The sequence below is a fragment of the Pseudomonas sp. NPDC087342 genome (genome assembly GCF_044744265.1).
GTDB lineage: Bacteria > Pseudomonadota > Gammaproteobacteria > Pseudomonadales > Pseudomonadaceae > Aquipseudomonas > Aquipseudomonas nunensis.
Map to the genome: position 1 here is coordinate 1,333,132 of NZ_JBIUXZ010000001.1, position 57,671 is coordinate 1,390,802.

50 protein-coding genes, 2 tRNA genes and 2 pseudogenes (2 of these 54 only partly in view) are annotated in these 57,671 nt (G+C 60.5%); 21 read left to right on the forward strand and 33 right to left on the reverse strand.

Features of this window, described 5'->3' with window-relative positions; translation table 11 throughout:
• Positions 1-63, forward strand: partial view of an APC family permease gene (locus ACIOYV_RS06015; RefSeq protein ID WP_401321758.1) — the 3' end only. Its footprint begins 1,617 nt before the window's first position; only the last 63 of its 1,680 coding nucleotides appear in the window; its start codon lies beyond the left edge, outside the window; it ends in the stop codon at positions 61-63.
• An 87-nt stretch (positions 64-150) separates the two neighbouring features.
• Positions 151-1,083 (forward strand): bifunctional 5,10-methylenetetrahydrofolate dehydrogenase/5,10-methenyltetrahydrofolate cyclohydrolase, encoded by a 933-nt coding sequence (locus tag ACIOYV_RS06020; protein WP_401321761.1) that lies wholly within the window; start codon positions 151-153, stop codon positions 1,081-1,083.
• A 53-nt stretch (positions 1,084-1,136) separates the two neighbouring features.
• On the opposite strand, the gene ACIOYV_RS06025 is transcribed toward ACIOYV_RS06020, so the two are convergent.
• From ACIOYV_RS06025 to glnT, 5 genes are all read right to left on the reverse strand, one after another.
• On the reverse strand, positions 1,137-2,462 hold the full coding sequence (locus ACIOYV_RS06025) for an ammonium transporter (protein WP_401321763.1): 1,326 nt from the start codon (positions 2,460-2,462) through the stop codon (positions 1,137-1,139).
• Positions 2,463-2,672: 210 nt separating this feature from the next.
• Positions 2,673-4,001 carry an FMN-binding glutamate synthase family protein gene (locus ACIOYV_RS06030; protein ID WP_401321766.1) on the reverse strand — a complete coding sequence of 443 codons (1,329 nt, stop codon included), beginning with the start codon at positions 3,999-4,001 and terminating at the stop codon, positions 2,673-2,675.
• 15 nt (positions 4,002-4,016) lie between these two features.
• Positions 4,017-4,700 (reverse strand): protein glxC, encoded by a 684-nt coding sequence (locus tag ACIOYV_RS06035; RefSeq protein ID WP_201180157.1) that lies wholly within the window; start codon positions 4,698-4,700, stop codon positions 4,017-4,019.
• Positions 4,701-4,711: 11 nt separating this feature from the next.
• Complete coding sequence (locus ACIOYV_RS06040) at positions 4,712-5,617, reverse strand: glutamine amidotransferase family protein (protein WP_401321769.1); 906 nt, start codon at positions 5,615-5,617, stop codon at positions 4,712-4,714.
• Between the two features lie 72 nt (positions 5,618-5,689).
• A complete protein-coding gene (gene glnT / locus ACIOYV_RS06045; protein WP_401321772.1) occupies positions 5,690-7,024 on the reverse strand; it encodes a type III glutamate--ammonia ligase in 1,335 nt (444 codons plus the stop codon).
• 282 nt (positions 7,025-7,306) lie between these two features.
• Here glnT and ACIOYV_RS06050 point away from each other — a divergent pair, with 282 nt between their 5' ends.
• From ACIOYV_RS06050 to ACIOYV_RS06085, 8 genes and pseudogenes are all read left to right on the forward strand, one after another.
• The gene (locus tag ACIOYV_RS06050; RefSeq protein ID WP_123366042.1) at positions 7,307-7,906 is read left to right on the forward strand and encodes a helix-turn-helix domain-containing protein; all 600 of its coding nucleotides are present in this window, start codon (positions 7,307-7,309) and stop codon (positions 7,904-7,906) included.
• Between the two features lie 251 nt (positions 7,907-8,157).
• On the forward strand, positions 8,158-9,024 hold the full coding sequence (purU, locus tag ACIOYV_RS06055; protein WP_401321776.1) for a formyltetrahydrofolate deformylase: 867 nt from the start codon (positions 8,158-8,160) through the stop codon (positions 9,022-9,024).
• Entirely contained in the window at positions 9,021-9,926 is a 906-nt protein-coding gene (folD, locus tag ACIOYV_RS06060) for a bifunctional methylenetetrahydrofolate dehydrogenase/methenyltetrahydrofolate cyclohydrolase FolD (protein WP_401321779.1), read from the forward strand. The genes purU and folD overlap by 4 nt, the downstream gene beginning before the upstream one ends.
• The gene (locus ACIOYV_RS06065) at positions 9,908-11,149 is read left to right on the forward strand and encodes an FAD-dependent oxidoreductase (RefSeq protein ID WP_046052994.1); all 1,242 of its coding nucleotides are present in this window, start codon (positions 9,908-9,910) and stop codon (positions 11,147-11,149) included. The genes folD and ACIOYV_RS06065 overlap by 19 nt, the downstream gene beginning before the upstream one ends.
• Before the next feature lie 13 nt (positions 11,150-11,162).
• A complete protein-coding gene (locus ACIOYV_RS06070) occupies positions 11,163-11,465 on the forward strand; it encodes a sarcosine oxidase subunit delta (RefSeq protein WP_401321782.1) in 303 nt (100 codons plus the stop codon).
• Positions 11,462-14,359 carry a 2Fe-2S iron-sulfur cluster-binding protein gene (locus tag ACIOYV_RS06075; RefSeq protein ID WP_401321785.1) on the forward strand — a complete coding sequence of 966 codons (2,898 nt, stop codon included), beginning with the start codon at positions 11,462-11,464 and terminating at the stop codon, positions 14,357-14,359. The genes ACIOYV_RS06070 and ACIOYV_RS06075 overlap by 4 nt, the downstream gene beginning before the upstream one ends.
• Before the next feature lie 3 nt (positions 14,360-14,362).
• Positions 14,363-14,959 (forward strand): sarcosine oxidase subunit gamma, encoded by a 597-nt coding sequence (locus tag ACIOYV_RS06080; RefSeq protein ID WP_401321788.1) that lies wholly within the window; start codon positions 14,363-14,365, stop codon positions 14,957-14,959.
• A 212-nt stretch (positions 14,960-15,171) separates the two neighbouring features.
• Positions 15,172-15,447: pseudogene (locus ACIOYV_RS06085) on the forward strand (tyrosine-type recombinase/integrase); the annotation flags it as partial.
• A gap of 82 nt (positions 15,448-15,529) precedes the next feature.
• Here the strand turns inward: ACIOYV_RS06085 and ACIOYV_RS06090 are convergent.
• The 8 genes from ACIOYV_RS06090 to gabT form a co-directional block, all read right to left on the reverse strand.
• Positions 15,530-15,616, reverse strand: a tRNA-Leu gene (locus ACIOYV_RS06090).
• 194 nt (positions 15,617-15,810) lie between these two features.
• Positions 15,811-15,884 (reverse strand) — tRNA-Cys (locus ACIOYV_RS06095).
• 228 nt (positions 15,885-16,112) lie between these two features.
• Positions 16,113-17,456 carry an OprD family porin gene (locus ACIOYV_RS06100; RefSeq protein WP_401321791.1) on the reverse strand — a complete coding sequence of 448 codons (1,344 nt, stop codon included), beginning with the start codon at positions 17,454-17,456 and terminating at the stop codon, positions 16,113-16,115.
• 66 nt (positions 17,457-17,522) lie between these two features.
• Positions 17,523-18,728 (reverse strand): DUF1624 domain-containing protein, encoded by a 1,206-nt coding sequence (locus ACIOYV_RS06105; RefSeq protein WP_163910346.1) that lies wholly within the window; start codon positions 18,726-18,728, stop codon positions 17,523-17,525.
• Between the two features lie 27 nt (positions 18,729-18,755).
• On the reverse strand, positions 18,756-19,526 hold the full coding sequence (locus tag ACIOYV_RS06110; RefSeq protein ID WP_401321795.1) for a DUF4198 domain-containing protein: 771 nt from the start codon (positions 19,524-19,526) through the stop codon (positions 18,756-18,758).
• Between the two features lie 398 nt (positions 19,527-19,924).
• Positions 19,925-20,413, reverse strand: a complete 489-nt coding sequence (locus tag ACIOYV_RS06115; RefSeq protein ID WP_027616181.1) for an Lrp/AsnC family transcriptional regulator — start codon at positions 20,411-20,413, stop codon at positions 19,925-19,927.
• A 45-nt stretch (positions 20,414-20,458) separates the two neighbouring features.
• Positions 20,459-21,115, reverse strand: a complete 657-nt coding sequence (locus tag ACIOYV_RS06120) for a 2-haloalkanoic acid dehalogenase (protein ID WP_401321799.1) — start codon at positions 21,113-21,115, stop codon at positions 20,459-20,461.
• A gap of 95 nt (positions 21,116-21,210) precedes the next feature.
• Entirely contained in the window at positions 21,211-22,503 is a 1,293-nt protein-coding gene (gene gabT / locus ACIOYV_RS06125) for a 4-aminobutyrate--2-oxoglutarate transaminase (RefSeq protein WP_401321802.1), read from the reverse strand.
• A gap of 272 nt (positions 22,504-22,775) precedes the next feature.
• Here gabT and ACIOYV_RS06130 point away from each other — a divergent pair, with 272 nt between their 5' ends.
• Positions 22,776-23,702 carry a 2-hydroxyacid dehydrogenase gene (locus tag ACIOYV_RS06130; RefSeq protein WP_401321804.1) on the forward strand — a complete coding sequence of 309 codons (927 nt, stop codon included), beginning with the start codon at positions 22,776-22,778 and terminating at the stop codon, positions 23,700-23,702.
• Positions 23,703-24,099: 397 nt separating this feature from the next.
• On the opposite strand, the gene ACIOYV_RS06135 is transcribed toward ACIOYV_RS06130, so the two are convergent.
• From ACIOYV_RS06135 to ACIOYV_RS06195, 13 genes and pseudogenes are all read right to left on the reverse strand, one after another.
• On the reverse strand, positions 24,100-25,179 hold the full coding sequence (locus tag ACIOYV_RS06135; RefSeq protein WP_401321807.1) for a tartrate dehydrogenase: 1,080 nt from the start codon (positions 25,177-25,179) through the stop codon (positions 24,100-24,102).
• 27 nt (positions 25,180-25,206) lie between these two features.
• Positions 25,207-26,664, reverse strand: coding sequence for an NAD-dependent succinate-semialdehyde dehydrogenase (locus ACIOYV_RS06140; protein WP_401321810.1), 1,458 nt, complete (start codon positions 26,662-26,664; stop codon positions 25,207-25,209).
• 275 nt (positions 26,665-26,939) lie between these two features.
• Positions 26,940-28,097, reverse strand: a complete 1,158-nt coding sequence (argE, locus tag ACIOYV_RS06145; protein ID WP_401321813.1) for an acetylornithine deacetylase — start codon at positions 28,095-28,097, stop codon at positions 26,940-26,942.
• Complete coding sequence (locus ACIOYV_RS06150; RefSeq protein WP_401321816.1) at positions 28,094-29,248, reverse strand: NAD(P)/FAD-dependent oxidoreductase; 1,155 nt, start codon at positions 29,246-29,248, stop codon at positions 28,094-28,096. Before ACIOYV_RS06150 ends, argE begins: the two co-directional genes overlap by 4 nt.
• Positions 29,245-30,621, reverse strand: a complete 1,377-nt coding sequence (locus ACIOYV_RS06155; RefSeq protein ID WP_401321818.1) for an FAD-dependent oxidoreductase — start codon at positions 30,619-30,621, stop codon at positions 29,245-29,247. Before ACIOYV_RS06155 ends, ACIOYV_RS06150 begins: the two co-directional genes overlap by 4 nt.
• Positions 30,603-30,911 (reverse strand): (2Fe-2S)-binding protein, encoded by a 309-nt coding sequence (locus tag ACIOYV_RS06160; RefSeq protein ID WP_401321821.1) that lies wholly within the window; start codon positions 30,909-30,911, stop codon positions 30,603-30,605. Before ACIOYV_RS06160 ends, ACIOYV_RS06155 begins: the two co-directional genes overlap by 19 nt.
• Positions 30,908-32,749 (reverse strand): ABC transporter ATP-binding protein, encoded by a 1,842-nt coding sequence (locus tag ACIOYV_RS06165; protein ID WP_401321823.1) that lies wholly within the window; start codon positions 32,747-32,749, stop codon positions 30,908-30,910. Before ACIOYV_RS06165 ends, ACIOYV_RS06160 begins: the two co-directional genes overlap by 4 nt.
• A gap of 1 nt (position 32,750) precedes the next feature.
• Positions 32,751-33,626, reverse strand: coding sequence for an ABC transporter permease (locus ACIOYV_RS06170; protein ID WP_401321826.1), 876 nt, complete (start codon positions 33,624-33,626; stop codon positions 32,751-32,753).
• Positions 33,623-34,579: an ABC transporter permease gene (locus ACIOYV_RS06175; RefSeq protein ID WP_054050496.1), complete on the reverse strand. Its 957-nt coding sequence runs from the start codon at positions 34,577-34,579 to the stop codon at positions 33,623-33,625. The genes ACIOYV_RS06170 and ACIOYV_RS06175 overlap by 4 nt, the downstream gene beginning before the upstream one ends.
• A 45-nt stretch (positions 34,580-34,624) precedes the next feature.
• A complete protein-coding gene (locus ACIOYV_RS06180) occupies positions 34,625-36,262 on the reverse strand; it encodes an ABC transporter substrate-binding protein (protein WP_401321829.1) in 1,638 nt (545 codons plus the stop codon).
• Between the two features lie 83 nt (positions 36,263-36,345).
• Positions 36,346-37,620: an NAD(P)/FAD-dependent oxidoreductase gene (locus tag ACIOYV_RS06185; RefSeq protein ID WP_401321832.1), complete on the reverse strand. Its 1,275-nt coding sequence runs from the start codon at positions 37,618-37,620 to the stop codon at positions 36,346-36,348.
• A 25-nt stretch (positions 37,621-37,645) separates the two neighbouring features.
• The gene (locus ACIOYV_RS06190) at positions 37,646-38,314 is read right to left on the reverse strand and encodes a haloacid dehalogenase type II (protein ID WP_401321835.1); all 669 of its coding nucleotides are present in this window, start codon (positions 38,312-38,314) and stop codon (positions 37,646-37,648) included.
• Positions 38,315-38,862: 548 nt separating this feature from the next.
• Positions 38,863-39,027: pseudogene (locus ACIOYV_RS06195) on the reverse strand (aldehyde dehydrogenase family protein); the annotation flags it as partial.
• A gap of 394 nt (positions 39,028-39,421) precedes the next feature.
• Between ACIOYV_RS06195 and ACIOYV_RS06200 the strand changes: the two are divergent.
• The 3 genes from ACIOYV_RS06200 (at position 39,422) to ACIOYV_RS06210 (ending at position 41,874) form a co-directional block, all read left to right on the forward strand.
• Positions 39,422-40,267 carry a GNAT family N-acetyltransferase gene (locus ACIOYV_RS06200; RefSeq protein WP_401321838.1) on the forward strand — a complete coding sequence of 282 codons (846 nt, stop codon included), beginning with the start codon at positions 39,422-39,424 and terminating at the stop codon, positions 40,265-40,267.
• Between the two features lie 41 nt (positions 40,268-40,308).
• The gene (locus ACIOYV_RS06205) at positions 40,309-41,016 is read left to right on the forward strand and encodes a cupin domain-containing protein (protein ID WP_401321841.1); all 708 of its coding nucleotides are present in this window, start codon (positions 40,309-40,311) and stop codon (positions 41,014-41,016) included.
• Between the two features lie 69 nt (positions 41,017-41,085).
• Positions 41,086-41,874: a transporter substrate-binding domain-containing protein gene (locus tag ACIOYV_RS06210; protein WP_401321844.1), complete on the forward strand. Its 789-nt coding sequence runs from the start codon at positions 41,086-41,088 to the stop codon at positions 41,872-41,874.
• A gap of 157 nt (positions 41,875-42,031) precedes the next feature.
• Here ACIOYV_RS06210 and ACIOYV_RS06215 read toward each other — a convergent pair whose 3' ends face one another.
• Positions 42,032-43,273 carry an OprD family porin gene (locus ACIOYV_RS06215; RefSeq protein ID WP_401321846.1) on the reverse strand — a complete coding sequence of 414 codons (1,242 nt, stop codon included), beginning with the start codon at positions 43,271-43,273 and terminating at the stop codon, positions 42,032-42,034.
• Between the two features lie 261 nt (positions 43,274-43,534).
• On the opposite strand from ACIOYV_RS06215, the gene ACIOYV_RS06220 reads away from it, so the two are divergent.
• Together ACIOYV_RS06220 and ACIOYV_RS06225 are read left to right on the forward strand one after the other, a co-directional pair.
• Positions 43,535-44,482: a LysR family transcriptional regulator gene (locus ACIOYV_RS06220; protein ID WP_163910365.1), complete on the forward strand. Its 948-nt coding sequence runs from the start codon at positions 43,535-43,537 to the stop codon at positions 44,480-44,482.
• Between the two features lie 91 nt (positions 44,483-44,573).
• Positions 44,574-45,377: a putative hydro-lyase gene (locus ACIOYV_RS06225; protein WP_265038741.1), complete on the forward strand. Its 804-nt coding sequence runs from the start codon at positions 44,574-44,576 to the stop codon at positions 45,375-45,377.
• A gap of 4 nt (positions 45,378-45,381) precedes the next feature.
• Here the strand turns inward: ACIOYV_RS06225 and ACIOYV_RS06230 are convergent, their stop codons facing one another.
• On the reverse strand, positions 45,382-46,272 hold the full coding sequence (locus tag ACIOYV_RS06230; RefSeq protein ID WP_401321849.1) for a helix-turn-helix domain-containing protein: 891 nt from the start codon (positions 46,270-46,272) through the stop codon (positions 45,382-45,384).
• A gap of 244 nt (positions 46,273-46,516) precedes the next feature.
• Between ACIOYV_RS06230 and ACIOYV_RS06235 the strand changes: the two genes are divergently transcribed.
• From ACIOYV_RS06235 to ACIOYV_RS06250, 4 genes are all read left to right on the forward strand, one after another.
• On the forward strand, positions 46,517-47,827 hold the full coding sequence (locus ACIOYV_RS06235; RefSeq protein WP_401321852.1) for an ABC transporter substrate-binding protein: 1,311 nt from the start codon (positions 46,517-46,519) through the stop codon (positions 47,825-47,827).
• A 150-nt stretch (positions 47,828-47,977) separates the two neighbouring features.
• The gene (locus ACIOYV_RS06240; RefSeq protein WP_401321854.1) at positions 47,978-48,751 is read left to right on the forward strand and encodes an L-iditol 2-dehydrogenase; all 774 of its coding nucleotides are present in this window, start codon (positions 47,978-47,980) and stop codon (positions 48,749-48,751) included.
• Between the two features lie 141 nt (positions 48,752-48,892).
• Entirely contained in the window at positions 48,893-49,327 is a 435-nt protein-coding gene (locus tag ACIOYV_RS06245) for a hypothetical protein (RefSeq protein ID WP_401321857.1), read from the forward strand.
• Positions 49,328-49,605: 278 nt separating this feature from the next.
• Positions 49,606-51,438, forward strand: coding sequence for a DAHL domain-containing protein (locus tag ACIOYV_RS06250; RefSeq protein ID WP_401321860.1), 1,833 nt, complete (start codon positions 49,606-49,608; stop codon positions 51,436-51,438).
• Between the two features lie 14 nt (positions 51,439-51,452).
• Here ACIOYV_RS06250 and ACIOYV_RS06255 read toward each other — a convergent pair whose 3' ends face one another.
• The 4 genes from ACIOYV_RS06255 to ACIOYV_RS06270 form a co-directional block, all read right to left on the reverse strand.
• Positions 51,453-53,825, reverse strand: coding sequence for a hypothetical protein (locus ACIOYV_RS06255; protein ID WP_401321863.1), 2,373 nt, complete (start codon positions 53,823-53,825; stop codon positions 51,453-51,455).
• A 187-nt stretch (positions 53,826-54,012) separates the two neighbouring features.
• Positions 54,013-54,762: an ABC transporter permease gene (locus ACIOYV_RS06260; RefSeq protein WP_401321865.1), complete on the reverse strand. Its 750-nt coding sequence runs from the start codon at positions 54,760-54,762 to the stop codon at positions 54,013-54,015.
• Between the two features lie 13 nt (positions 54,763-54,775).
• The gene (locus ACIOYV_RS06265; protein ID WP_401321868.1) at positions 54,776-55,777 is read right to left on the reverse strand and encodes an ABC transporter substrate-binding protein; all 1,002 of its coding nucleotides are present in this window, start codon (positions 55,775-55,777) and stop codon (positions 54,776-54,778) included.
• Positions 55,774-56,613 carry an ABC transporter ATP-binding protein gene (locus ACIOYV_RS06270; RefSeq protein ID WP_401321871.1) on the reverse strand — a complete coding sequence of 280 codons (840 nt, stop codon included), beginning with the start codon at positions 56,611-56,613 and terminating at the stop codon, positions 55,774-55,776. Before ACIOYV_RS06270 ends, ACIOYV_RS06265 begins: the two co-directional genes overlap by 4 nt.
• Positions 56,614-56,749: 136 nt before the next feature.
• On the opposite strand from ACIOYV_RS06270, the gene ACIOYV_RS06275 reads away from it, so the two are divergent.
• Complete coding sequence (locus tag ACIOYV_RS06275; protein ID WP_401321873.1) at positions 56,750-57,493, forward strand: GntR family transcriptional regulator; 744 nt, start codon at positions 56,750-56,752, stop codon at positions 57,491-57,493.
• Between the two features lie 23 nt (positions 57,494-57,516).
• Here the strand turns inward: ACIOYV_RS06275 and ACIOYV_RS06280 are convergent, their stop codons facing one another.
• Positions 57,517-57,671 carry the 3' portion of an LLM class flavin-dependent oxidoreductase gene (locus ACIOYV_RS06280; protein ID WP_401321875.1) on the reverse strand. It continues 1,216 nt past the right edge of the window, so only the last 155 of its 1,371 coding nucleotides appear in the window; its start codon lies beyond the right edge, outside the window; its stop codon occupies positions 57,517-57,519.

Sequence of the window (57,671 nt, forward strand, 5' to 3'; positions counted from 1 at the left end):
CCTTATGCCACGCTGATCGCGGGTGTACTGGTGGTGTACGGTTGCCATCAACTCGTAGCCTGAGCGCACTTGCTTGCAGGTCTCTGAAGGATCATCGGGGCATAACAACGCCTCGGTGATCACTTCGCTCCCCTATCAATCAAAACGACGGTGACTCTTTTGGTCAGCACCTCCCCTGCACTTGCCCGCGTTATCGACGGCAAAGCCATCTCTGTCCAGGTTCTCGACGAAGTTCGAGAAGAGGTTCTGGTCCTGGCCGGACAGCAGATCTACCCAGCCCTGGCCGTGCTGCTCGTCGGTGAAGACCCGGCCAGTGAGGTCTATGTGCGCAACAAATTGCTGCGGGCCAAGGAAGTCGGGATCCGCTCCCTTGAATACCGCCTGCCGGAAACAGCCAGCCAGGCGCAAGTACTGGAACTGATTGCCCAACTGAATGCCGATGCCACAGTGAACGGCATTTTGGTGCAGTTGCCATTGCCGGCCCATATCGACGAAGGCGCGGTGATTCATGCCATTGATCCGATCAAGGACGTGGACGGTTTTCATCGGGAAAACGTCGGCGGCCTGGTGCAAGGTGTCGAAGTCCTGACACCCTGCACACCCAGCGGCTGCATGCGTCTGCTAAACGAAACCTGCGGTGATTTGAGCGGCTTGCACGCAGTGGTCATCGGTCGTTCGAACATTGTCGGCAAACCCATGGCAACCCTGCTGTTGCAGGCAAACTGTTCGGTCAGCGTGGTGCACTCGCGCACTGTCGATGCTCCGGCACTGTGCCGACTGGCCGATATTGTCGTCGCGGCGGTGGGCCGTCCAGGGCTGATCAATGCCAGTTGGCTCAAGCCTGGAGCTGTGGTGATCGACGTCGGCATCAATCGCGTCACCGACGAATCCGGCAGTCATCTGGTGGGCGATGTCGACTACGCCAGCGCGCGTGCCGTTGCCAGCGCGATCACGCCGGTACCCGGTGGCGTCGGGCCGATGACCATTGCTTATTTGCTGAAGAACACCCTGATCGCCAGCCAGTTGCAGCGTGCCTCCAAGGTTCGCGAGCAGCGGTCGGTCAGCGACCTGGCGTTGAGCTGAGCCCAACGAAAACGGCCCACTCGAAAGTGGGCCGTGTCGATTAACAGTAGCGATTAGTGGTTGTAGGCACTCTCGTTGTGCTCGGCCAGGTCCAGCCCCATCTCCTCCACTGACTCGTCGGCACGCAAGCCAATCACCGCGTTGATCACCTTGAGAATGATCCAACTGATGACGAAGCAGTACACCGTCGTCAACAACACGCCTTTGATTTGCGCCACGACCTGAGCACCCATGCTCACGCCTTCCACCAGCCCGCCGAGGGACGGCACGCAGAACACGCCAGTCAATACCGCGCCAATCATTCCGCCGATACCGTGCAAGCCAAACACGTCGAGGCTGTCGTCATAGCCGAAGCGGCGTTTCAGCACCGTGACGCTCAAGTAGCAGAACACCCCGCACAGCAGGCCGATGGCCAACGCGCCGCCGACGCCCACATACGCACACGCCGGAGTAATGCCGACCAAACCGGCCAAAGCACCGCTGGCCAGGCCCAAAGCACTCGGCTTGCCGACCTTGAACCACTCAGTGAACATCCAGCCGAGAATCCCGGCGCAGGCACCCAGCTGCGTATTGAGCATGACAATGCCCGAAGTGCCATTGAGGCCGCCGCCGGAACCGATGTTGAAGCCGAACCAGCCAACCCAGAGCATCGCCGCGCCGGCCATGGTCAAGCTCAAGTTGTGGGCGGGCATTGGCGTATTCTGGTAACCCTTGCGCTTGCCGAGAATCAGGCACGCAGCCAAAGCAGCGACGCCGGCATTGATATGCACCGCCGTGCCGCCGGCAAAATCGAGGACACCCCAGTTATGCATCAATGCGCCCGAACCACCCCAGACCATATGGGCGACGGGCGCATAAACCAGGGTAAACCACAGCGCCATGAACCACAGCGCCGCCGAGAACTTCATGCGCTCGGCGAATGCGCCGGCAATCAGCGCCGGGGTAATGATCGCGAATGTCATCTGGAAGGTCACAAACACGCCTTCCGGGATGTCACCGACCAGGCTCTGCGGGGTCATACCGGCCAGAAAGGCCCGACTCAAACCACCAACGAAACTGTTGAACGTCACCTGCCCCTCGACCATGCCGCTGCTGTCGACCACCATGCTGTAGCCATAGATCACCCACAGCACGCCGACCAGGCCGGCGATGCCGAAGCACTGGGTGAACAGCGAGAGCATGTTTTTCGCCCGCACCAGACCTCCGTAGAACAAGGCGAGGCCCGGCAGACACATGAACAGCACCAGCACCGCTGCGGTCACCATCCAGGCGGTGCTGCCGGTGTTCAAGGTGGGTGCTTCGGCCGCTTGGGCCAGCGGCGCGAGCGCGCCGGTCGCCAATAAGACAAGAAGGGATTTGCCGAGAAGACGATTGACCATTTTCAAAGCTCCTGCAAAAGAATGGAAAGTGTCTGGCAGCGAGCAATGGTTATTTCATGGGCCTCTTGGCGGGCCTCTCAATCTGTGGCGAGGGGGCTTGCCCCCGTTGGACCGCGCAGCGGTCCTTCAGATAAACCCCGTTTGCCGTTCTGCGACCGCTTCGCGGCCGAACGGGGACAAGTCCCCTCGCCACAGGTCTTTCACTCAGCCTCAGTAACCGGTGCCGGAACCCGGAATCCAGTTGGTTCCCGCCAGCGGCACCCGCGCCATGGCTGCCGACTCCACCGTCAGCGCCACCAGGTCCTCAGGATCTAGGTTGTGCAGGTGCGACTTGCCGCAAGCCCGGGCCATGGTCTGGGCTTCCAGCACCAACACACGCAAGTAGTTGGCCAGACGCCGACCACCTTCCACCGGGTCCAAACGCTTGGACAGCTCCGGGTCTTGCGTGGTGATCCCGGCCGGGTCGCGGCCGTTCTGCCAGTCATCGTAGAAACCGGCAGCCGAGCCGATTTTCTTCAGTTCCTCGTCCAGACGTGGATGGTTATCGCCCAAGGCAATCAGCGCTGCCGTCCCGATGGCCACCGCATCCGCACCCAGCGCCATCGCCTTGGCGACGTCGGCACCGTTGCGAATCCCTCCAGAAACAATCAGCTGAACCTTGCGATGCATGCCCATCTCTTGCAAAGCCAGTACTGCTTGTGGGATGGCCGACAAAATCGGGATCCCGACGTGTTCGATGAATACTTCCTGAGTCGCTGCGGTGCCGCCTTGCATGCCATCGAGCACAATCACGTCAGCCCCGGCTTTTACCGCCAACTTCACATCGTAGTACGGCCGGCTGGCGCCGATCTTCACGTAGATCGGTTTTTCCCAATCGGTGATTTCCCGCAACTCGGCAATCTTGATCGCCAGGTCATCCGGGCCAGTCCAGTCCGGGTGACGGCAGGCGCTGCGCTGGTCGACACCGATCGGCAAGGTGCGCATACCCGCCACGCGCTCGGTGACTTTCATGCCCAGCAACATACCGCCGCCACCGGGTTTGGCGCCCTGCCCCAGGACGATTTCAATGGCGTCGGCCTTGCGCAGGTCGTCCGGATTCATGCCATAGCGGGACGGCAAATACTGATACACCAAATGCTGCGACTGGCCGCGTTCTTCCGGGGTCATGCCGCCGTCACCGGTGGTGGTGCTGGTGCCGGCGATGGTCGCGCCACGGCCCAGGGCTTCCTTGGCATTGGCCGACAAAGCACCGAAGCTCATGCCGGCGATGGTCACCGGAATCTTCAGGTGAATCGGCTTCTTGGCGAAGCGGTTGCCGAGGATTACATCGGTACCGCACTTCTCCCGATAGCCTTCCAGCGGGTAGCGCGAAACGCTGGCGCCGAGCAGCAGCAAGTCATCGAAATGTGGCAGTTTGCGCTTGGTGCCACCGCCGCGAATATCGTAGATGCCGGTTTCCGCGGCACGCTGGATTTCCTGGATGGTCAGGCGGTCGAAGGTGGCTGACTCGCGCAGCACTGGAGGGGTTTTCTCACTCATGTCATGGCTCCTGGATCAGTACGCGGACGCGTTATCGACTTTGAAGTTGTACAACTGACGGGCCGAACCGTAGCGCTTGAAGTCAGCCGCCTTGTGCTCGAAACCAGCGCGGTTGAGCAGCCCTTGCAGCTCTTCCAGGTGCTCGGCGCGCATCTCTTTTTCGATGCAATCCGAGCCCAGGGACTCAACGGTCCCTTTCACGTAGATGTGGGTTTCATACAACGAATCGCCCAGCGCATCGCCGGCGTCGCCGCAGACCACCAGCCGACCGGCCTGCCCCATGAAACAGCTCATGTGGCCGATACTGCCGCCGACAACGATGTCGATGCCCTTCATGGAAATCCCGCAACGCGCCCCGGCGTCGCCTTCAATCACCAGCAACCCGCCATGGGCCGTGGCACCGGCCGCCTGAGAGGCGCTGCCTTTGACCCGGACGTAGCCGGACATCATGTTCTCGGCACAACCGACACCGACGTTGCCGTGGACGGTGATCGAGGCCTTTTGATTCATCCCCGCGCAGTAATAGCCGGCGTGACCCTGGATATCGATGGACACCGCTTCATTCACCCCGACCGCGAGGTTGTGCTTGCCATCGGAGTGAGTCACCACCCACTCGTGATCAGTCACGTTATTGACCTGATCGTGCAGCGCCTGATTGAGGTCACGCACGGTGGCAGTGGAAAGATCGATGGTTTTCATGTGTGCGCTCCTTAAGCTGACTCGCGTTCCCAGATGTAGAGAGTGGCCGGTGCAGGCTCCCAGATTCTGGCGTGTTCGATTCCCGGCAGGCTCGACAGCGCCTGATACTCGGAGGCCATGGCGACGTAGTCGTCCGTCTCGGCAAGGATCGCCGGCTTGCAGGCAACCGGGTCGCGGATCACCGCAAAACCGTTGCGGGTGCCGATGGCGAAGGTGAAGAAACCGTCGAGATCCTCCAGCGAGTGATCCAGCGCTTCCTTCAATGAATCGCCCTGCTGCAGGCGCCAGGTCAGGTAGCCGGCGGCCACTTCGGTGTCGTTGTCGGTCTCGAAGTGAATGCCTTCGCGCTTGAGTTCCTGACGCAGGCGGAAGTGGTTCGACAACGAGCCGTTGTGCACCAGGCACAGGTCGGCGCCAGTGGAAAACGGATGGCTGCCTTCCATGGTTACCGCGCTTTCGGTGGCCATGCGGGTGTGGCCAATAATGTGGCTACCCTTCATGCCGGCCAGGCCGAAGCGTTGGGAAATCTCCTGGGGCAAGCCCATGCCCTTGAGGATTTCGATGCTTTGCCCGGCGCTCATGATGCGCAGGCTCGGTGCCAGTTCAGCGAGGGCCTGGCGTACCGGCGCCTCTTCGGCATGGATCTTCAACACCGCGGCACTGGCGTTCTGGAACCAGTCCAGCGAACAGCCCAGGCGCCCTTCCAGTTCGCCCATCAGGGTTTTCCAGTCGAAGCCTTCGGTGGTCGCCTGCAAGGTCAGCTTGACCCAGCCGTCCGCCACTTCATCGCCGTAAATGGCGAAGCCGGCACTGTCCGGGCCACGATCGGTCATGGCCTGCAACATCGGTTCGAAAAGCTTGCCGAGCTGGGATTCCAGCTGCGGATTTTTCAGATAAAGGCCTACGATTCCACACATATCAAGTCTCCTTCGGAGGCAGTGAACGCCCGGCGCCGTGCCGGGTGCCCGAATGGTTGTCAAAATGGAAAATCAGAAAAATTCGGTGTAGCGCTGGATCTCCCAATCGGAGACGTGGCGGCTGTATTCCACCCACTCCATGCGCTTGAGCTTGATGAACTCGCCCACGATCTGCGGGCCAAGCACCTCGGCGAACAATGGGTCGGCTTCGAGCGCGTCGCAGGCTTCCTTGAGCGATTGCGGCAGGGTCTTGATGCCCCGCGCCGCGATCTGCTCGAGGCTCAGGCTGTAGAGGTTTTCATTGCAGACGTGGTCGATTTCCAGCTGCCGATCGATGCCATCCAGACCGGCGGCGATGATCGCGGCGCTGACCAGATAAGGGTTGCAACCAGCGTCCGGCAGACGGAATTCGAGGCGCCCGTAAGGCACCCGCACCATGGCTGAACGGTTGTTGGCACCGAAGGCGATAAAGGCTGGCGCCCAGGTCGCACCGGACAACGAATTGCCCACCACCAGACGCTTGTAGGAGTTGACCGTCGGCGCGGCGAAGGCACACAGCGCCGGGCCGTGAGCAAGCAGGCCCGCGGCGAAGTGATAGGCCAGTTTCGATAGGCCCATACCGCTCGGATCACTGGCATCATGGAATAGGTTTTTGTTGTCGGCACTGCTGATCGACAGGTGAAAGTGCATGCCGTTGCCTGCCCGTTTCGGGTCAGGCTTGGGCATGAACGAGCAGATCATGCCCAGGTCATTGGCGATTTCGCCAGCGGCCATGCGGAAGAAGGTGAAGCGGTCCGCCGAGGTCATGGCGTCGCTGTAGGTGTAGTTGATCTCGAACTGGCCGTTGGCGTCTTCGTGGTCAATTTGATAGACCTCGAAGTCCACGGCCTGCAGGGCTTCGGTCAGCCGCTCAAGGAAAACGCGAGAGCGCGACAAGCCTTTATAGTCGTAGCAAGGCTTGTCGAGGTTGTCGCTGGGGTCGACCAATTGCAGCTTGCCGCTCTCATCGCGGCGCATCAGGTTGAACTCGGGCTCCAGGCCGGTGTTGAGGGTCCAGCCCTTTTCTTCCAGGCGTTGCACTTGTTGCTGCAGCACATAACGGCTGTCATATGGATGCGGCTTACCGTCGACGTGGCCGACGCACACCACCCGCCCGTAACCCGGCTGCCAAGGCACCGGGGTCAGGGTGGACAAGTCGCCGCGAGCCATGAAGTCCGGACCGTGGGGTTCCATGCCCATGCCACTGATCGCGAATCCGGCAAAACCCGCCCCCTCTTCAGCGACGGTCTTGAGCCCACAGATCGGCACCGACTTGGTCTTGGCCGCACCGTGAATATCCACAAATTGCGCAAGCACGTACTTGATCCCGTGCTTGTCGATGATGCGCTGGGTTTCTGCTGGCAACATTGCTCGTCACTCCTCGCGAAAGGCAAAACATTCTGGATGGGCCTTGACCGTCTTTTTATTCCTAAAAAGAAAGTTATTTTCCCAATAGGAATGCAAAGCCCTTGCCAGATTCGCGAGTGAAACGTCGAAACGCCGTGACAGGCGCTTTTGTGCTGTATATATGGGAATATTCTTTTCCCTGTGGGAATACTGCCCGCAGGGCAGGCGCCAAGCGTCGCCATTTGCACTTTCTCAGTGCGAAACTAATATTACTGAACGGAAAGTGTGCAGGATCTGATGACTATGTCGACCGAAACCGCCCCGCGCCTCAAGCTTGAGCAATACCTGGGATTGCAGATCAAGCGCCAGCGCCAGGCTCAGGATCTGAAATTGTCTGACGTGGCCAAGATTGCCGATATCAGTCAGGGCATGTTGAGCAAGATCGAAAACGCCCAGGTGTCCACCAGCCTCGATACCCTGAGCCGTCTGTGCGATGTGCTTGGCCTGCCACTGTCCAAGTTGTTCAGCGAATATGATCAGCAGGACGGCAGCGCGCTGTTGGTCAAGGCCGATCAGGGCATGGAAGTGGTGCGCCGTGGCACCGAGAAAGGCCATACGTACCATCTGCTCAACCACACCCGCGGGCCGAAGAAGAGCTTCGAGGCCTACATGGTCAGCATGGATGACGCGAGTGAGGAGTTTCCGACCTTCTCTCACCCCGGCACCGAATTCCTCCATTTGCTGGAAGGTGAACTGATCTATCGCCACGGCAATCAGTTGTACCGCATGGAGGCTGGCGACAGCTTGACGTTCGAAGGCGAAATTCCTCACGGCCCCGAGCAACTGGTGCAAGTGCCGATCCGCCTGCTGTCGATCATGAATTACGGCAGCGACAAAGAGTAACGCCCCCCTCTTCCCCCGCATTGCCCCGCATTGCCCCAACTTGAGGCCGACCCATGTCGGCCTCAGGCATTTTCCTGCCAGTTAAAAAACTTTCTTGAAAGCTCTGGACGTGACACACCCATTTCCCCTATAAAGCCACCAATAGGAATAATTTATTCCCCACAAGAAAATGCGCTCATGGATGAGCCTGCTGTCCGCTGACACTTTTTTCGCTATGCAATGAGCTGCCGCCATCATCCCGAGGACGTGTCATGCAACACGAAAAAAACCATTTCATCATCAAGATCACCTGTCCCGCGGTGTCCGGCATTGTCGCTGCCGTCACCACCTACCTGGCGGACAACAGTTGCTACATCGGGGAGATGGCGCAATTCGACGACGACTTCAGCGGCCGTTTTTTCATGCGTGCAGTGTTCCGTTTCAACGACGGCCATCAGGGCGACATTCAACAGATCAAGGACGGTTTCGCCGACGTCGCCAAGGCGTTCGAGATGACCTGGGAATTGCATGACACCCGCGAGCCAATGCGCGTGCTGCTGATGGTCAGCAAGTTCGACCACTGCCTGACCGACCTGCTCTACCGCTACCACAAGGGCGAGATGGACATGACCATCACCGCCATCGTCTCCAACCACCTCGACTTGCGGCCCATGGCCGAACGCGAGGGCATTCGCTTCATCTACTTGCCGGTGACGAAGGAAACCAAGGCTCGACAGGAAGCCGAGCTGATGAAGATCGTCGACGACACCGACACTGAACTGGTGGTCTTGGCGCGCTACATGCAGATCCTCTCCGATGACCTGTGCAAGCAACTCTCGGGGCGGGCGATCAACATTCACCACTCGTTCTTGCCCGGTTTCAAAGGCGCCAAGCCTTATCACCAGGCCTACCAGCGTGGCGTGAAACTGATCGGCGCCACCGCCCATTACGTCACCAGCGACCTCGACGAGGGACCGATCATTGAGCAGGAAGTGCAGCGTGTCGACCACGTCTACCTGCCCGACGACCTGGTCGCCACCGGCCGCGACACCGAAACCGTGGCCCTGTCCAAGGCGGTCAAGTACCACCTGGAGCATCGGGTTTTCCTCAACCAGGACAGAACGGTGATCTTCCGGTGAACATGCACAAGTTGATTGACGGCAAAGCCACCGCTGCCCGCGTGCTGGTACAGGTCCGCAAGGACGTGGAGCGCCTGCGCGAGCAAGACATTCAACCGGCACTGGCGGTGATTCTGGTGGGCAGCGACCCGGCCAGCCAGGTTTACGTGCGAAACAAGATCCTGCGCGCCGAAGAGGTGGGTATCCGCTCGCTGGAACATCGGCTGTCCACGGACACCAGCACTGAACAGTTACTCATTCTGATCGCCCGATTGAATGCCGATCGCTCGATCCACGGCATTCTTCTGCAACTGCCGCTGCCTTCGCATATCGATGAATTACGCGCACTGGAGGCTATCGCTCCGGACAAGGATGTAGACGGGTTCCACAGTCAGAACGTCGGCGGTCTCAGCCAGGGTCGCACGGTACTCGCGCCCTGCACCCCCAGTGGTTGTTTGTATTTGCTGGAACAAACCTGCGGCGATCTGCGCGGCAAGCACGCGGTGGTGATCGGCCGCTCGAACATCGTCGGCAAACCCATGGCAGCGTTGTTGCTGCAGGCCGACTGCTCGGTGACCGTCCTGCATTCGCGCAGCTCGGATCCGCAGGCTCTGTGCCGGCAGGCAGACATCGTCATCGCCGCCGTGGGTCGCCCAAGGCTGATCGACGCCAGTTGGCTCAAGCCAGGCGCCGTGGTGATCGACGTCGGCATCAACCGCATCGAAGACGATGGCCGCAGCCGTCTGGTAGGCGATGTCGACTTCGACAGCGCCTTGCCCCATGTAGCAGCGATCACCCCGGTCCCTGGTGGTGTCGGGCCGATGACCATCGCCTTTCTGATGAAAAACACTGTCACCGCAGCCCTTGCGCAACACCAGGCCCTACACAACCAATCGGAGGCCCTATGCCATTCAATCTATTGAAATACGGGCTGAGTTCGGAGTACCCGGTGGAAGTGGATTTGCCGCCACCGAAGGAACTCAAGTCGAGCTATGACGTGGTGATCATCGGTGCCGGCGGCCACGGTCTGGCCACCGCTTACTACCTGGCCAAGTACCACGGCATCACCAACATCGCGGTGCTGGAAAAGTCTTACCTGGGCGGCGGCAATACCGCGCGCAACACCGCGGTGATCCGCTCCAACTACCTGACCAGCGAAGGTGTGCGCTTTTATGCCGAGTCGGTGCGCATGTTCCAGTCGCTGTCCAACGAGTTCGACTTCAACATCATGTACTCCGAGCGCGGCCAACTGACCCTGGCCCACACCGATGCCACGGTGCGTTCATTCCGTCAGCGCGCCGAGGTCAACAAACACTTTGGCGGCCGTACCGAGATGATCGACCGGCAGCAGATCCGCGAACTGGTGCCCAGCCTCAACCTCGATCCCGGCCACTTGCCGGTGATCGCCGGGCTCTGGCATATCGACGGCGCCACTGCCCGCCATGACGCGGTGGCCTGGGGTTACGCCAAACAAGCCGCCAAGCGCGGCGTGGAAATCCATCAGCTCACCGAAGTCCAGGACCTGATCATCGAGAACGGCGCCATCACCGCCGTAAAGACCAACCGAGGCACCATCAAATGCGGTTGTGCGGTGCAGGCGATTGCCGGGCACAGTTCGTTGCTGATGGCCAAGGCCGGAATCCGTTCGCCGATCCAGACCTTCCCGCTGCAAGCGATGGTCACCCAGCCGTTCAAACCGTTTCTCGATCCGCTGGTGAGTTCCTCCGCCCTGCACTGCTACGTGCAACAGACCAGCCGTGGTGAAGTGGTTTTCGGCGGTGGCTCCGATCCCTATCCGCTGTTCAACACCCGCTCGACGCTGGACCTCAAGGAAAGCCTGCTCGCCCATGCGATCGAGATGTTCCCGTTCCTGGCCAACGCCAAGCTGATGCGCCAATGGGCCGGCATCACCGACATGACCCCGGACTACAGCCCGATCATGGGCCTGTCGCCGGTGAAAAATTACTACCTCGACGCCGGCTGGGGTACCTGGGGCTTCAAGGCCACGCCGATCTGCGGCAAGACCATGGCCGAGTTGGTGGCCAGCGGCGGCAAGGTGCCGGAGCTGATCAAACCCTTCGGTCTTGAGCGCTTCTCGACCTTCCAGCAAGTCAACGAAATGGGCGCCACGGCGGCCAGTCACTGACGGAGAGCGGACTATGAAAATCATCAATTGCCCGCTAAACGGGCCGCGCAATATCAGCGAGTTCACTTATGGCGGCGAATTCAAGCCGATGCCTGATCCGGTCAGTTGCAGCGATGCCGAATGGGCCGATTACGTGTTCAACACCGACAACCTCGCCGGCGTGGTGCGCGAATGGTGGATGCACACGCCCTCCAGCTACTGGTTTCTGGCGGAGCGTCACACCGTCACCGATGAAATCCTGCGGACCTTCGATCCCAAAGAACTGTTCACCGCCCGTGTGGAATTCAACGCCGCTGCCAAGGAGATCGCAGGATGAATCGCCTCCCCGCCCCCATGGGTTTGCTGATCGACCGTGATCAGCCGCTCGATTTCAGCTTCGACGGCCAGCGCTACCAAGGCTTGCAGGGCGACAGCATCGCCAGCGCCTTGCTGGCTAACGGGCGTTTCCTGATCTCCCGTTCGTTCAAATACCATCGCCCGCGTGGCCCTCTGACGATGGCCGGCCAGGACGCCAATAGCCTGGTGCAATTGCCCGAAGAACCCAACGTGCTGGCCGATGCCCATACCTTGTCTGCCGGGTTGCAGGTGACCGCGCAGAATGTAAACGGCTCACTGGACAATGACCGCGACGCCTACCTGGGCAAATTCTCCAAATTCATGCCGGTGGGCTTCTACTACCGTTCGTTCTACAAGCCCAAAGGCATGTGGAAAGTCTGGGAGCCGATCATTCGCAGGAAGGCCGGCCTCGGCGTGCTCGACCTGAAATTCCAGCCCGAGTACTACGACAAGGCCTACTTGTTCACCGACGTCGCGGTAATCGGCGCGGGCCCCGCCGGGCTCCATGCGGCGCTGATGGCAGCCAACGCAGGGGCCAGGGTGTTGCTCATCGAGCAACAACCCGTTCTGGGTGGTTCGCTAACCTATGCCCGCTTCGATATCGAAGGCGACAGGGCTGAAACCCTGCGCCGAACACTGCTCGCGGCGGTAGAGCAACACGCCAATATCCAGATCCTGACCGAAGCCACTTGCAACGCCTGGTTCACCGACAACTACCTGCCGGTGATTCAGGGTAAACGCATGTACAAGGTCCGCGCCCGCCAGTGCCTGGTGTGCAGCGGCTCCTTCGATCAGCCGGTGATCTTTCGCAACAACGACCTGCCGGGTGTGATGCTAACCAGCGCCGCGCAACGGCTGATGAAGCTGTACGCGGTCAAACCCGGTAAACGCGCCGTGGTGCTGACGGGCAACGATGACGGTTACCTCGCCGCGCTGGATCTGCACGACCAGGGCGTGGAGGTTGTCGCTGTGGTGGACCTGCGCCATGGTCCTTCGGACGAATCCCTGCTGCGCGCACTGGCGCAACGCAAGATCTGCTGCCAGGGCAATAGCACTGTCTATGAAGCCCTGCACGAGAAAGGCATGCGCCATATCAACGGCGTCGACGTGCGCAAGATCACCGCACAAGGCCAGGTCGCCGAGAGCGGACAACGCCTGGAGTGCGATTTACTGTGCATGTCCGCCGGCTACATGCCGGTCTATCAACTGCTTTGCCAGGCTGGCGGCAAACTGGCCTACGACGATCAGCGTGCCGAGTTCACGCTCAGCGGCCTGCCAAGGAATCTGAATGTCGCCGGCTCGGTCAACGGTCGTCACCAGCTCGATAACGTGATTGCCGATGGCGTGAATGCCGGTGCCGAAGCCGCCCTCGCGTTGGGCCTGACAGTAGGCACGCAACGCGAGCCATTGAGCGGCGAGGCGCAGGTCAACTTTAATTGGCCAATCTTCCCGCACCCCAAAGGCAAGGACTTCGTCGACTTCGACGAGGATCTGCAAGTGGCCGACATCGTCAACGCCACCCGGATCGGCTATCGCGACGTACAACTGGTCAAGCGCTACTCCACCGTCGGCATGGGACCGTCTCAGGGTCGTCACTCGGCGTTGCCGACCGCGCGGTTGGTGGCCTGGGCCACCCAACGCAATATCAGTGAAACCGGCGTGACCACGGCCCGACCGCCGTTTGTTGCGGAAAAGCTAGCGCATGTCGCCGGTCGCGCGTTCGACCCGTACCGACAAACGCCGATGCACGCTCGTCACCTACAAGCTGGCGCGAAGATGATGCCTGCAGGCATCTGGCAACGCCCGGCCTACTACGGCAACGCGAAGGATCGCGAGGCGTGCATGCAGGCCGAAGCCCTGCACGTGCGCAACAAGGTCGGCATCATCGATGTCTCGACCCTCGGCGGCCTGGATGTGCGCGGCCCGGACGCGGCCGAACTGCTCAATCGGATGTACACGTTCGCCTTTCTCAAACAGCCGATCGGTCGCTCCCGTTACGCGCTGATGACCAATGAGCACGGCGTGGTAATCGACGACGGCGTCTGTGCGCGGTTTGCCGAAAACCATTTCTATGTCACTGCCACCACCAGCGGTGTCGACCGGATCTATCAGCAAATGCTTAAGTGGAACGCGCAATGGCGCCTGGACGTGGACGTCGCCAACGTCACCGCGGCCATTTGCGCGGTGAACCTTGCCGGGCCGGACTCGCGCAAGGTGTTGGAACAGGTCTGCACCGACCTCGACCTGAGCGCCGAAGGGTTTCCTTATCTGGGCGTGCGTCAGGGCACGGTCGCGGGGATCAAAGCGCGCTTGTTGCGAGTCGGATTCGTAGGCGAACTGGGGTATGAAATCCACGTTCCTGCACGCCACGGTCTCAAGCTTTGGGATGCGCTGATAGAAGCCGGCAAGGCCTATGACATCCGCCCCTTCGGCGTCGAAACGCAGCGCCTGCTGCGCCTTGAAAAAGGCCACGTGATCATCAGCCAGGACACCGACGGCATGACTCACCCGGCGGAAATCGACATGGGCTGGGCGGTCAACCGCACCAAGCCGTTCTTCGTCGGCCGCCGCTCGGTAGACATCCTCGAAGCCCAGCCACTGAAACGCAAACTGGTGGGTTTCAACCTGCCCAAAGGCAGCCTGCAACCGTTGGAAGGCCATCTGGTGCTTAACGGCCCGGACATCAGCGGCAACGTCACCTCCTGCGAGTATTCCGCCTCCCTGGGCAAGATCATCGGCCTGGCCTACGCCGGCATCGACCAGAGCACGCCTGGGCATCGGATTCCGATCCGCGTCGAAGGCGGCATCGTGGTCCAGGCCGAGGTGGTGCAGTTGCCCTTCTTCGATCCCGACAACCAACGCCAGGAGCTTTGAGTCATGAGCAGTCTGAGAGAACAACACAGCATCGCCCGGCAAGCCCTGGCACCGTTGCTGGGGTGCCGCCTGGCGGACCTGACCGACCTGCCACGGGTCGGATTCCGCGGCGCCCACAGTGCCGAGTACCTGCGCAGCCGCGGCTTCGTCCTGCCGGATGCGCCCAACCGTGCGGTGATTCAAGCCGATGGCAGTCAGGTAGCGCGGCTGTCGCAGACCGAATACCTGCTGCTGGGCAGTCCCGAGGATCAGGGCCAACGAATGGCGGATGAAGAGGCCCGCTGGGAACTTGATCGTCAAGCCAACTATCTGCTGCCTCGTCAGGATAGCCATGCCTGTTTTCAGCTGACGGGGGATCATCTGAGCGAAGTATTGGCCAAGCTCTGCGGGGTTGATCTGAGCCCGCAGGCGTTCGGCCCCGGAGCCGTGGCCCAGACGTCGGCGGCACGCATCAACGTGATCGTCATCAATTCAGGTACCGTGCAGCAGGCGAGCCTGCACATCCTTTGTGACCGGGCGTCGCAGGAATATTTTCGGGGGGCCTTGGAGGATGCAATGCAGGAGTTTTCAGGTCTGACTACGGCTTTGGTAACGCGCTGACTCTGCGGCCCTACTGGTCATGCATGCTGAGACGACATTCCAGTCTAAGCATGCATGGGCAGGTGCCGACAGTGATGACAATGCCGCTTGTAAATCTCACGCACAAAAAAACGCCACTCATTGAGTGGCGTTTTTTGTGAATCCTGGAACGGGAAACGAAACTCGCATCTGATGTCCGCCCCATTGAAATCCAGAATTTTTTAGTCTCAGAACACAAGGTCCGCTCGACGCGGTTGATCGTTACAGAGAATGGCATACCAATGACGGTGGCGATGTTGCGAAGAAGGTTTGATTTGGCCAGGGAAGCGGCCGGTGTTGCGAAGTCTGCATTTCAGACGCGGGATTTACGCGCCAAGGCAGGCACGGATAAAGCCGACTCGAGTGGTGACGTCATGCAGGCGAGAGATCAACTTGGGCATACGACCGTGGTTATGACTGAGCAATACATCCGGAATCGCCTGGGCAAGAAAGTCACTTCAACCAAGTGAATTACGGACCAACTCCAAACAAGCGGACCGGAAACAAACAAGGGTTTGCATCAGCTTTCGCCCGCAAACCCTTGATTTTAGATGGTGCCCGAAGCCGGAATCGAACCGGCACGCCCTTACGAGCGGGGGATTTTAAGTCCCATGCGTCTACCAGTTTCGCCATTCGGGCGGTAGCGCGGTGAAGCAATCTGAGGCTGCCGGATAAACATCTGGCAGTTCTGACGCTTGTGCAACAGAGGTGGAAATATATACATCCCTCCCCCGTGAAGCAAGTTCGCATATGTCCTTTTCAAGACTAAATCTTGCAGGACAGCGAAAATAAAAAAGCTCCGTAGATCAAGGATCTACGGAGCTCGTTTAAAGTGGAGGCCGAGGTCGGAATCGAACCGGCGTAGGTGGATTTGCAATCCACTGCATAACCATTTTGCTACTCGGCCTCAAACATCTGATGTCAGTAGCACGACACCAAATGCATACAAACGCTGAGCTTCGAGAGTTGACTGAATCATTCTCTAACTCTTTGAAAACATTGAGCTTTTTAAGCCGTCAGTGCTTTCGATGGCGTGAATTATGTACTGATTTCCCGAGGCTGGCAACCCCTTGATTTCAAAAAAATTTCTTCCGGGTTGAACAGACCGCGTTCGCCCCCGGCCCCGTTTGTTCTCTCAGAATTTCCCACCCAACGGATACTCCACGGCCAGCCGAATCTGGTTGGCATCCAGCTCAGCCTGCGCCGCGTTGCCGCGATGCACGGCGTGGCGCAAGGTGAACGCGAGGTTTTTCGCCGCGCCGGATTGCACCACGTATTTTGCCTGTAGATCCCGCTCCCAGTGTTTGCCGCCCTGGCCGTAACCCAGCCATTTGTAACCACCGCTCGGGTCCATGTGGCTGCCGTCGATGCCGCTGCCACGCACATAGAGTGCGCCGAAGGTCAGGCCGGGGATGCCGTAGCCCGCCAGGTTCAGGTCGTAGCGCGCTTGCCAGGATGCCTCCTGCGGGGCGTTGAAGTCGGACAGGGCTACGGCGTTGCTCAGGTAGATCGCGCCGCGTGTGACGTAGTCGTAGGGCGTGTCGCCATCGACTTTCTGATAACCCAGGCCAAAGCTGTGGGAACCGGCCTTATACGTCGTGAGAAAACTCCACGTGGTGTTGTCGATCCGGCCGGACAAGGCTTTACCCGTGTCTTGGGTGCGATACAGATTGAGGTCGAAAGTCAGGTCCTGACCGTCCGCTATCGGCTGGGTGTAGACCGCGCCCAAGTAATGCTGGCGCCAAGTGTCGGCGTACACCGCACTGAACAGGCTGGCATTCAGTCCTTTGAGCGCGGTGTTGCGCACGCCCACCAGATCGAAGCTGTCGCCCTGTTTACCGTTGGAGTAGTTGACGACAAATCCCTGGTCGTGACTGGTGGCGTTGCGGTCGGTGCTTTCGTTGAAGTGTCCGCCGTAGAGCGTGGTGGCCGGCAGTTCGCGGCTGGTCAGCAGCCAGCCGGTGGCGGTTTCCGGTAGCAGGCGACTGTCGGATGAGCCGAACACTGGGGTTTTCACCCGTTGTTCGCCGTAACGCAGTTCGGTTGAAGAGAAACGCACTTTCGCTACGGCGCCACCGCGGCTGTATTCATCCTTGGGATGACCGTCATTGTCCACGCCAAGCAACCGCGCCTTGCCGGCCCGCCCGCCTCCGCTGTCCAGTTCCCAACCGGAATAGGCGTGGGCATCGAAGCCAAAGCCTACGGTGCCGCGTGTATAACCTGAGGTGAAATCGGCCATCAGGCCGTAGGCCCATTCTTCGGCGAGGTCGCTACGCTGGGCGCGCGGCTTGTAGGCATTGCGTGCGCCGTTGCTCAGGGCACCGTGTTCATAGTCGCGGCGGTCGTAGACGCTACGGTTGAGCAGGCTCCACTGGCTGTCCTCGACAAAGCCTTTTGCGTTGTCTTGCTCTGAAGCCAGGGCGAGCAGCGACTGCCCGCCCAATGCCAATAGCAGGGTGTGTGTCGATAGGGTTTTCACAGGGCAACTCCACGAAATTCGGGGTCTGCAAGGTGTCCCGCCAGACGCGGGACACCCTTGGCCAACTCAGAGGTATTTGAGGATCGCGATGTCGCGACGGCGCTGCTTGAGGCTGGCGAACCAGCGTGTCGGGAAGAACATCAATACGCCGAGGATCGCGCTCCACAGCCACACGGTCGGCAGGTTATCGAAGCCGTAGTACGCGCCCTGATTGGCGCCCCAGATCGCGACGGCCACCAGGTACATGGCCTTGAGCACATAGAGGTGCAGCAAATAGAAGAACATCGGCGCCCCGCCGTAGATCGCCAGCGTCGCGGTGGACCAGCGATCCTGCAGTTTCTCGAACAACGCCAGCAGGAGCAGGCCCAAGCCGAGGGTCGGCATCAGGAACATCAGCGACGGCGGATACTTCTTCGCGCTCATGAAGCTCATGAAGGTGCGCAACGAGTCGCCGGTCTGCACCCATGGCTTCTCGCCATAGACGTTCAGGTAACGGATGAACACGAACGCCACCAGCAGGCCCGCGCCGAGTTTAACCAGGCGGGAAATCCGCTCCGCCGGGTCCATGTCCTTGCCGAACCACGGCCCGATCGCCCAACCCAACAGGATCACACCAATCCACGGCAGCACCGGATAGGTCGTGCGGGCCCGGGTGAATTCGGTGATGTCGATAAACACCTTCTGATGCAGGATCGACCACGGCACATAGAACGGCGACTCCGGCCCGACCACCACGTTATCGAACAGGTTGTGCCCGGCGACGATGGCCAGCCCCAGCACAATCAGCCAGCTGCGTTTGAAGTGCAGCAACCCGGCGAGCACGATCATGCAGATGCCGATGCACCAGATCACTTGCAGCCACAAAGTCTTGGGCGGGAACTCGGCGTTCCAGGCGAAGCAGACGAAGGTGATCTCCAGGAACACCAGGAAGAACCCGCGCTTGAGCAGGAACACCGACGTTTCGCTGGCCGTGTGTTTCTGGCTGTAGAGCCAGGCTGACAGACCGGTGAGGAAGATAAACACCGGGGCGCAGATTTCGCTGAGCATGCGGGTGAAGTACAGGTCCGGCGTGACGCTCAAGGCGTCGATCGGGTCGGTGACCTGACGGTGCAGCAGGAAGGTTTCGCGCACGTGGTCGATCAGCATCAACAACATGACGAAGCCGCGCAGAGCGTCGATCGCCAGCATTCGGGTGTTGGCTTTTACAGCGGGGGTGGCCAGCGCCGGGGAAATACTTCCCGCCTGCCCGGCCAATCCTGAAGATTGGGACATAGTGGTGACTCCTTTGGGGGCGATGGATCAGGCCTGTTTCTTCAACCGGGCGACTTCAGAGGCCGGCAGATGCGACGGTGCCCGTGGCAACGACGGCTTACCCTCGGCCCGATAGAACGACAGCGTGGAGCTGAAGCTCTTCAGGTCGTATGGCTCGGTCTTGCCTTGGGGGCTGACGCGTTCACCGGGCGTGTGGTCCTTGTATTCGACGGCCACCACATACGTGCCCTGCCAGGGCAACTCGAAGCTGACCTTGCCCGCCGCATCGGTGCGCTGGGTGAAGACCTCGCCAGAGCCGGTTTCCAATATAACGTCCTGATCCGCCAGCGGTTTTTGCGAATAGTACACTTGGAACTGCGCCTTGTTTGCGTCAGCGATGCCGGTGGGCACGATGTCCAGGGTCAGCTCCGGGGTTCGCGCACGTAAATCGCCGACCCAGCGGGTTGCCGGCGTCCAGTGGGTTTTCAGCGTCTTGTCGGCTTCGTGCAGGTCGAAGATCGGATAATGCGGATCTTGGGCCAGAAGTGAGTCATCGCGCTTGGCCTGATGCGCCACCGCAAACGCCTGACGTTGCAAGGTCAGATTCAATGGTTTCGAATTGTTGCTGATCGACCATCCCTTGAGTTGCTGGAACCGGTCCATCCCGCCCGGCGTCACCTCCAGCATGTTCTTGTCGTATTCCCCGTAGTACAGCGCCAACGGTTGCCCGGGTGGCTGTTCGTACCAGATCTGATGCGCCTCACTGCTGCCAGCCAGCAGCAAGACGCCGTAACCCAACAGTGCTTTTGCGTTGCTCATTCGCATTTTTTTGGCTCCGATTGGTGTTATTCCGCGATTCGTGCCGACGCTTCATCCTCCCGAAATCAGCGACATCACAAACCGCGCCCCTCTCTCTGAACGCATTACAGCGCGAAGACTTTTGCGCGTTGTTCTGTAATCAGTGCCTGTGGAGTCATCGGAGACTGTTTTTACGGCGGGAAACGGTGGTTTATGCGGCTTGCGCCAGGATGAGGCGGCTTCTGCGATTCAATCGAGGCAATGTCCAAACGCAGTGCATTGCGCACCACGAAATAACTGTGGGAGCGAGCTTGCTCGCGATGGCGGTGAGTCAGTCGACATTTTTATCAACTGACACGGCCTCATCGCGAGCAAGCTCGCTCCCACAGGGACTTGTATTGGTATTGAAATCGAGTCAGTCAGTGCCGCAACAACTTACGCAACGGCACGCCATCCTTCAGCACAGGCGACTTGATGACGATGTAGCTGAAGTACTTGGAGATGCCGATGTTCTTGTCCAGCAGGCTTTCGATGACTTCCTGATAGTGCTGAATACTGCGGGTCATGAAGCGCACCAGGTAATCGTAGCCACCGCTGATCAAATGGCATTCGAGCACTTCGTCCACCAGGCGAATGTTGGATTCGAACTTGGCGAAGTCTTCGCGCTTGTGGTCACTGAGGGTGATTTCGGTGAAGACCGTCACCGATTCGGTGATTTTCGCCAGGTTCAGGTGCGCCTTGTAGCTGGAGATATACCCGGCCGATTCCAGCCGTTTGACCCGTTGCAGGCAGGGGCTGGCCGATAAACCCACGGCATCGGCGAGGCTGACGTTGGTCATGCGCCCATCCTTTTGCAGCTCGACCAGGATGCTGATGTCGATTCGGTCCAGTTTTACTAAACCTTCCATTGCGTACCTCTTGACTGCCGTTTGTAAGACAATCTTCTAGCAAAATCAGCGCCGTAAAGACAGCTGATGCTGCGCCACCAGATCCGCCATGCTGTTGATGCAGTAATCCGCCGCACACGGCGTCGGGTGTTTGACCCGGCCGCGACAGATCAGGCACACGTCGCTGATCGCCTGCCGACCGGCGGAAGGCCGGGTCACTTGCAGGATCTCGCCGGGCTTGAACGCGTTGGCCTCCAGCCATTGCGCGTCCTGCAACGGGTCGCTGGCCAGCGAGATAAAGTCATCGGGCATGATCCCCAACCGCTCACAGAGCAGCCCGCGATCCTCGGCATCTCGATCACCCTGCACCAGCAGGCGGTAGAACTTGCGCAGGTACAGCATCGCCCCCGGTGCGTCCTCGAACAGCGACCAGCCGGCCACCGAACGGGCGAAGCTCATGCCCTCCTCCCAACTGGCTTTCAGGCCCCAGCGCTCGGCCAGTTGGCGATGGGCGAAACACAGCAGTCCACTGAAGCCTAGCTCACTGAAGCGCGGATACAGTGCGCGCACCACCTCGCTGTATTCGGCCAGCACCTGTTCCTTGTCCGGGTGCCCGCCCCGGCTGTCGAGCAGCGGTTGCAACGCCGCCCAGACCCCCGAGTCGCGATCAACCAGGACTTCATCGCAATCGATGAGCAGCGCGCGGTATTCAGTCAGCCCCATGGTGTGCCAAGCCTCCGATGATGCATTCCATCAATCCATGCTCCATAAACGCTCACGGGCGCGGCCTTTCAGCCGCGCCCCACGTCTTCAGGAGCTCAGTTCAAGACGCGTGCCAAAGCGCCTTCGAGAATTTGCAGCGCTTCATCGACCTGGGCTTCGGTCGCCACCAGTGGCGCGAGGAACCGCAGGACGTTGCGGTACACGCCGCATTTGATCACCAGCAAACCGCCCTTGCGCGCTTCATCGATCACGCGCTGGTTTAGATCAGCATCCGGCGTGCGAGCCTCATCTGGTTTGATCAGCTCAATCGCCAGCATGAACCCGGCGCCGCGCACGTCACCGATTTGCGGGTGACTGCTCTGTAATTTCAGCAGGCCCTGACGCAGACGCTCGCCCAACGCTTCACCGCGAGCCAGCAGCTGTTCTTCCTCAAAGGCATCGATCACCGCCAGTGCCGCCGCGCACGACAGCGCGTTGCCGCCGTAGGTGCCACCGAGGCCACCGGGCAGCGGCGCATCCATGATCGCGGCTTTGCCGACCACACCCGACAGCGGCAAGCCACCGGCCAGGCTCTTTGCGACGGTCACCAAGTCCGGCTGGATGCCGGCGTGCTGGAAGCCGAACCATTTGCCGGTGCGGCCGAAACCGGTCTGGATTTCATCGAGGATCAGCACGATGCCGTGCTTCTCAGTCAGCGCACGCAGGCCTTTAAGGAACTCTACCGGCGCCGAGAGGAAACCACCGTCGCCCTGTACTGGTTCAATGATGATCGCGGCGACCCGTTCCGGCGCCACTTGGGTGGCGAGCAATTCGTCCAGTGCCTTGAGCGCCATGTCACTGGTGACGCCGCGATAGGCATTCGGATACGGCGTATGGAACACCTCCGGCGCGAACGGCCCGAAGTTCTGTTTGTACGGTTGGCTCATGCCGGTCAGCGTGGTGCCGAGCAAGGTGCGACCGTGGAAACCGCCGCGAAACGCGATCACCGCCGAGCGATTGGTATGCGCGCGAGCGATCTTCACCGCGTTTTCCACGGCCTCGGCACCGGAGGTGAAGAACGCTGCTTTACAGGCTTCTTTACCGCCGATCATTTCGCACAGGCGCTGGGCCAGGTCCAGATAAGGCTTGTAGGCGACCACCTGGAAACAGGCGTGGGAGACTTTTTGCAGTTGCGCTTGCACCGCCGCGACGACTTTCGGGTGGTTGTGGCCGATGTTCAGCACGCCGATGCCGCCGACAAAATCCAGGTAGCGCTTGCCGTCCACATCCCACAACTCGGCACCTTGGGCGCGATCGATCACCAACGGGTGAGCGGTGACCAGGCCACGCGGCACGAATTGATCGCGCTGACGGAGCAAATGAGGGGTTTCGTCGACTTTGCTATTCATGGCATTTCCCATCGTGAGTCCGGCAACCGGGAGGTGGTTGCGATGCTGTTCAGATTAAGGCCTGGGCGAAACGAACTACGCCGAACTTGCCCCCTGAGAAATTCGGATCGACTGTTTTCACCCTGCCAAACGGCAGATTCCTTCAGCCCGCCGAATCTGCCGCAGCCTGGGCGATACAACGTGGTCGGAGCCGTTTAACCCGGCGCTTTCGACAGATCCTGCGCTGGCATTGCGCGATGATGAGAGCACCTTCATCCATTCAGGAATTGCCCATGGCCCTGCTTTATAAAGCTGACCCCGTGCGCGGCGAACAGTGGCAAGCGCTGTTCGCCGAACACGCCCCGGACATCGAATGGCGCGCCTGGCCGGAGATTGGCGACCCGTCGCAGATTGAATACCTGGCGGCGTGGCAGGCGCCCGACGATCTGGAAGCTTTGTTGCCGAACCTGAAAGTGCTGTTCGCGCTGTCTGCCGGGGTCGATCAACTGGACCTCGGCCGTATTCCGGAGAGCTTGCCGGTGGTGCGGTTGCTCGATCCGGGCATCACCCGTGGCATGTGCGAATACGCGAGTTTTGCCGTGCTGAGCCTGCACCGGGACATGCTGCGTTATCGGCAGCAACAGATGGCGCGGTGTTGGCAGGCGCACATGTTGCAACCGGCGAGCAAACGTCGGGTGGGTGTGATGGGGCTGGGGGCGCAGGCGCAACAGATTCTGGCGACGTTGCAACCGTTGGGGTTTGCGTTGAAGGGGTGGGCGCGCAGTGCGCATCAGGTGGCAGGCGTGGATTGTTATGCCGGTCGCGAGCAATTGCCGGCGTTTCTCAGCCAGTGCGATATTTTGTTGTGTGTGTTGCCGCTGACGGAACAGACACAGGGGATTCTGGATCGTGATTTGTTCCGGCAACTGCCCCATGGCGCGGCGTTGATCAATATGGGCCGTGGTGGGCATTTGGTGGAGGATGATCTGCTGGAGGCGCTGGACAGCGGGCGACTCAGCGGCGCGGTGCTGGATGTGCTGCAGCAGGAACCGGCGCCGGCGGATCATCCGTTCTGGGCGCATCCGCAGATTCTGCTGACACCGCATATTGCCGCGATGACCCAGCCGGAGAGTGCGTTTGGGGTGTTGTTGGAGAATATCCGGCGACATCAAAAAGGCCAGCCGATGCTGGGCCAGATCGACCGCAGCCAGGGTTACTGACCACACCCCGAACACCTGTAGGAGCGAGGCTTGCCCGCGAAGACAATGTGTCAGTCGCCATCAATATTGACTGGCATGACGCCTTCGCGGGCAAGCCTCGCTCCTACAGGGTATGGGTGATGGCAAAAATCTACTTCGCGGCGCAAATCCCTTGTAGGAACTGAGCTTGCTCGCGAAAGCGGTGTGTCAGTCGACATGAATATTGACTGTTACGACGCCTTCGCGGGCAAGCCTCGCTCCTACAGGGGATGGGTGATGGCAAAAATCTACTTAGCGGCGCAGATCCCTTGTAGGAGCTGAGCTTGCTCGCGAAAGCGGTGTGTCAGTCGCCATCAATATTGACTGGTACGACGCCTTCGCGGGCAAGCCTCGCTCCTACAGGGGGGCGGGCGAGAGGTTAGAGAATGTCGGCGATGGCTTTGCCAACATCCTGCGTCGAGCCCTTCCCGCCCAGATCCGGGGTGATCGGGCCGTCCGCAATCACCCGTTCGATCGCCTGCAAAATCCCGTCATGCGCCGCGCGATAGCGCTCATCGCCATTCCCAAGAAAGTCCAGCATCAACGCCCCAGACCAGATCATCGCAATCGGATTCGCAATGTTCTGCCCATAGATATCCGGCGCCGAACCATGCACCGGCTCGAACAACGACGGAAACCGCCGCTCCGGATCAAGATTCGCCGACGGCGCAATCCCGATGGTCCCGGCACACGCCGGCCCCAAATCCGAAAGAATGTCGCCAAACAGATTCGACGCCACCACCACATCAAACCGATCCGGTTGCAGCACAAACCGCGCGCACAGAATGTCGATGTGCTGCTTGTCCCAGGTGATCTCCGGGTACTTCGCCGCCATCAACGCGGTGCGTTCGTCCCAGTACGGCATGCTGATGGAAATCCCGTTGGACTTGGTCGCCGCCGTCAGGCGTTTGCGCGGTCGGGTCTGGGCCAGGTCGAAGGCGAATTTTAGAATCCGGTCCACGCCACGCCGGGTGAACACCGATTCTTGCAGCACGAATTCATGCTCGGTGCCTTCGAACATCTTGCCGCCGACCGAGGAATACTCGCCCTCGGTGTTCTCACGGATCACCACGAAATCGATGTCCCCCGGCTTGCGTCCGGCCAACGGACACGGTACGCCGGGGAACAGCCGCACCGGGCGGATGTTCACGTACTGGTCGAAATCCCGGCGAAACTTCAGCAGCGAACCCCACAACGAGATGTGGTCCGGCACTTTGTCCGGCCAACCGACGGCACCGAAGTAGATCGCGTCGAACCCCTTGAGCTGTTCGAACCAGTTATCGGGCATCATCTGCCCGTGCTCCAGGTAGTAATCGCAATGCGCCCAATCCAGCACTTCAATGCTCAAATCGAGCTGCCATTTCTTCGCGGCCTGCTCCAGCACGCGCAACCCTTCCGGCAGCACTTCCTTGCCAATCCCATCGCCGGCAATCGCGGCGATTCTGAATGTCTTGCTCATCAACGTGCCTCCCCCAGTGTCTGTGAATTACAGCCCGCCGATGTGGAAGGCTTTGACTTCAAGGTATTCGTCCAGCCCGTACTTGCTGCCCTCGCGGCCCAGGCCGGATTGCTTGATGCCACCGAACGGCGCGACTTCCATGGAAATGATTCCGGTGTTCAGACCGACCATGCCGAACTCCAGCGCCTCACCGAAACGCCATGAACGGCGCAGATCCTGGGTGAAATAGTAGGCGCCCAGGCCGTAAGGCGTGGCGTTGGCCAGCGCGAGGGCTTCGGCCTCAGAGGTAAACCGCATCAGCGGCGCGACCGGGCCGAAGGTTTCTTCGTTGGCCAACAACATGCCCGCGTGGGTGTCGCCGAGCACCGTGGGTTGCACGAACTGGTTGTCGCCTTCGGGAATACCGCCGCAGAGCAGGGTCGCGCCCTGGCTCAAGGCATCGTCAATGTGCCGGGCGACTTTGCTCACCGCAGCCGGGTTGATCAGCGGGCCGATGGTGACGTTGGCGTCGAGACCGTTGCCGACCTTGAGTTTGCCGACCTCCTCCACCAAGCGCTGGGCGAAACGTTCGTAGATACCGTTCTGCACCAGAATCCGGTTGGCGCAGACGCAGGTTTGCCCGGCGTTGCGAAACTTGCTGAGCATGATCCCGGCGACGGCCTGCTCCAGGTCCGCGTCGTCGAACACAATGAACGGCGCGTTGCCACCCAGCTCCAGGCTCAAGCGTTTGATGTGTTCGGCGCTCTGGCGCATCAGCAAACGGCCCACGGCAGTCGATCCAGTGAAGGAAATCTTGCGCACCGTCGGGTTGCTGGTCAGCTCTTCGCCGATGCCGGCGGGCATGCCGGTCAACACGTTGAAAACCCCGGCGGGGATGCCGACGCGTTCGGCCAACACCGCTAAAGCCAGGGCCGACAGCGGTGTCAGGTCCGAGGGTTTGACGATGATCGGGCAGCCCGCCGCCAATGCCGGTGCGCATTTGCGGGTGATCATCGCGTTGGGGAAATTCCACGGCGTGATGGCGGCGCAGACTCCCACCGGTTGTTTGAGCGTGAGCAATCGGCGGTCGCCGCTGGGGGCCGGCATGGTTTCGCCGTAAACCCGCCGGGCCTCTTCGGCGAACCATTTGACGAAACCGGCGCCGTAGCGGATTTCGCCTTTGGCTTCATTTAGTGGCTTGCCCTGCTCGCAGGTCATGATCAGCGCCAGGTCGTCGAGGTTGTCGACCATGGCCTGAAACCAGCGCTCCAGCAGCGCCGCACGCTCGGCGGCCGGACGTGCGCGCCACGCCGGCCAGGCTTTGTCGGCAGCCTCGATGGCACGCCGGGTTTCCGCACCTTGCATGGCCGGCACACGGGCGAGTAACTGGCCGCTGGCGGGGTCGATGACGTCCAGGGTCGCGGCGTTATCGGCGCCGATCCACTGCCCGTCCACATACGCGAGTTCTGCCAGAAGGCTGGGGTCTTTCAAACGATTCTTGAGCATGGTCGAGTCCTGATCCGAGACATGCTCCAGTCTAGGGAGGTGTGGCGGAGGAGGATGCTGAAAGCGATTTGAGGACAGTGTCGGATGCTGAAATTGGCGGTGGGACGGCAGGCTCTACTGAGGGGGTATAGGGTCTTTCAGGGTAAACACCGAACCCTGTGGGAGCGAGCTTGCTCGCGATAGCGGTGTGTCAGGCGACATAAATATCGACTGAGAGGACGCCATCGCGAGCAAGCTCGCTCCCACATATGATCTTTGTTTGCCATGGGATCTGATTACAGCTTCAGGGAACCGAGCAATCCATCCAGAAACCGCTCCCCGGCCTCCATCTGGCTGATCTCGATAAACTCGTCCGGCTTGTGCGCCTGTTCAATCGAGCCCGGTCCGCAGACCACCACTGGCACATCCAGCCGTTGCTTGAACAACCCACCCTCAGTGCCAAACGAAACCTTGGACGTCCCGGTATCCGGCGCGGCGAAGTTTTTCAGGAAGCGTACGGCTTCGACGCTCGGGTGCGTATCGAGGCCGGGATAGACGTTGAGGGTTTCGATCTCGATCGCTGCCACACTCGACAACAACCGCGCCTCGCGCACGATCAGCTCAGCGCGCTCCTGCATCTGCTCCAGAAACTGATCCAGGTTATCCGCCGGCAAGTTGCGCACTTCGAAGTCCAGGGTGCACAGGTTCGGTACGATATTCAGCGCCCGACCGCCGCCAATCTGCCCGACATGCACGGTGCTGTAAGGCACGTCGTAATCAGCATCCTGAGCGCCCTGCTCCTGCAATTGCTGCTGACTCTGACGCAACGCGGCGATGAAATCGCAAGCCACGTGAATCGCATTGACCGAACGCGGCGCCAGCGACGAGTGCGCCTCCAGGCCCCGGCAATAGGTGCGATACGAACCCTTGCCCTTGTGCCCGAGCACGAATTGCATGTTGGTCGGCTCGCCGATCAGGCACAAAAACGGGCGCACCGGGGTCAGGTGCAGCACGTCAAGCAAGCGCCGCACGCCGACGCAACCGATTTCTTCGTCATGGGACAGCGCCAGTTGCAGCGGCCGGCTCAGCGAATGGTCGGCGGCGTCGAGCATCGCGTCGATGGCCAGGGCAATAAAACCCTTCATGTCGCAACTGCCGCGCCCGTAGATCTTGCCGTCCTGCACCGTTGCCTGGAACGGCGGCACGGTCCAGGCCTGCCCCGCCGCCGGCACCACGTCGGTGTGGCCGGACAACAGAATCCCCGGCAGGTTTTTCGGCCCGGTGCTGGCGAACAGGTTGGCCTTCTTGCCGGTCTCGTCCTTGACGATCAGCGACTCGATGCCCTTGCTCAGCAGCAGATCGCCCACGTAGTCAATCAGGGCCATGTTCGACTCCGAAGACACGGTGTCGAAGGCCATCAGGCGTTTCAGAATATCCAGTACACGGGGTTTCATGAGGCCTTGCTCCGTTGCTCGGCTAAAGGGGCGAACCGGCGAATGGAGAACGGCTCAATCGAAGTGCTGGTGCTGCCGGTGCTGATCAGTTCGGCCATCACGTCGCCGACACCGGGGCCGAGCTGGAAGCCGTGACCGCAGAAGCCAAACGCGTAGAACAAACCGTCGGTGGTGCCACTCGGGCCCATGATCGGCAAGGAGTCTGGCAGATAACCTTCGATGCCGCTCCAGACACGGATGATGTTGAGATTGCCAACGCCCGGCAGCAGACGACGCATTTGATCCATCTGGTTGAGGATGCTGCGCGGCTCGACGTAGGCCCGGCGATTGAGCATGTCGGGTTTGCTGCGATAACCGCCGCCGATCACGATGTTGCCGCGCGGGATCTGCCGGAAGTAGATCACTTCTTCTGGAATCTTGGTGTACACGCCGATCACCGTCGGCAAGGCGTAGGGCACCGGTTCAGTCACGGCCATTTGCGGGCCGTGGGTGTCCAGTGGCACCGGTTCGCCGAACTGATCCGAAAGCTTTTGTCCCCACGCACCGGCCGTGATCAGCAGTTGTGCGGCGCTGAACTGACGGCCGTCGGTGGTGGTAACGCTGAACTCGCCGCCGACTTTCTGCACCTCGGCGACTTCGGTCTGCTCTTCGATCTGTGCGCCGAGTCGGCGTGCTGCACGGGCAAACGCCGGGGCCGCGAGGCGCGGGTTGGCGTGACCATCGTGAGGTGCGTAGGAGCCGCCCTTCACGTCTGTCCCGAGAAATGGAAAGCGCTGATGCAACTCGGCACCGCGATAAATCTTCAGGTCCAGTTGCGCAGCTTCAGGCGCAGCGGCATACGCCTCCAGCTCGGCAATTTCATCTTCGCGATAACACACGCGCATGTGCCCGCTGGCGATGAATTCCAGGTCATCGTCGATCAGCTCCGGCAAGCGTTTCCACAGTGCCCAGGAGCGGTTGGCCAATTCCAATTGCCCGAGGTAGCGTCCCTGGCGCCGCACGTTGCCGAAGTTCACACCGCTGGCGTACTGACCGATCTGGTCGCGCTCCAGCAGGATCACCGACTGGCCGCGTTTGCGCAGGAAAAACGCCGCCGCCGAGCCCATCAGGCCGCCGCCGACAATCAACACATCGGCTTTCTGTACGGTCATGGAGACACCTCCTCGGTGAGCATCGAAAGCGGTTTGACCGGCGCTTGGCCGCGTTGGCGACCCACCTGCTGCACGCTGACGCCCGCCGCTGCGGCGATCACTTCCGCACCCGCCTGCGAACAATAACGGCCTTGGCAACGGCCCATGCCGACCCGGCTGAAAGCCTTGGCCCGATTGACTTCGCAGGCGCCCTTCTCGCTGACGGTACGGCGCAGTTCACCGGCGCTGATCATCTCGCAGCGGCACACGATGGCGCTGTCGGGCAAGGCTTTGGCTTGCTCGGCAGGCCAGGGAAACGCCTGGGCCAGGCCGAGGCGGAACTGGTCCATCACCGCCAGCGCTTGGCGTTGTTCGTCGCGTAATCCGGCGTTTACCGGTTGCTGCTGGTCTTCCAGTAATGCCATGGCCACCAGGCGTCCAGCGTGTTCAGCGGCATCCGCGCCGCGAATCTTCGAACCATCGCCAGCCGCATACACGCCGCTCACCGAAGTCCGGCCTTCATCATCCACGGCCAGCCACCATTGACCAGATGCCTCGTCGAATCGCATGCGGCAACCCGCCAGGTCCGCCAATTGGGTTTCCGGGCGCAAGTGATAACCCAGCGCCACGGCATCGCACTCGATGCTCAAGTCCTCGCCACGCGCCGTCAGCACTCGCACGCCACTGACACCGCTGGCCGCATCGCCCCGTACTTGCAAAGGTTTGATCCCCAAATGCACCGGGATCTTCGCCTGATACAGCTGCGCCAACAATTTCATCCCGGTGAACAGTAATCCGGGCCGCGCCAGCAATTTGGGCAAGGCACCAATGCGCTTGCTGAACGGCGAGGTGTCGAGCACCGCCGCGACCTTCGCGCCCGCCTTCACGTATTGGCTGGCAACCAGGTACAACAACGGCCCGCTGCCCATGAACACCACGCTGTGGCCAATGGAAACTGCCTGGGACTTGAGCGCAATCTGCGCCCCGCCGAGGCTGTAGGTGCCCGCCAGTTGCCAGCCTTCAATCGGCATCAAGCGGTCAGTGGCGCCGGTGCAGAGGATTAGCGCGTCGTAATCCACCGTCGAGTGTTTGCCCTGGCTGACGCAGCACAATTGCCCCGCTGTCAGGTTCCACACCAAGGTATCGGGGCGGTAATCGATAGCGCCACGCAGACGATCAAAACTGTCGTGCAGGTCGCGAGCCTTCCGCGCCTCGGTGCCGTACAGCGTCGCGTAATTACGGGTAAACCCTTCAGGCTGACGACGATAGATCTGCCCGCCATCCCGGCGATTTTCATCGATCAGGATCGGTTTGAACCCCGCCGCCACCAGGGTTTCGGCACAGCGAATACCGGCCGGCCCAGCGCCGACAATGACTATCCGTGCAGTGGCCATGTCGCCTCCGGTTGTGTGGTGACGATGTCCAGCCCTTCGCGGACTTCATTCGAACAGGCGCGCAGACGCTCGCCGCCGCGGGTCCAGACCCAACAATCCTGGCAAGCGCCCATCAGGCAGAAACCGGCGCGCCGGCCGGAATCGAACTCCGACTGGCGCAACGCATTGCCCTGGGTCAGCAACGCGACCATCAGGGTATCGCCCTGCAAGGCCTCGATGGCAGTGCCGTCCACTTGCAGCTTGACGGTCGGCCGGCCCTGCTCGGCCAGCCTCACAAAACGTCCCTTCATGCGTAGGCTCCGTGGCTCATGGTGATCAGATCCTGCTGGGTTTTCAGCAACTCGGCGCTGTCGTGGTGACAGAGGATTTCACTGCCGCCATCGATGATCCGGCGGTTCGGCGCGGTGCGATTGCACAGGCCATCGACCCGCACCGGGCAGCGACTGAGGAACGTGCACAGCTCCGGCACGTTGGCCCTGGCGCCAATCGGCGGCAGCTCGGCGCAGGTGGTGCCGCAGTTTTCCAGCCAGCCCTGACGCAGCTCCGGCACCGAATGGATCAACAGGTCGGTGTACGGATGGAACGGTGCCTGGGCAAACGACTGACGGGTACCGGCCTGGATTTTGTGGCCGCTGTACATCACCACAATGTCGTCGCACAGCGCGCGCACGGTGGAGATGTCGTGACTGATGAACAGATAGGAAACGCCCAACTCCTGACGCAGGTCGCGCAGCAGTTCGAGAATCGCCGCGCCGACCACCGTATCCAGCGCCGAGGTCACTTCATCGCAGAGGATCAAATCCGGTTTGGCCGCCAAGGCACGGGCCAGGTTGACCCGCTGCTTTTGCCCGCCGGACAGCTCATTCGGCCGCCGTTCCGCCAGGGTCCGAGGCAAACGCACCAAGTCCAGCAGTTCACCGATACGCTCGCGCAACGCGGCGCCCTTGAGGCCGAAATACATCTTCAGCGGCCGGCTCAGAATGGTGCTGACGCTATGCATCGGGTTGAGCGCGGTGTCGGCGTTCTGGAACACCATCTGGATGCGGCGGAACTGTTCGTCGGTGCGCTCGGATAGGCAGCCACCCAAGGGTTGGCCGTCGAAGGTCAAGCCGCCGAGCGCTGGGGTCAGCAAGCCCGCGACCACTCGCGCAAGGGTTGATTTACCGGAACCCGACTCACCGATCACGCCGATGGCCTGGCCTCGGCGCACGGTCAGGTCGATGTCTTCCAGCACGCGAATCGCCGGCATGCCGTGCATGTTCTTGTTGCCGTAACCGGCGGTCAGGCCCTGAATCGTCAGCAACGGCGTGTCTTCCGCCACGCCGCAGGGTGGACGGATCGTGGTATCGGGCCGCGCCGCCGCCAACAGGCTGCGGGTGTATTCGTGGGTTGGGGCTTTGAGCAGTGGCGCGGTGGCGCTCTGTTCGAAGATCTGACCGCCGTTGAGCACGACGATTTGATCGGCCATTTGCGCGACCACAGCCAAATCGTGAGACACGTAGACCGCCGTGGCCCCACGCTCACGGACCACCCGTTTGAAGGCGCGCAGCACATCGATCTGCGTGGTGACGTCGAGGGCGGTGGTCGGCTCGTCGAGCACCACCAGCAATGGATCACTGATCAACGCCATAGCGGCCATCACCCGTTGCAGTTGCCCGCCCGACACCTGATGCGGGTAGCGCTGGCCAATGTGGTCCGGGTCCGGCAGCGCCAGGTCGCGGAACAACTGGATGGCTTTGGCTTCAAGCACTGCACGAGTGCCGAGGCCATGAATCAACGCGCCCTCCACCACTTGGTCGATCAGTTTTTTCGCCGGGTTGAACGCCGCCGCCGCGCTCTGCGCGATGTACGACACCCGGTTACCGCGCAGGCCCTGCAATTCCTTTTCGCTGAGGGCGAGCATGTCGTGCTCGCCGACCTGCACCACGCCGCCGGACAACCGGCAGCCGCGTCGTGCATAACCCAACAGTGCCAAGGCGATGGTGGTCTTGCCGGAGCCGGACTCACCGATCAGCGCCAGCACTTCACCTTTTTCCAGGGCGAAGCTCACGCCTTTGACGATTTCCGTTTCACCGCGCTCGCCACAGGCGACCACGCGCAAGTCTTCGACTCGAATCAATTGGCTCATATCAATGCCCTCCCGTGCGGCGACTACGTCGGGACGACAGTCTGTCGATAAACAGATTCACACCGATGGTCAGGGTGCCGATGGCCAGCGCCGGAATCACGATGGCCGGCGCGCCCTGGTTGAGGCCGCCAATATTTTCCCGCACCAGCGAACCGAGGTCGGCATCCGGCGGTTGCACGCCGAGGCCGAGGAAGCTCATGCCGCTGAGCAGCAACACGATAAAGCCGAAGCGCAGGCCCAGGTCCGTCAACACCGGGTTAAGCATGTTCGGCAGGATTTCCACGCAAGCGATGTACAGCCGGCGCTCGCCACGGGTACGGGCGACTTGCACGTATTCCAGAGCTTCGATGTTCACCGCCATGCTGCGGGCGATGCGAAATGCGCCAGGGGTGAAACTCAGGACGGCGGTACAGATCAGCAAGGTCACAGAGGAGCCGAAGGCCGAGACCATGATCAGCGCCAGCATCTTGCTCGGGATCGAGATAAACGCATCCATCAAGCGGCTGATCACTTCATCCAGCCACTTCGGCGATACCACCGACAACAACGCGCAACTGGTGCCCAGGCCACTGGCCAACACCGCCGCGATCAACGCCAGGCCCACGGTAAAGCGCGCACCAACCAGCACGCGGCTGAGCATGTCGCGGCCCAGGTAATCGGTGCCGAACGGGTACAGCGCACTGATGCTGTCGAAGACATTATCGGAGACCACTTCACCCACCGGGTGCGGCGCCAGCCATGGGCCGAAGAACGCCACCAGCAACCAGATCAGGCACGTTGCAGCGCCAATCAAGCCCAGCCATGCCGGACCTTGAGACACCTTGCCAACCGACGGGTCGGGGGTCGCAGGCGTCGATTTCACAATGAGATTGTTCATTGGTTTCTCAGCCTCGGATTGGACAGAATCGCGCACAGGTCGGCAATCAGCACCAACCCCAGGTACGCGGTACAAAACAGCATGGTGCAAGCCTGGACCAGCGCCATGTCACGGTTGGTCACGGCATCGACCATCAGGCTGGCGATGCCGGGGTAGTTGAAGATCGTCTCGACAATCACCACCCCGCCGAGCAGATACGAGAGGCTCAGGGCGATGGCATTGGCAATCGGCCCGATTGCGTTAGGCAAGGCGTGGCGCAGCACAATGCGCATCGGGCTGACGCCTTTGAGCCGGGCCATTTCTACGTAAGGGCTGTCGAGTTGATCGATCACCGCAGCGCGGGTCATGCGCGCCATTTGCGCGACGATCACGCAGCACAGGGTCATCACCGGCAAGGCGTAGGTGCGCATGAATTGCCACGGTGAGGTGATGTCGCTGGCATACGACAACGCCGACAACCAGCCCAGATTTACCGCGAAAATCAGTACCGCCAGGGTCGCCACCAGAAACTCCGGGACGGCGACCATGGCCAGGGTGAAGAAGCTCAGGAAGCTGTCGATGCGCCCGCCACGCCCCATTGCAGAACCGATGCCGAGGATCAACGCCACCGGCACCGAGACCAGCGCCGTGGCGGCCGCCAGCATCAGGGTGTTGGGCACGCGGCCGGCCATCAATTCGCCGACCGGCATTGCGTTGGACACCGACAGGCCCATGTCGCCGCTGAGCAGGTTCATCAACCAGTGCAGGTAACGCAGCACACCGGGCTGGTCGAGCCCCAGTTTCAGGCGCAGTGCCGCCACCTGTTCCGGCGTGGCGAACTGCCCGAGGGATTGTTGCGCCGCGTCCCCCGGCAGGACCGCCGTGATCGCAAACACGACCATGGACACGATCAACAAAGTCACGATCGCGGCGCCCAGACGCCGGCCGATCAACCACAGTGTGTTGCTATTCATCGCCTACCCTCCTGCACTGTCCCTGACGTACAACCCAACTACCCATCAAGCGTCCAGCCAGACCTGCTCGGCGAACATGTAGCCCATGAAGCCACCCAGCGGATTGCTGCCATAGCCTTTGATGCGCTGGTCGACGCCATCGATGTTGCTGATGAACACCGGCACGCCGATACCGCTGTGGTCATGCACCAGGGTTTGCATGTCCGCGTACATCTTGCTGCGCTTGGCGTCGTCGGTTTCGCCGCGAGCGAGCATCAGCAACTGGTCGAACTGGTCGTTCTGCCAGCCGGACTCGTTCCACGGCGCCTTCGACTGGAAGAACTGCGAAAACATCACGTCGGCGTTCGGCCGTGGGTTGATGTTGCCGAAGCTCAGCGGGTGCTTCATCCAGTGGTTGGACCAGTAGCCGTCGCTCGGCAAGCGGTTGACGTCGAGCTTGAGCCCGGCCTGTTTCGCCGACTGCTGCAACAGCACCGCGATGTCTACCGAACCGGTGGCGGCTGGTGACGCGACCAGCGGCATGCTGATGCTTTCCATGCCAGCTTTCTTCAGCAGAAACTTGGCTTTTTCCGGGTCGTAGACGGTTTGCGGCAGGTCGGCGTTGTAGTAACGCGAACCTGGGGCAATCGGATGGTCGTTACCGACCACGGCAAAACCACGGAACACGGCGGATTTCACCTGTTCGCGGTCCAGCAGGTACTTCATGGCCTGGGTGAATTCAGCGCTTTTGCCGGGCATCTGATCCTGACGGATGATCAAGTCAGTGTAGTTGCCCGACGGCGCATCGACGACCCGGTGCTTGGCGCTGGCCTTGATCCGGGTGGTAGAACGCGGGTTGACCTCGTTGATCATGTGCACGTCGCCGGACAGCAGCGCGTTGACTCGCGACGGCTCGTCGGCAATCGCGATGAACTCGATCTCGTCGAGGTATGGCAGGCCGGGTTTCCAGTAGCCGGTGTTGCGCGCGGCAATCGAACGCACGCCGGGTTTGAATTCCTTGACTTTGAACGGCCCGGTGCCGATGCCCTGGTTGAAGTCAGTAGTGCCTTCAGGAACGATCAGCAGGTGCGACACGGCGAGGATCGACGGCAGTTCGGCGTTCGGTGCACTGAGGCGAATCTGCACTTCGTTGGTGCCGGTGGCCTTGATTTCGGTGAACTGCTCCATCAGTGGCATGACCTTGGAACCGGTCAGCGGGTCCTTGTGTCGCGACAGCGAGAACACCACGTCGGCGGCGCTCAGGGTCTTGCCGTTGTGGAAGGTCACGTCCTTGCGCAGGGTGATGGTCCACAGCGTGGCGTCGGTGTTGTCGATGCGCTCGGCAAGTTCCAGTTGCGGCACCAGGTGCGTGTCGAAGCGGGTCAGGCCGTTGTAGAACATGAAGTGGCGCACGTAGTCGGTGGACAGCGCGCCTTTGGCCGGGTCGAGGGTGTCGGCGGTGGAGCTGGACATGCCGGCTACGCGAATCCGCCCGCCTGGCTTGCCTTTGCCGGGGGTGGCAGCTTCTTCGGCGAACAGTTTGCCGGCGGCACCAAACAGGCTGCCGGCGCCCGCTGCGGCGACACCCGCCACACCGAGCATTTGCAGGGCGTTACGGCGCGACATGCCGCGATTCAGGCCTTCAAATACTCGCAGGCTTTCTTGGCCGGAGATCAGTTGGGAGTCGATCTTTTTGTCAGTCATATCAGTTGTACCTGTCGATAATGAGAAGGCTCGGGTTGTCCGGAGCGTTGAAACGCAAACGACGGTGACGCCACAACATCAACTCAATGCAAATAATCCTGGAAGCGGTAATAGGCGCCCACGAACGGCAAGAACCACGGCTTGCCGAAATGTCCGGGGATCGCCGGCCAGTCGAGTTCGCGCCAGGGGTTGGCCTCGACCTTGCCGGCCATCACTTCGGCCATGACCTGGCCCATGTGCACCGACATCTGCACCCCGTGACCGCTGTAGCCCATGGAGTGATAAACCCCGCCGTGCTGGCCGGCCCGAGGCAAGCGATCGGACGTCATGTCGACCAATCCGCCCCAGCAGTAATCAATTCTCACGTTGGCCAGTTGCGGGAACATCTGCACCATCGCCGCTTGCAGCACCTTGCCGCTCTTGGCGTCGTTGACGCTGTCGGACATCGCAAACCGTGCGCGGCCGCCGAACAGCAAGCGGTTGTCCGGGGTCAGGCGGAAGTAATTGCCGATCATGCGGCTGGTGACATAGGCGCGACGGCCCGGCAGCAGTTGCTCGATCAGCTCTTTTGAAAGCACTTCGGTGGCGATCACAAAACTGCCCACCGGCACGATGCGCCGCCGATACCAGCCCAGACCGCCGTGCTGGCAGGCGCCGGTGGCCAGCAAGACTTGCCCGGCGTGCAGCGAACCCTTGCTGGTGTTGACCTGATAACCGCCGGCCTGGGCTTTCCAGTCCAGCACCGAGGTGCCTTGATGGATCAGCGCGCCGTGGCGAGCCGCCGCTTCAGCCAAACCGACGCCGAAACGCCCGACGTGCATCTGCACGCCGTTACGCTGTAGCAAACCGCCGTGGAACTGCGCCGAATTGACTTCAGCGCGGGTCTGTTCGGCGGACAGCAACTCGACCTCGGCATCGACTTCCTTGCGAATCAGTTCACAGGTCCGCGCCAAGCCTTCGTAATGCATCGGCTTGGCGGCCAACTTGAGCTTGCCGTTGCGGATCAGGTCGCAAGCAATCTGCTCCTGCTCCACCAGCGACACCACGCTTTGCACGGCGCTTTCATAGGCCTGGTAATAAACCCGGGCCTTGTCGGCGCCGAGGCTGGCACTGAGCCCGGCATAATCCTGGGCCACTCCGGTGTTGCATTGGCCACCGTTGCGCCCCGAGGCTTCGCCGATCACCCGCCCGGCTTCGAGCACCACCACACTGGCGCCCTTGAGGGCCAATGCCCGGGCCGCCGCCAGACCGGTGAAACCGCCACCGACGATGGCCACGTCGACCTGTCCCGGCAACGCGCCGAGCTGGGCACCGGTGAAGGCCGGTGCGGTGTCGAGCCAGTAGGATTCACTGCCCATGTCCAACCCCTTATGCGCTAATGACTCAGAGACCAACCAGTGCCGCAAGCCCACCGATGTCGGTGATCTGCTGATAGCCGTAGAAGGCATTGCCCGGGACTTCATGACCACGGGCGACGAAGGCCTTGTTCTTGATCTTCATGTCGTGGGCCGGCATCAGGTCGTAACGGAAGCTGGAGGACACATGCAAGATGTCTTCCGGGCCGCAGTTGAGGTTGTCGAGCATGTACTCGAACGCCGCCAGACGTGGCTTGTAGGCCTGGGCCTGTTGCGCGGTGAAGACCTTGTGGAACGGCGCGCCGAGCTTGTCGACGTTGGACATGATCTGGCTGTCGCTGGCGTTGGAGAAAATCACCAGGGGGATTTTGTCAGCGATTTTCGACAGGCCGGCCGGTACGTCCGGGTGCGGGCCCCAGGTCGGTACGGCGTCGTAATACAGCTGGCCTTCATCGCGGTACTCGATACCCCAACGCTTGCAGGTCCGGGCCAGAGCGGTCTTGAGGATTTCGTCGTAGGGCATCCAGTCACCCATGACCTGGTCCAGGCGATAGGCCGAGAAATCCTTGACGAACTGATCCATCTGCTCGGGTTTGACGCGATCGGCGAAAAGCTCGCGAGTCATCGTGCCCATGTGGAAATTGGTCAGCGTACCGTAGCAGTCGAACGTAATGAATTTGGGGCGAAGAAAGCTCATTGAGTGCGGTCCTGAAGTTCGTTGAGGTCATGGCGCGACGAGCATTTGCTTCGTTTGCGAAGCGCTGATGCAACGCTGCAGCACACCGTCATTACAACACCGTGAATTCAGCAGATGGCGTTAAAAGCAGCCTCTGCCCGATACAAACCACCGTTTTAGCCACCCCCCTCAGCAGACTTTGCGGCTCGCTCCAGCCTTGGGCAAACCCTGTATTTATGCGCTCTTATGGACCTTTATAACCCTATGCAGCCCCGCTGTGCCGCGATTGGCCGCAGAAACTGCGCCGAGCCGAATGAAAACGGGCGCTTCCCTGAGGAAGCGCCCGTTTGGCCGAGATTTTCAAGCATGACCACAAACCTGCGTAGCAGCTGTCGAGCTTGCGAGGCTGCGTTCGGCTGCGAAGCAGTCGCAAGATCTGACGCTGCGGTGTTTCAGTCAGATCGGGGATTAATTACGGTGTCTACGACTGCTTCGCAGCCGAACGCAGCCTCGCAGGCTCGTCAGCTGCTACACCTGCGAATGAGGGCTCGACAGCTGCTACAAGGGTGTTAATGGAGGATATCGATCAGCACGCTTTTGAAGCGCAAATTGGCTTCGAGCGCTTCGCGCCCCAGGTCCTTGCCGATGCCTGAACGTTTGTAGCCGCCAGTCGGCAGAAAGTAATCATTACTGCGCCCGTAACGGTTGACCGACACCGTCCCCGCTTCGAGCTTCCAGCTTGCACGCGGTTTGGCGATGTCCGGTTCGACATTCACCAGGCCATCCGAAGCCCGCACCACCTCGAGACCCGGTTGAGCACCGCTGTATTGGCCGCCGATAAAGTGAGCGCTGCGCACAGTGATCAGACGAGGATCGAAGCTAACCATGGAGCACTCCAGATAGGGTCGGCGAGTCATTGACTCAGGCTTCCATCGTAGAAAAAAAGCCCTGGCATTTGCTGCCGACCTTGCGGTGCAATTTAGTAGTAAGTGTGGTCTTGTGGCCTCTGCCTCGCGGAATCTGCCGAATGTTCGCAGGCCCCTTGTCAGGCCTGCGCGCAGATGGGATACAGGCACCATCACGCCGGAAAACCGGCTGCACGCGTACCTTGTTCAACGGAGACTCGCCATGTCCGCCCCGTATGTTTATCGCCCGATGACCGATGCCGACCTGCCCTCGGCCCATGCCTTGTCCGTGCAATTGAAGTGGCCGCATCGGCTGGATGATTGGGCGATGGTGTTGCGCCTCAGCGACGGTTTTGTGGTGCTCGATGGCGAGCGTCTGATCGGTACGGCGTTCGCCTGCCCTCAGGGGGATTTCGCCACCATCGGGCTGGTGATCGTCAGCGACGACTATCAAGGCAAGGGCATCGGTCGCAAGTTGATGGAATTGGCGCTTGAGGCGTGTAAATCACGCACGCCGATCTTGAACGCGACCCTCGCCGGTGCACCGCTTTACGTCAGCCAGGGTTTTGTCGAGTTCGGGCGGATCCAGCAACATCAGGGCCTGGTGCAAGCTCCGGATCTCAAGCCGCTGGCCGAGGGTGAAACCTGTCGTCCGCTGCGTAACGCTGATCAGGCGCGGGTGCTGGAACTGGCCAACGCCGGGACCGGGCTGGACCGGCGAACAGTAATTACCGATCTGTTCGATGTCATCGAGTCTGCGGTCGGCATCGAGCGCGACGGCCAGCTGCGTGCCTTTGCGATGTTGCGCCCTTATGGGCGTGGTCGCGGTGTTGGCCCGGTGGTCGCCGAAAACCTTGAACAAGCCCAACACCTGATCGCGGTGCTGCTTGCGCAAGTGCCAGAAACCTTCGTGCGCATCGACATTCCGGCGGACTGCGGCTTGAGCGACTGGCTAGAAACGGTCGGGCTCAAAAACATCGACACCGTGGCGCAAATGGCCCGTGGCACACCACCGCACACCGCCAACGGCATCACCCAGTTTGCCCTGGTTACCCAAGCCATCGGCTGATGGCCGAACCCACACCTTTATTTGTCTGGAGCATCACCCGCATGTCCCAACCTACTGTTCTGCTGTTGGCGCGCGCCGACGGCAGCCGCATTGTCACGCCTTTCAAAACACTGGCCTTGAGTGCCGCCGACCCGTTTATGGACACTCGCCAGGTGGCTTGGTCCGGCGCTGATGGCGTATCGGCTGGCATCGTCGAAACCGGCGATGTGTTTGATATCGAGGACTTCCCGCACACTGAAGTACTGGTGGTCCACGCAGGCCATGTGGTGCTGAAAACCCTGGAGCAGACGCTGGAACTGGGTATCGGCAGCAGCGCCGTGATCGGTCGCGGCACGGCGCTGCGGATCGACGCGCATCCCGGCACCCAGTGGGCGTTTTGTGCCTTGGCCACCGAAGCGCCGACACCCGGCCTGACCTTGCTTGACCCGCTGGCGATGCTCTCGCCCTCCGCAGCACCGGAACCGCAAATACTGATCGGCCCGACGCCACAGTGCCGGTCGCGTAACGCCTTCGAAGACGCGGTAACCGATCTGCGCGTCGGCGTCTGGGACTCGACGCCTTACGAACGCCACGGCCGAGCGCACAAGCTCAATGAGCTGATGCACTTGATCGAAGGCAGCGTGACCTTGCTCGCACCCGATGGATCAAGCGTGACAGTCAACACCGGCGACAGCGTGTTCGTGCCACAAGGTGCGCCGTGCGCGTGGAAAAGCACGCGGTATGTGCGCAAGGTGTATGCGGTCAAGTAGTCGAATCGCAGCGACTTTTCGGCAATACTCGGCGCACCTTTCATAGGATTTGAAGTGAGCGCCGAGCATATGAACGATAAAAAACACGCCCTGCTCCTCTGCGGATTACTCGCCCTGCCCTTGGGCGCGCACGCACAGGAAACGCCTTCGCACCTGGACAGCGTCATCCAGCAAGGTGTGCTGACGGTCTGTACCACCGGTGACTACAAGCCCTACACCTACAAAAATGAAAACGGCGAGTACGAAGGCATCGACATCGCGATGGCCCGCTCACTCGCCGACAGCCTGGGCGTCAAGGTGAAATGGGAGCAAACCACCTGGAAAACCCTGATGCCCGACTTGCTCGCCGGCAAATGCGACATCGGCATGGGCGGGATTTCGGTGACGCTGGAGCGGCAGAAAAAAGCCTTCTTCAGCAGCACCCTCGACGTCGATGGCAAGGTGCCGTTGGTGCGTTGCGAAGACCAGTCGCGCTACCAGACCATCGAGCAGATCAACCAACCCTCGGTGCGGCTGATTGAACCGGCGGGCGGCACCAATGAAGCGTTTGTGCATGCGTTCCTGCCCAAGGCGCAGTTGATGCTGCACGACAATGTGACGCTGTTCCAGGCGTTGCTCGACAAGAAAGCTGACGTGATGATCACCGATGCGTCCGAGGCGCTGTACCAGCAGAAGCTCAAGCCTGGGCTGTGTGCGGTGAATCCGGGTCAGTATTTCCAGTACGGCGAGAAGGCGTATCTGCTGCCGCGCGATGACGTGACCTGGAAGCAGTATGTTGATCAGTGGCTGCATTTGAGCAAGGTCACCGGGAATTATCAGAAAGTGGTTGGTGAATGGTTGGCGGTGCCTGGGCAATGAGGCTGATGGGCTTTTGTGGCGAGGGAGCTTGCTCCCGCTGGGTTGCGAAGCAGCCCTGAAAGAAGGGGACTGCTGCGCAGTCCAACGGGGGCAAGCCCCCTCGCCACAAGCAAGCTCCCTCGCCACAGGATCAGTGTCTGCTCAGGCTAACTGGGGCTTACCAAAGCCCCACGGTGTAACTGACGATCAGCCTATTCTCATCCAGATCATTGCCAAAATTCGAACGCACGGAAGCGTTACGCCATTTAAACCCCAGCCCTTTCAACGTGCCGTCCTGCACCACATAGGCGATGTCGGTGTTGCGCTCCCATTCCTTGCCCTCCCCCGGTGCACTGCGTTGCACGTTGTCGCCGGAGATGTAGCGGTTCATGAAGGTCAATCCCGGCACGCCGAGTGCGGCAAAGTTGTAGTCGTAGCGGGCTTGCCAGGAGTGTTCGTCGATGTTGGCGAAGTCGCCGATCTGCACGAAGTTGACCAGATACGGATCGCTACGGCCGATGTATGGAAACGGATCGTCGCCGCTCATGCGCTGGTAGCCCAGGCCCAGCGCATGGCCGCCGAGGCTGTAAGTGAACAGTGCTCCAAAGGCCTGGTTATCGATCTTGCGAAAGTTGCCGTCTTCAGCGCTCCGGGCATAGCGCACGTCGCTTTTCAATGACTGGCCGGCGCCCAGATCCAGCGCGTGAACGAATCCGAGGTAGTTCTGCTGGTAGATGTTTTCCAGTTTGCCGTAGCGGTATTGCGCCGTGAGGTTGGGCAGGAACTGGTAGTCCGCCCCGGCGAACTGGAACTTGTCGCTGCTGCCGCCGATGCGATTGGCGGTAATGTCCTGATAGTCGGTGGAGTCGACAAAGTTGATCTGGGTGAATTGCCCGGCGGTCAGCTTCAAACGGTCGATTTCCTGAACGCTGAGTAATCCACCCTTGAACGTGCCCGGCAACAGACGCGTGTCGTTGGAACTGACCACCGGGTCCTTGATCTGCAATGTTCCCAGTTTCAACGTGCTGTTGGACAAACGCACTTTGGCGGTCAGGCCCAGTTCGCCATATTGATCCTGCGAACCGCCGGACAAATCCGGCGGCAACAGGTTGGTGCCTGCCGTGCCGCCACCGGAGTCCAGTTTGAAACCGGCCATGCCCAGGGCGTCCAGGCCAAAACCCAAGGTGCCGGCGGTGTAGCCGGACTCCATCCGAAGCAGAAAACCCTGGGCCCACTCCTCGGCTTTGTCCCGGGAACCGTCCTGGCGAAAATCGCGGTTGAAGTAGAAGTTACGGGCTTCGAGGCTGCCTTTGCTGTCAGCAATAAAATCCGCCTGGGCGCTGGGCGCACCGATCAGGCTCAAGCCGAGCAAGGTGCCGACCGGGGTGTACAGCCGCTGGGTGGAATTGAAATGGCGCATGCCGTGCTCCTTTTGCAGACACGAGCGGGCCCTCTCGGGGGCGTGGCGGTCGCGTCCGATCTTGTTTTTATAAAGTGGTCATGGGGGAGCTGACGCAATGAGCGGCGTCGGGAGCGGATTCTTTGCGTCAGGGCGCGGCGGCGTCAAACGGGAAAAAAGCGAGGTCAGGCATAAGAAAATTTGATGCGCCCGAAGGCCGACTCTGGAGTAACAATTGCAACCAGTCTCTGCATAAGAACCACAAACACCAAGAGAACCGCCATGAACCTCAAATTCCTCGAAACCTTCGTCTGGGTCGCTCGCCTGCAAAGTTTCAGCCTGACCGCCGAGAAAATGTTCAGCACCCAGGCTGCGATCTCCAGCCGCATCGCTGCGCTGGAAGACGAGTTGGGCTTGCGCCTGTTCGTGCGGGACTCGCGCGGGGTGTCGCTGACGCCCGAAGGGCTCAAAGTGCTCGACTATGCCGAGCAGATGCTTGAGGTTCAGCGTGCGTTGAAGCACTCGCTGGACAACACCAGCCCGCAACAGGGCCTGGTGCGCATCGGCGTGATGGACACGGTGATCCACACCTGGCTCAGCCCGTTGATGTCGACCCTGATGCAGACCTTTCCCGCCGTGGAAATCGAAATCACCGCCGACGCCGCGCGCAATCTCTGCGAACAACTGCAAAAGGGTTATCTGGATATCGTGTTCCAGACCGACCTGATCCGCCACGAAAGCGTGCGCAACCTCGAACTGGCGCACTACCCCATGCACTGGATCGCTGCCAGCAACTCGATTTATGCCCGGCCCTACGCGTCGCTGATCGAAATGGCCAGCGAGCGCATTATCACGTTCGTCAAACACTCGCGGCCGCATCAGGACGTGCTCAACCTGCTGCACGCCCATGGCATCAGCGCGCCGCGGGTCAGTTGCGTGAATTCGGTGTCGGCCATGACCCGGCTGATTCGCGACGGTTTCGGAATTGGCGCGTTGCCGGCGGCGTTGGTGGCCAAGCCCCTGGCCAGCGGCGAATTGATTCAGCTGGAGCCCGGCACCGGCCTGCCGCAACTGGATGTCGTGGCTTCGTGGCGCGCCGGTGTCGGCCTGGAGCTGATCGAAAGCATTGTCGACATGAGCCGCCAGGTCGTCGGCCAATACGCCATTGATGTCGGCCCGCAACGCATGGTCGCGGCACCGGGTCTGAACAGTCGGCAACCCCTCGAATAACTTTTAGTTGTCTGGGGGCAACAACATTCCTTGTTGGACGGCATCGCCACGGTTTTCTAAAAAGTACCCACGAACCTGTGGAGCTACCGTGATGAATCAACCCGCCCTGTCCTTCGAACAATTACAACAGCGCGCCCCGCTGGCCCTGCGCCAAAGCATCGCCGCCGGACACTATCAGGGCCACACCAGCGGCCTCGGCCAAGGCCGGGTGCAAGCCAATATCGTGATTCTGCCCAGCGACTGGGCGAATGAATTCCTGCGCTACTGCACCTTGAATCGCCAGGCCTGCCCGCTGCTGGACGTGACCGAACCCGGGGATCCGTTCTTCCGCAATCTAGGCACCGCCATCGACATTCGCCACGACGTGCCGCGCTACCGGGTCTATCGCCACGGCGAGTTGTGCGAGGAGCCGCTGGACATCGAGTCCCTGTGGCAAGACGACCTCGTGGCTTTCGCCATCGGCTGTTCGTTTTCCTTCGAACAACCGCTGCTGGACGCCGGCATCGCCCTCAAGCACATCGATCTGGGGCGCAATGTCGCCATGTACCAGACCAACATCGACACCCGCCCCACTGCGCGCCTGGGCGGCAAACTGGTGGTGAGCATGCGCCCGATGAAAGCCGCCGCCGCGATCCAGGCGATCCAGATCACCGCGCGCATGCCCAACGTTCATGGCGCTCCGGTGCATATTGGCGATCCGTCGCTAATCGGCATCCGCTCGCTGGACGCGCCGGATTACGGCGATGCGGTGCCGATCGCAGCCGATGAAATCCCGGTGTTCTGGGCCTGTGGCGTGACGCCGCAATCGGTGGTGCAGGCCTCGCGTCCACCGCTGTGCATCACCCATGCGCCGGGCTGCATGCTGGTGACGGATCTGTGGAACAGCACGATGTAATTTTTCAGCCAGCCTGCAAGCGCTGCCGATACTCGCTCGGGGTCTCGTGCATTTCATGCCGGAAGTGTCGGTTGAAATTCGACAGGTTGGCGTAGCCGACTTCGAAGCAGATGTTTGCCACGCTCAGGCTGCTTTGCGCCAGTAAACGGCAGGCCCGCTGCACTCGCAGCTTGCGGGTCAGGTCGACGAAGGTGTGGCCGGTGGCGCGTTTGAAGAACTTGGAGAACGCCGGCTCGCTCATCTCCAGGCGTTGGGCGATGACGGACAGGCGCAGTTCCTCGGCGAGGTCGTTGAGGATGTAGTCGAAGACGATGCTCATGCGCTGGGCCGTCAAGGCGTCGAGCATCGGTGCGTATTGCAGGCTGGCGAGGGTTTTTCTTTGGCTTTCCGGCGCCGAGGCCAGCAGTTGCAGCAGCGACAGGAACAGGCACAACCGCTCGAAACCCTGGCTCTGGCCGATCTGTTCCAGCAACTCGGCGGCTTTCTTGCGCGTCGTACCGATGAACTCGATGCCTTGGGCGGCTTGTCGAAACAGGCTTTGCAGCTCATTGAGTTCGGGCACCAGGTTGCGCAGTTGCATCAGCGCCTGGCCGTCGAACTGCAACACCACGTCCCGGCCGGCAATCACCTCGCCTTTGCCCAGATCGCTGATCCAGTCGTGCGGCAGGCCGGGGCCGATCAGCGCCACGTGGCCAGCCTCGAACAGGCCGATGTAATCCCCCGCCAATAGCCGACCGCTGCCCTCGCGGATCAGGTGGATTTCGAATTCGGGATGATGATTCCAGCGCGCCAGGTCGAAGGGATAGTCATGCTGATACCAACGAAAACTGTGTTGTGGCTCGTTGAGGATGACTTCGAGCGCGGGCTGCTTTTCCGCGGTGGCGTAATGGCTCATCACTGTCGAGTCCTTATTATTTTTGTAGGTCAAGCAAGATTCACACTAAGGCGTAGGGGTTGCCTAGCGCAATGTCGGGCGACGACTGATACTTTTTTGCCGGGCGCGGGGCCGGTTAAAAAAGTATCAGTGCGGCGTATGCCATTCATTTGTGAGGCCCTTGGGCAACTGTTGTAATCGATTCGCCATCCCGGATTACAACAATAAAAGTTTCTGCTGCCCAGGCCGCAGAGCGGAGAACACGATGAAGCTATTGCCCAACGCACTTTTTCTGTCCGCCGGTATTTCCTTCGCCCTGCTCGGCCACGCGGCCGACACCGTGACCATCGCCACGGTGAACAACAGCGACATGATCCGCATGCAAAAGCTCTCGAAAACCTTCGAAGCTGCGCACCCAGACATCAAGCTCAATTGGGTGGTGCTGGAAGAGAATGTCCTGCGCCAGCGCCTGACCACCGACATCGCCACGCAAGGTGGCCAGTTCGACGTGCTGACCATCGGCACCTACGAAACGCCATTGTGGGCGGCCAAACGCTGGCTGGAACCGATGAAGGATTTGCCCGCCGACTATGACGTCGCGGACATCTTTCCTTCGGTTCGCCAGGGACTTTCAATCAAAGACACGCTCTACGCCCTGCCGTTCTATGGCGAAAGCACCGTCACTTATTACCGAACCGACCTGTTCAAGGACGCCGGGCTGAGCATGCCCGAGCACCCGACCTGGACCCAGCTCGGCGAGTTCGCCGGCAAGCTGCACCACCCGGACAAAGAGCTATACGGTATGTGCCTGCGGGGCAAGGCCGGTTGGGGAGAAAACATCGCGTTGCTGTCGACCATGGCCAACGCCTTTGGCGCGCGCTGGTTCGACGAGAAATGGCAGCCACAGCTTACCGGTCCGGAATGGACCGCCGCCGCCAACTTCTACGTCGATACGCTGAAGCGCTACGGCCCGCCCGGCGTGTCGAGCAACGGTTTCAACGAAACCCTGGCCCTGTTCAACAGCGGCAAGTGCGCGATCTGGGTCGATGCCAGCGTCGCCGGTTCCTTCATCACCGACAAGACCCAGAGCAATGTCGCCGACAAGGTCGGCTTCGTTGCGGCGCCGACGCAGGTCACGGACAAGGGCTCGTCGTGGCTCTACGCCTGGTCGCTGGCGATTCCGACCAGCTCCCAGCACAAAGACGCAGCCAAAGCCTTTGTGACCTGGGCCACGTCCAAGGAATACATCCAGCTCGTCGCGCAAAAGGACGGCATCACCAACGTGCCGCCGGGCACGCGGATGTCCACCTACAGCGACGCCTACTTGCAGGCCGCGCCGTTTGCCAAGGTCACCTTGCAGATGATGCAGAACGCCGACCCGGCGCACCCGTCCATGCAGCCGGTGCCCTACGTGGGTATCCAGTACGTGACCATTCCCGAGTTCCAGGCCATCGGCACATCGGTCGGCAAACAGCTGTCCGCCGCCCTCACCGGGCAGATGTCGGTCGAACAGGCCCTGGCCAGTGCGCAACAGTCCACCGAACGCGAAATGAAGCGCGCGGGCTATCCCAAATAACCACGGCCCTACCCCCTGTGGGAGTGAGCCTGCTCGCGAAGAGTCCCTGTCAGTCAGCATTGATGTGAATGACACACCGCCTTCGCGAGCAGGCTCGCTCCCACACTGGATCCGCATACCTGCCTATCACTCCAACAACCGGAGAAGAACATGAAACGCCTGGAAGGAAAAAGCACCCTCATCACCGGCTCAGCCCGAGGTATCGGCCGGGTATTTGCCCACGCCTATATCAACGAAGGCGCGACCGTCGCGATCGCCGACATCAACCTGCAACAGGCACAAGCCACGGCGGCCGAGTTGGGGCCGAATGCCTATGCGGTGGAGATGGACGTGACTAACCAATCCTCAATCGACGGCGCACTCGCAGCCGTTGTCGCGAAAACCGGCAAGCTCGATATCCTGATCAACAACGCGGCGTTGTTTGACCTAGCGCCAATCACCGACATTTCCCGAGAGAGCTACGACCGACTGTTCTCGATCAACGTGGCCGGCACGCTGTTTACCTTGCAGGCCGCCGCCCGGCAGATGATCAGCCAGGGCCATGGCGGCAAGATCATCAACATGGCCAGCCAGGCCGGGCGCCGGGGCGAAGCGTTGGTGGCGGTGTATTGCGCAACCAAGGCTGCGGTGATCAGCCTCACGCAATCGGCGGGTCTGAACCTCATCAAGCACGGCATCAATGTGAACGCCATCGCTCCGGGTGTGGTGGACGGTGAGCACTGGGACGGTGTTGATGCGTTGTTCGCCAAGTATGAAAACCGCCCGCTCGGGGAAAAGAAAAAACTGGTGGGCGAAGAAGTGCCGTTCGGACGTATGGCGACTGCACAAGACCTGGTCGGCATGGCGATCTTCCTGGCATCGACAGAAAGCGACTACATCGTGGCCCAGACGTACAACGTGGATGGCGGTAATTGGTTGAGTTGACCCTTAATCCGGGACAAAAAAAACGCCACTCATTGAGTGGCGTTTGCGTGTCCACCGGCCTGGAAAGTAACCGCAAGGCCGATCCGGCTGGTATTGTGCAGCGCTGTGAAAATACGCCGTATGACTGAGGGGAATTTGACGTTGAGTACTGAAGAAAAAATGACCGGGGATTTGTTCGCAGTCGATGATAAGCGCCTGGGGCTCAAGCCCGTCGTGGACTTCAACAGCTATCTGCGCGTGGCGTTCGGCGACGGCAAGTGCACCTGCATTCGGTGTGTCGAAAGCCAGGGCGACGAGACCGGTTATGAGTACCAGCACACCTTCAATCTGGAAGGCCAGGTGGTGCACCGCCGCTTCGCGTCCACCGCCGGTAGCGATGTGCTGATGGTACTGAAGAAGGCCTGGCTGTCGTATACCAAAGCGGAGCTGGAGATGTACGGGAACCTGGTATTGGCGACCGTCAAGGAGTTTGCCGAACCTCAATTGCACAAGCGCTTGCAACCGCTGTTTTTGGCCAGTGGTTTGGTCAAGGATGTTGATGGGAATCTGCAACTGCAGCAACAACTGGCTGCCTGATTATCATTGACTAACCTGCAAAAAAGCTCACCCGCCGAGCACGAATACCCACCGAATTTGAGGCTGTAGGGTTCCCCTGCAACATGGAACTTTCCACAGGGGGTCCTTGATTGCCCTCAGGATGGGATATCAGGCACTAGAAAGCCCCGACACCTTTTTCAGGTTTCGGGGCTTTTCGCTGTTGATGCAAGCAGTTTCCCCACGTACGACTAGAATCTGCACAACATTGGCATTTGCATGATGTGGGTATCACCGTTTTCAGGGAGTTGAAAAACATTATGCAAATCAGCAGCCGTTACACATGGACTGGCTTGACGGCCATAACGCTGATTATTTTTGCGGCGCTGATCTTCCTGCTGATCAAATCGTATTCCTATGAAACGTCCACTTATTTCGAATCCCGGGACTTTGTTCGTCAACTGAAACAGCTGGATGCCAATTGGGCGGTGAAAATCCTCAGGGCTAAAATCGGTATCAACAGCAGTTTGCAGTTGGGAGCGCCGGCCGAATCAGGTAACCGCTGGGACCAATTGGACAAACTGAACAATTCCGGCCCGCTGGCCACGTTATGGAATGATCGACGTCAGGGTTATTTGGATGCCGTACATAACAAGACGCTATTGGTTGATCAGTTCAAGCAACACAACACCGCACTACGCACCGCCCTGGATGCCCTGCCTGAGGTAGAAGACTCGATTCAGGATTTATTGAAAGAAATCACTGATAAACAACAGGTGGAATACCTGTCCAACTCCTGGAATATTCTGAATCTGACGCTGACTACCCTCGAATACGCGTTATATGCCTCCAACGACAACGCAAAGGCCATCGATAACCAACTGAGCGTTATCAACCAGTACATGAGCCAACTCCCTGCCGAGCGCCGAGCCCCCTTCGACGCCTATGTCACCCATGTGAGTACCATCGTTCGGGAACAACCCATTGTTAACGACCTGCTCGACCGGATTAATGTGATTCCCGTCGCACAGCAACTGGACAGCATCAATGAGCTGTTGAACGAAACCCAACGGCGAACGGAAGCACAGGACCGCCAATACCATATTTACCTGGCCATCTGCGCCAGCCTCATGGCGATCCTGTTGGTGTACCTGGCCGGACGTTTGATTCGCAGTTACACGGTGATCAACAACATCAACGAAGAGCTGCAAACCGCCAACGAGCGCCTTGAACAACGCGTCGAAGAACGCACACGGGAATTGATCGAGGCCGAACGCGAACTGGTGGATGCCGCGCGAATGGCCGGCATGGCGGAAATCGCCACCAATGTGTTGCACAACGTCGGCAATGTGTTGAACAGCGTTAACGTCTCCGCCGATGTGATTGCCCATCGCTTGTCGACCAGTAAAACCCTGGGTCTGGGCAAAGCGGTAAACATGATGAATGCGCATGCCGAGGACTTGGGGCAATTCATCACCCACGATGAGAAAGGTAAGTTGTTGCCCTTGTACTTCAATCAACTGGTGGATTCGATCGCGGTCGAGCAGTCCGGCATCGTCGATGAATTGTCGCAACTGACCAAGAGTATCGACCACATCAAGGACATCGTTTCCACCCAGCAGGCCTACGCAGGCGCTGCGCGTGTGGTCGAGCCCTTGAACGTGATCAATCTGTTTGAAGATGCGTTGCGGATGAATTCCGGCGCCTTGAGCCGGCACCATGTCACGGTGGTCAAGGACTACCACGAGGTCCCGACCATCATTGGCGACAAGCACCGGTTGCTGTTGATCCTGATCAACCTGATCAGCAACGCCAAATATGCGATGTCCAAGGTCACCGAGCAGCAACGGGAAATGACCCTGAGTGTCTGCGTCATCGACCGTAAAACGCTGCGCTTCAGCGTCAAGGACCAGGGCGAAGGCATTCTCGCCGAGAACCTGTCGCGCATCTTCAATCACGGTTTCACCACGCGCAAAGAAGGCCATGGTTTTGGCCTGCACAGTTGCGCACTCGCCGCCGTGGAAATGAACGGGCACCTTAACGTCTACAGCGATGGCCCTGAACTGGGCGCGGTGTTCACCCTGGAAATCCCCCTTGAACTGGCGGAAAGCCCCGTCAGTGAACCGCCGGTGACCGCCGACGGCACACTCTAGCCAGGGCTCCGCTGTCAGGACAGGGTCAGGAACAACGCCGACGTCCAGACCCTGGACTGATCCCGCTGACGTGCGCAGATGAACAACGGATGCTCACGACCCGGTTGCAGATTGAGTTGCGCCAGGTCGATCTGCCCCTGCAACTCGCGAGGCAGCGGCGCCGCGGTGGTTCGCTCAAGGGAGACTTTCAGTTCTGCCCCCGGCAACTCTTCGATCACCTGGGATTGCGCCAGCAGTTCTTCGCCAGACAGTTCCATCAATACCGTCGGCGCATGCACGTAGGGCTGCGGTTCGGACGGGTCGCCAACCTTGATGTAGTTGTCGATGCGGCTGCGAACCTGCAACGTCGCACCGGCCAGTTGCGACAGGTCGATTTCGATACTGTCGGTGTCGCCGTTGGTGTCGGTGCGAAAGGCCAGGGTCGTGGCGTCCTTGCGCCATACGGTTTGCTCCGGGTGATCGAGGCCCAAGGCGCGAAAGCCATTGATCACCGCCCCGGTGACCCGAACCTCGCCGGTCCAGTAAGCCCCGCGATAACGATCCTTGATCCGCGCGCCGCCCAGGCGCAGTCGAATGCGTTGGTTGGAAAAGCCCAGTTCCTGATGCAGGTTGCGCGACCAGATCAGCGTCTCGCCATCAAACAGATCAACCTGCTCCCACCCCGCCTCGCCCAGTAATCGATAGTCCAGCGTGGCGTTCGAATCTGCCGTGAACACCTCGCCCATGAAATGCCGGCCCTGACGCAGGCTGGCAAACGAACGCTCGCCGGTGGTGGCAAACGTGCGCCGGGCACGCAGCGCCTTGCCGACACTGGCGCGGTCGAAGCCGTCGGCAACCACACCGGTCAACCCGCCGCGAGAACCGAACACCGCCGTGGCCGGCACCCCACCACCGCAACGGCCCTGGTGTTCATCGCTGTTCGCCGCGGCGCCCACCCGATAGCCACGCTGCAAGGCTTCGGCGTAGACCCAATGGAACTGGCCCCAGGCCGAGCCGACTTCGATCAAGCGTTCCAGCTCCGGGTGATGCCAGTCGAGGTTGCACCGACGCCCGCCGACATGGGGCATCATCAGGTGACCTTCCGGGTCTTTCGCATAAGCGGCGTACAACTCGTCCACCGGCCAGGCGCCCGGCTTTATGGTGCCGGCGGTGAACTCGTTCCACTCGAAGGAGCGCACCAGCCGCCCTTGGTTGTCGAAAGGAAACTCGGGCTTGCGATCATGCAGGAACACCACGTTGCGGTCGCCGCCGGCGCAGGAGTTGCCGCACCACTCGGTGCCGGGGTAACAGACGAAGCGGCCCGGCTCGTTGAGTTCATGGATCAGCTTCACCGCCTGATCCCAGCGTTGCTCGGTGATATTAAAGTCGTTGGCGGTGTAGCCGAGCACATCGAGGCCGGCGACATCGCGACCGTAACTGAGGTTGTACAGCGTGTCATTGGTGCCCACGGTGTCATCGGAGTGCACATGCAGGTCGGCGTACAGCGGACGCAATGCCGCGCCCGCCGGGTCGACGGTGACGGAGGCCTGGGCGCCACGCACGCCAGGCGTCTCTACCTCGGCGGACAAGCGCCACTCGCCAACCGCGCCGAGATCAAAACCTTCGAGCCGCACCGTCGCCCAGCCTTCATTGGCTAGGGTGAACGGTTGTTGGCGCTCGCCGCCTTCAGGATCAACCAGGGTCAAGACACCGTTGAGCGGCAAGTTGCGGCAGGTGTTGCCCCAGGCATCGTCCACCCGCAGCAACACGTCGAACGCCTCGCCGGCGCTGACCAGTCGCGGCACAATCAACTGCACGCTTTGCGCTGGCCCCGGCACGATGTTCAACAACGGATCGCCGGGCACTTCGGCAAATTTCGAGCTGCCCAACGGGTCGATGAACAGCCGGAAGCGGAAGTCTTTCTCGACAAAACTCTGCACCCGCGTCCCCGCACCGCCCTGACGACGGTCGCCCAGGCGAATGGTGATTTTGTCGCCCGGGTTCAGATAGCCGTCGATGATGTCGATGATGATCGCTTTCTGGAACGGCCGTTCGTGGCCCTTCTGGTCGAAACGTACTTTCAGGTGCTGCACGGTGGCCTGGCTCTGGCCGGGGACCAACTCGCCCGCCTGATACTCGGCGCTGACGTAATTGGGCCCGGCCGGATTCGAGGTCTGGAACAGTGCCCAGTCGGAGTAGAACTTGAATGCCAATTTCAACCAGGCGCCGTCCGCCAGACCACTTCCACCGACCTCGTAGACCAGGGTGATTTCATCCCATTGCCCGGCAACCAGCGTGTCACGGTCACAGTCGATGCGACCGAGGAACGGGCGTTTCTTGTTGCGTTCGTAGAGACCTTGGGGGGCGATGTAATGCCCGGCTTCGCGGGGATCGAAAACGTTACTCACATGACACCTCATGCAGTGGATGAAAGGGGTTCAAAACACGCCCCGTAGCAGCTGTCGAGCAACGCGAGGCAGCGTCCGGCGGCGCAGCCGTCGTAAACCCTGCATACGCGGTCTGCCTGACACACCGCATAGACTGATTTTGCGACGGCTTCGCCGCCGGACGCTGCCTCGCGTTGCTCGACAGCTGCTACTGGACGCGCCATTTCTGGTAGTGGCGCTCGATGCGCCGGAACACAAAACTCTCCATCAGCCAGGCAATCAGGCCGATCAACACGATGCCCAGCAGCACCTGGCTGCTGTTGCCGATCTGCCCGCCGGTGGAGACCATCCAGCCGATGCCCTGGGACGCGCCGATCATTTCGGCGGCGACCAAAGCGCGCCAACCCTGGCTGAAACCGATGCGCAAGGCCGCCGTCACGAAGGGCAATGAGGCCGGCAGATAAACGTGGGCCAGCAGTTGCCAGGGATTGGCGCCCAAGGTGCGCGCCGCGCGGACTTCGCCGCCGCGAATGCTCTGCACGCCTTCCTGGATGGTCACCGCCATGGGGAACACCGCAGCGATGAAAATCACCAGCACGATGGAGACATAACCCAGGCCGAAAATGATCATGATCAACGGCGCCCAGGCGATCGGCGGAATGGCCATGAACAGGCTGTTGAGCGGCGAGATGAAATCGCGAAAGCGCGAAGACAAGCCACCGGCCGTGCCCAACAGAATCGCGACAACCACCGCAGCGCAGAAGCCGCCGATCTCTTCCAGCACGCTCGCCCGCAGGTGCTGCCACAGCGAACTGTCGCTGAGCCAGCGCAGCGCTTCGCGCGCGACATCCCAGGGCTGCGGCAGGATGTAAGTGGGAAAACGACTCGCCAGGGCGATCCAGATCAACAGCAAGAATGGCAGCGAAGCCCATCCCCAATTCGGTTTTGGCAAGGACATGACAGGCTCAGACTCAGCGCGAGGCTTTTTCCAGGTAGGAGGTATCCACGATCTGCTCGGTCTTGAGCGTGGTGTCGATAAAGCCCAGGTCGTGGGAGTAATTCATCAGGCGCTGGATGAACTGGATGTCCGCAGCCTGCAAATCAGCCGACCAGCCCAGTCTTGTCCGCGCCTGGGCGACGATGGTTTCCGGGGCAATGGTCTTGCCGTCGGGCCCTTGCACCGCTTCAAGCTTGAACGCCTCGGCGATGATGCGGTTCGACTCCTCGGGATGTTCATTGAGGAATGCGATGGCCTTGCGGTGCGCACGCAGCAGCTTGACCACGTCGTCCGGTCGCTCCTGCAGGGTTTTGGGTAGCGCGATCACCACGTACCACGGGTAATTCGGCAGCGCCTGATTGACGTCGAGCAAAATCCGGCTCGACCCGCGCAGCAACGATTGGCTGACAAAGGGCTCCCAGGAAAACGCCGCGTCGACAATGCCGCGCTCCAGCGCTGCGTTCATGTTGCCGGGAGGCATGTCGATGATGTCCAGGTCCTTGTCAGGGTTGAGCCCGGCCTTTTCTTTCAGCACATAGCCGCGCAACAGCACGTCCATGCCACTGCCCTTCTTGACCCCGGCGAGTTTCTTGCCCTTGAGCTGCTCAAGGCTGTTGATCGGACTTTTTGCGTCGACAATCACCGCCGCCTGACCGTAATTGACCTTGGCCAGAATCCGGCTTTGCAGGCCACGGGAGAACCATTGGTACACCGGCGGCGTGCCGACATAGGCCACGTCCAGCTCATTGGCAGCCAGTGCCTGCTGGATAACCGGACCATCGCCCAAGGCCTTGAGATCGACATTCAAGCCTTCATCACGGTAATAACCCTGTTTGTCGGCGATCAGCGCCGGAGCGTTGGCCATGGCGAAGACGTAACCCACACGCAAGGGCTTGTCTTCGGTGGCCACGGCGAATGTGCTGCTTGCCAATGCGGCAACAGACAAGGAAAGAGCAAGCAGCGAACGTTTGATCATGCGGTTAACTCGGGTTGACGGGTGGGGTTGGCGATGGCCTCGGACACTTCCATGACGTGGGAAATGCGCTCCATCAGTTCGTTGCGGTAATCGAGAAAGGCCGGCAGGCGACGGGTTTTCAGGTTCGAACGCGGGCGCGGCAGATGAATATCCAGTTCGCTATGGATGCCGCCCGGGGCGATGTTGAGCACGATGACCCGATCCGCGAGGAACACCGCTTCGTCGATGTCGTGGGTGATGAACAGCACCGTCTGGCCCAGTTCGGCCCAGATCCGCAGGGTCTCTTCATTCATGCTGTTGCGGCTGATGGCATCCAGCGCGGCGAAAGGCTCGTCCATCAGCAATACGCTGGGCTCCAATGCCAATGTCCTGGCCAGAGAGACGCGCTGCTGCATACCGCCCGAAAGCTGATGGGGCAAACGCTGCGCCGCGCTCTCCAGGCCGACCAGGCGCAAGTACTGCAATGCCTGCGCACGCTGTTGATCCTCGCTGAGCTGCGCCGTCATCCGCAGACCAAAACGCACGTTTTCCAGCGCGCTCAACCATGGAAACAACTGCGGCGCCTGGAACACATAGCCCAACTCCGAGCGCTCCGGCCGCACTGCGGTTTGGTTGATGCTGATCTGGCCGCTTTGCGGTTGTTGAAAACCCGACAACAGATTCAGCAGCGTGGTTTTCCCGCAGCCGGACGGCCCGAGGATCGCCACGAATTCACCGGGTTTCGCGTTCAGGCTGAAAGCGCTGAACACCCGATGCCCGTTGGGGTAGCTGAAGCTGATGTCATCGACCGTGAGGGCGTCGGCTTGCGGCGGTGCGTAAGGCAAGGATTCGGGCATGGCAAGTGTCGTCAGGTCGTTTACAATGGGAATGCCTGACATAATACGTATTAATACAAGTTGTCCCAATAACCTATTTTTATAACCTTAGAAGTGAAGGCGCACCGCCCCACTCCAGGGAACATGGAAGCCGACCGTGTCCACGTCCATTCTTCGCGACAGCAGCACCTCGCTTTACGAACAGATCGCCCATCGTTTGCTGGAAGAGATTCAGCGCGGCGACTTTGAACCCTCCGGCAAACTGCCGTCGGAAGCCGAACTGGGCGAACGCTTTGGAGTGAGCCGCGTCACGGTGCGCCTTGCGGTGGGCAAGCTGAGCGACGACGGCGTGGTGGAGCGCAAGCAAGGCAAAGGCACGTTCGTGGCGGCGAAACAGGTTCGGCACGGCCTGGATGCGTTGCGCAGTTTTCATGAAGCTTTGTTACTGCAAGGGCTCAAACCGAGCATGCAGGTCATCAGCCATACGCTGCAGCCCGTCCCGGAAGCTTTGCGCGGTTTGTTTGAAGCAGCGAGCGATTGCCTGCTGCTGGAGCGTCTGCATTTCGTTGATGACGAACCCATCGCCCTGGGCCGCAGCCATCTACCCGCCGAGTTGGCCAGCGTGGTCTGGACGGAGGTTGAACATCAACCGATCTACTCGATTCTGGAGTCGATCACCGGCCTGCCGGTCACCCGCGCCGACCTGGCGATCCGTGCGCAAGAAGCGGACAAAAGCCTGGCCGGCGCACTGCATGTCAAACGCGGCGCCGCGCTGTTGGTGATGGAACGCACCTCTTGGTTTGCGGATGGCCGCTGCTGCGACCGCACCACTTTCTATATCCGCCCGGAACGCTACGCCTTCGTGCTCAGCGGGGTGTTCAAATCCGCCAGTGGCCGATAGATCGGCCAGTTGCGATCACGCCGTTATGCACCTACCGCATGCAAAGGCTGGCTGACGGTAGCCGCTTGCACAGCGCGCGCCGCACTGTGGCGATTGACCGGCACCGGTAACCCCAGATGCCCACGCAACGTACTGTGGCTGTACTCGCTGCGGAACAGGCCGCGCTCACGCAGCAACG

Bases quoted from the DNA above. Each gene is read 5' to 3' on its own strand.
- ACIOYV_RS06025 (WP_401321763.1), bottom strand. From the start codon at position 2,462: ATGGTCAATCGTCTTCTCGGCAAATCCCTTCTTGTCTTATTGGCGACC.
- ACIOYV_RS06030 (WP_401321766.1), bottom strand. From the start codon at position 4,001: ATGAGTGAGAAAACCCCTCCAGTGCTGCGCGAGTCAGCCACCTTCGAC.
- ACIOYV_RS06035 (WP_201180157.1), bottom strand. From the start codon at position 4,700: ATGAAAACCATCGATCTTTCCACTGCCACCGTGCGTGACCTCAATCAG.
- ACIOYV_RS06040 (WP_401321769.1), bottom strand. From the start codon at position 5,617: ATGTGTGGAATCGTAGGCCTTTATCTGAAAAATCCGCAGCTGGAATCC.
- glnT (WP_401321772.1), bottom strand. From the start codon at position 7,024: ATGTTGCCAGCAGAAACCCAGCGCATCATCGACAAGCACGGGATCAAG.
- ACIOYV_RS06050 (WP_123366042.1), top strand. From the start codon at position 7,307: ATGTCGACCGAAACCGCCCCGCGCCTCAAGCTTGAGCAATACCTGGGA.
- purU (WP_401321776.1), top strand. From the start codon at position 8,158: ATGCAACACGAAAAAAACCATTTCATCATCAAGATCACCTGTCCCGCG.
- ACIOYV_RS06065 (WP_046052994.1), top strand. From the start codon at position 9,908: ATGCCATTCAATCTATTGAAATACGGGCTGAGTTCGGAGTACCCGGTG.
- ACIOYV_RS06070 (WP_401321782.1), top strand. From the start codon at position 11,163: ATGAAAATCATCAATTGCCCGCTAAACGGGCCGCGCAATATCAGCGAG.
- ACIOYV_RS06075 (WP_401321785.1), top strand. From the start codon at position 11,462: ATGAATCGCCTCCCCGCCCCCATGGGTTTGCTGATCGACCGTGATCAG.
- ACIOYV_RS06080 (WP_401321788.1), top strand. From the start codon at position 14,363: ATGAGCAGTCTGAGAGAACAACACAGCATCGCCCGGCAAGCCCTGGCA.
- ACIOYV_RS06105 (WP_163910346.1), bottom strand. From the start codon at position 18,728: ATGTCCCAATCTTCAGGATTGGCCGGGCAGGCGGGAAGTATTTCCCCG.
- ACIOYV_RS06110 (WP_401321795.1), bottom strand. From the start codon at position 19,526: ATGAGCAACGCAAAAGCACTGTTGGGTTACGGCGTCTTGCTGCTGGCT.
- ACIOYV_RS06115 (WP_027616181.1), bottom strand. From the start codon at position 20,413: ATGGAAGGTTTAGTAAAACTGGACCGAATCGACATCAGCATCCTGGTC.
- ACIOYV_RS06120 (WP_401321799.1), bottom strand. From the start codon at position 21,115: ATGGGGCTGACTGAATACCGCGCGCTGCTCATCGATTGCGATGAAGTC.
- gabT (WP_401321802.1), bottom strand. From the start codon at position 22,503: ATGAATAGCAAAGTCGACGAAACCCCTCATTTGCTCCGTCAGCGCGAT.
- ACIOYV_RS06130 (WP_401321804.1), top strand. From the start codon at position 22,776: ATGGCCCTGCTTTATAAAGCTGACCCCGTGCGCGGCGAACAGTGGCAA.
- ACIOYV_RS06135 (WP_401321807.1), bottom strand. From the start codon at position 25,179: ATGAGCAAGACATTCAGAATCGCCGCGATTGCCGGCGATGGGATTGGC.
- ACIOYV_RS06140 (WP_401321810.1), bottom strand. From the start codon at position 26,664: ATGCTCAAGAATCGTTTGAAAGACCCCAGCCTTCTGGCAGAACTCGCG.
- argE (WP_401321813.1), bottom strand. From the start codon at position 28,097: ATGAAACCCCGTGTACTGGATATTCTGAAACGCCTGATGGCCTTCGAC.
- ACIOYV_RS06150 (WP_401321816.1), bottom strand. From the start codon at position 29,248: ATGACCGTACAGAAAGCCGATGTGTTGATTGTCGGCGGCGGCCTGATG.
- ACIOYV_RS06155 (WP_401321818.1), bottom strand. From the start codon at position 30,621: ATGGCCACTGCACGGATAGTCATTGTCGGCGCTGGGCCGGCCGGTATT.
- ACIOYV_RS06160 (WP_401321821.1), bottom strand. From the start codon at position 30,911: ATGAAGGGACGTTTTGTGAGGCTGGCCGAGCAGGGCCGGCCGACCGTC.
- ACIOYV_RS06165 (WP_401321823.1), bottom strand. From the start codon at position 32,749: ATGAGCCAATTGATTCGAGTCGAAGACTTGCGCGTGGTCGCCTGTGGC.
- ACIOYV_RS06170 (WP_401321826.1), bottom strand. From the start codon at position 33,626: ATGAACAATCTCATTGTGAAATCGACGCCTGCGACCCCCGACCCGTCG.
- ACIOYV_RS06175 (WP_054050496.1), bottom strand. From the start codon at position 34,579: ATGAATAGCAACACACTGTGGTTGATCGGCCGGCGTCTGGGCGCCGCG.
- ACIOYV_RS06180 (WP_401321829.1), bottom strand. From the start codon at position 36,262: ATGACTGACAAAAAGATCGACTCCCAACTGATCTCCGGCCAAGAAAGC.
- ACIOYV_RS06185 (WP_401321832.1), bottom strand. From the start codon at position 37,620: ATGGGCAGTGAATCCTACTGGCTCGACACCGCACCGGCCTTCACCGGT.
- ACIOYV_RS06190 (WP_401321835.1), bottom strand. From the start codon at position 38,314: ATGAGCTTTCTTCGCCCCAAATTCATTACGTTCGACTGCTACGGTACG.
- ACIOYV_RS06200 (WP_401321838.1), top strand. From the start codon at position 39,422: ATGTCCGCCCCGTATGTTTATCGCCCGATGACCGATGCCGACCTGCCC.
- ACIOYV_RS06205 (WP_401321841.1), top strand. From the start codon at position 40,309: ATGTCCCAACCTACTGTTCTGCTGTTGGCGCGCGCCGACGGCAGCCGC.
- ACIOYV_RS06210 (WP_401321844.1), top strand. From the start codon at position 41,086: ATGAACGATAAAAAACACGCCCTGCTCCTCTGCGGATTACTCGCCCTG.
- ACIOYV_RS06215 (WP_401321846.1), bottom strand. From the start codon at position 43,273: ATGCGCCATTTCAATTCCACCCAGCGGCTGTACACCCCGGTCGGCACC.
- ACIOYV_RS06220 (WP_163910365.1), top strand. From the start codon at position 43,535: ATGAACCTCAAATTCCTCGAAACCTTCGTCTGGGTCGCTCGCCTGCAA.
- ACIOYV_RS06225 (WP_265038741.1), top strand. From the start codon at position 44,574: ATGAATCAACCCGCCCTGTCCTTCGAACAATTACAACAGCGCGCCCCG.
- ACIOYV_RS06230 (WP_401321849.1), bottom strand. From the start codon at position 46,272: ATGAGCCATTACGCCACCGCGGAAAAGCAGCCCGCGCTCGAAGTCATC.
- ACIOYV_RS06235 (WP_401321852.1), top strand. From the start codon at position 46,517: ATGAAGCTATTGCCCAACGCACTTTTTCTGTCCGCCGGTATTTCCTTC.
- ACIOYV_RS06240 (WP_401321854.1), top strand. From the start codon at position 47,978: ATGAAACGCCTGGAAGGAAAAAGCACCCTCATCACCGGCTCAGCCCGA.
- ACIOYV_RS06250 (WP_401321860.1), top strand. From the start codon at position 49,606: ATGCAAATCAGCAGCCGTTACACATGGACTGGCTTGACGGCCATAACG.
- ACIOYV_RS06260 (WP_401321865.1), bottom strand. From the start codon at position 54,762: ATGTCCTTGCCAAAACCGAATTGGGGATGGGCTTCGCTGCCATTCTTG.
- ACIOYV_RS06265 (WP_401321868.1), bottom strand. From the start codon at position 55,777: ATGATCAAACGTTCGCTGCTTGCTCTTTCCTTGTCTGTTGCCGCATTG.
- ACIOYV_RS06270 (WP_401321871.1), bottom strand. From the start codon at position 56,613: ATGCCCGAATCCTTGCCTTACGCACCGCCGCAAGCCGACGCCCTCACG.